This is a genomic window from Caldisphaera sp., assembly GCF_023256325.1.
In the GTDB taxonomy this organism is placed as follows: domain Archaea; phylum Thermoproteota; class Thermoprotei_A; order Sulfolobales; family Acidilobaceae; genus Caldisphaera.
Genome location: NZ_JAGDXI010000035.1, coordinates 1 through 43938, shown reverse-complemented (window position 1 = coordinate 43938; position 43938 = coordinate 1). Strand labels below are relative to the sequence as shown.

Below are 43938 nucleotides of genomic sequence, written 5' to 3'. Positions count from 1 at the left end.
ATTTTTAACAATTTTGCTAATAAAAGTTTATATGCTGTTAAATAATGATAATGAAAAACCATTATCAAATTGTTTTGAATATGTTAATTTTATAATAAAATATAAAATATATAATAGTAGAAAATAACAAGCATATGGGTGTTTAAAATGCAAATTAATGAATATGACAGAGGAAAAATAAATTCTGCTAGTAATTTGGGTTTAGCAGGATCAATATTTATTATACTAGGTCTTATTTTAAATTTTTTGGCGTCCTTTGTAGGAATAGCTCTTTCACTTATTGGATATATTTTAATTCTTGTTTCTCTTTATGAGCTTTCTCAAGCTTATAAAAACAATTTAATATTTGATAATGCAATAAAGGGACTAATTGCGGCCATAGCAGGATCAATATTGTTAGCAATAATTGCAGTTACATTTATTGTAGCTATTTTTACAAGTGGTTTTTCTCCTACTACATTAAGTTTGGGCCTTCCTTTAGTTATTATTATATTAATACTTGCATATGCTATATTGATAATCTATGGTTATTATATAAAGGAGTCTTATTTTCAGTTATCTAAATCATCAGGCGTAAAAAGTTTTGAAAGTGTTGGAAAGCTATATTGGTATGGTACGTTATTAGCTATAATAGTTGTTGGAATTATCATAATTATAATTGGAGACATTTATGCTATATTAGCATTTCATGAATTAAGTGTTGTTAGCAATATGCCTATAACAACGAATACAAATCAATAAACAATGTTATTTGTTCAAATTTTTACTAAAATTTAAAAGAAAGTATTTCTCTAAATTTATATTTATCATCATAGTAAACAACTACTTCAGAATTTTCTGTATTTATTATGGCAAAATGCTTACAACTTTGGGAACTATCTACTCTTAAATATTTGGTACCATATGGGAATTCGTAAAAGGAATAGCAGGGTTTCATATGACCATTTAAATAAAGCTTAGGTCTTAGTTCTTTAATAAAATTCAACATGGCTTTGTTATATATGTCTTCAATCATGCTTGGGTAAACTTCTGGTAAAAAGGGAGGTTGATGTGAAATAAATATATCAAGGTTATTTGTATATTTTTTGATATCCCTAATTATTTTTTTCAAATAGCTTTCAATAATATTTTCTTCTTTAATATTTTTCCATAAAAAAGATACTTTTTCTTCAAGTAATCCATTGATGCCTGAAATGCTAATATTGTTTAGCTTAATGACTTTTCCATCCTTAATTGAATAATCTTTAATAATATTGAAGTTTTCATGATTTCCGTAAATTGTTATGAGCTTAACCTTACTGCTTATTATCGAAAAATCCTTTGGGGTTACATCCTTATCCCAATCTCCTGCAGATAATAATACATCTGGTTTTATTTTGTCAATTAATTTATTTAACCATATCATTGCATAAGACTCATCGACTCCTTTATACATCTTCAAATTCATATGAATGTCACTTACAAATAATAAACGCAAATTATTTCCCTCCAAAATTTATATTAAAGAGACTTATTATTTTTAAATAATGCATATCTATTAATAAAAATTGTTTAATTTGGTAAGATTTATCTTTTTAATGGTTAAAAGAAAATTGAAAGGCCATTAAGGGTAATGTAGAAACACATAAATTTATAAACCTTAATAAAATGATCCCATATATTTTTCATGATATCTAGCGATTATTTTTTATTTTAAATTTTATTAAGAATTTTCCCACTGTAAATTTATAATAAAATTTAAAATTTCTTTTCTGTAAAACTAACTGGGGGTATAACTTGAGCGTATCATATCACAACCTCATTAATTCTTCCCTTAAAAAAATATTAGCTAATTCTGATAATTTTATAAAATATACAAAAAAGATATTTATTATTCTTTCTATTATAATAGCAATAAGCATAATGCCAGTTCATTTAATAAAACCTATTACAGCTTATGCTCAAAGCATAAGTAATGAAAGCTTCATAAACTCCTGTACAAACATAACAGCTCCTGGGTATTACATTTTAAACAATAGTATACAGGGTATACAGGGAAAAGGATATTGTATTGGGATTTTCTCAAATAATGTCATTCTTAATGGCCAAGGAAATTCTTTAAGTATGAGCTTTGTTAACGGAACAGGAATATACATAAGTCCAATCTCTCATAATATTATAATAGAAAATATGTCATTATCAGACTTTAATATAGGAATATCAGCAAATGGACATAATATCACTATAGAAAATATAAAAGGTCTATTTGATGGGGTAGTAATTAGTATCAATAACAGTAAAATAAACGTTGAAAACGCCTTTTTACTAGATAATTTCATATACGGAATAAATGCAACAGGAAATAATATATTAATTAATAACTCAAACATAATAGATAGCGGTTCAGGCCTTTATATTAATGGCAGTAATGTAAGATTAGATTATATAAAATTAACTAATGGAGGGGTATACTTAACCCCAAATTCTAAAAACTTTTCAATAAATAGCGTATCTGTTAATGATAAACCATTAGTTTACCTTAACTATACTTCAAACGTTTTGATAAGCAATGCCGGAGAAGTTATAGCGTTTAATTCAAGAAATCTAAGTCTATATAACATGAATTTGGGAAGTAGTGCTGTTGGAGCAGAGCTCTATAATGTTAATTTTTCTAGATTGATTAACATTTCAGGTAGCGATTATCTTTACGGTATTTATATCGTAGGAAATAACAACACAATAAAAAATGTTACTGGAAGTTCTAATCAGGAAATTTATGTAGAAGGTAACTATAATTTAATTGAAACGGCTAATTTAACTCTAGATACATTTTACGGAATTCATTTACTAGGAAATCATAATGTTATAAGAGATATAGAAACACAAATGACAGCATATGGTGTTAACATAACAGGTAACTATAACATTATAGAAAACATTATAGCAAATGATGATTATGGCTCTGGCCTTAGCGTTACCGGTAATTATAATGAAATATACAATGCAAGTTTGAAGGATATAAATGTTAGGGGTTATTCCATTGGAATGAATGTAAGCGGTAACTATAATGAAATAAAAGATATAGTATCTATAGATAATGCCTATGGTCTTAACGTTAGCGGTATAAATAATACAATAAATGAAATAAACGTAAGCCTAAATAGATATGGATTCTTTATGGAAGGATTATACAATAAAGTTTCAATCGTTACATTATATAATAATATGTTAATAGGATTCAGCTTAAATGGTAGCGATAATCTAATTACAAGTATTCAGGAAGACCTTAACCTTTACGGTTTCAATATAAGCGGATCAGGCAACGTTATTAAAAATATAACTTCAGATAATAATAATGTATTGGGATTATACATTAAAGGTAATTATAACAAAATTTCATATTTTTATGTAGAAAACGCAGGCCAAGATGGAATTATTATAAATGGGGATTACAATAATTTAAATAATGTGCTGGCTGAAAATAATATATATTATGAGGTAAATAATGGGATAAACATAACAGGAGATTACAATAAAGTTACTAATGCTTATATTGAAAATTTCTTGTTAGCAGGAATTAACATAACTGGTAATAAAAACTTGATAATTAACGTTACTTCGTCTAATAATAGTTATGCTTTTAACATAACTGGAAACAATAATATATTATATGAAGTAAAAGCTATTCATAACGGTTACGGGTTCAATATTATAGGAAATCAAGACATTGTAAATGATTCGGAGGCAAAAATAAACGATTATGGTCTTTATTCAAAAGGAGATGGCTTAGTTGTGAGAAATATAACCTTTATAGATGGAGGGGTGTACTTATCATTGGAATCATTAAACGTTACTATTGAGGATTCAACAGTAAACGGGAGACCTCTTGTTTATTTAAACGATACTTCAAACGTTTTGATAAACAATGCCGGAGAAGTTATAGCGTTTAATTCAAGAAACTTATACATAAAAAATTCTAACTTAAGTAATGCAACAATAGGTGCATTGCTTTACAATGTTAATAATTCTTTTATAAGCAATATAATAACCAATAACGAATACCTTTATTCAATAAACTTAAGGGGTGATAATGATACAGTATCAGGAATTATAGAATTTTCAAAATCTAATATGGGAAATATTTACATAACTGGAAATTTTGATACTTTAAAAAATGTAGTAGCAGAACATCAATTTTTAGGCAATATTTACATAACTGGCAATTACAATACAATAGAAAATATTTTAATAAAGTATAATAATCAAGGTGGTTTTTATATAAATGGCAACTATGAAATAAGTGATAACGACACGATACAAGATGTTTTTATTGTTGATAACCTATATGGAATATTTAGAGCTTTTATAAATGACTCATCAATTAATTCTGTTGCAGTAATAAATGATAGCTCAGGAACAATTTCTGAAAATAGTGTTGGTTTTGTTATTGGAGGGAATCACAATGTTTTAGAAAATTTAACAGCAAAGGATAATGGATACGGAATGTCTTTAGGAGGAATTGATAACATATTAACCGATTCTATAATTGAAAACAACAGTTATTATGGTCTAGTTCTTAGCAATTCACAAGGTGATTTAATTTACAATAACATATTTAATAATACAAACAATTTAGATATTATATTGTCATGGGCTTATTTTAACATCTCTCTTCATCAAGGTATAAACATTTTAGGAGGTAACGTTATAGGGGGAAATGCTTGGCTTTCTCCCAATGGAAATGGATTTTCTCAAACTTGCTCTCCTATGCCTTCATTGCAAGATATATGCAGTAAACCCTATATTATAGGAGTTAATTCAACGGATTATTATCCCCTAAAATATCCTCAAGAAATTAACTATACTACAACAAGCATTACTACTACAACAACAACTTCTTTGCCAACAACAAGTTCTAGTTCAACTACATCTACATCACAAATTACGACCACTTCCTCTACACTAACACCTACACAAACATCTACTTCCTCTACACTAACACCTACACAAACAAGCAATATTTCTACAAGTAGTTCAACTGCTCCGTTAATTTCACATAAATCTTCAATAATGACAATAGTAATAGCTGTTGTTGTAGCTGTTGTGGTTATAGCTGCGGCTGTTATTATAATAAGAAGGAGTTAAATTGAATATTATAATTTTTAAACCAATTTATAACCTTACCTTATTATAAATAAAAGAGGGTGGCATTTATTGTTAAAGAAGATAAGAATTAAAAATTTTAAGAGTCTCAAAGATCTCGAACTAAACCTGGGTAAAATTAATGTAATTGTTGGCCCCAATGGAGCTGGTAAAAGTAATTTAGTTGATGCATTTATTTTATTAAAAGAATTAGTTAAGCCCAGCTCTTATCCTTTATATCCTTTTAGGAGATGGGGAGGATATAACAATGCTGTTTACATGAATGATGAAAGGCTTAATATTGAACTAAAGCTAGAAGCTGATGATTATTATTATGGTATTTCCGTTAATGGTTCAAATGGTTTGCAGGTTCTAGAAGAAGAACTCAATTATGGTAATCACAAGCTAGTTAAAAAAGGTGGAGATATAAGTGTTGATGATAAGCAAGGTAAGATGAATCCATCAATGAGTATCTTTCACCTTTTTGTATCTCCTTGGCCTGGTTTTTCTTTCACCTTATTTGCTTCGCCTGTGCAAATTCCTCAAGATCTCATTAGTAATTTTCTGATTAAATTTGGCAATGATATTGCTGTACTAAGAATAAATCCTCAAGCAGCTTTAAGTCCTGTTCCAACAAATTATCCTAATGTTTTAAGGGAAGATGGCTTTGGTCTTGCAAATATTATTTTACCATATTTAAGTAATCTTCCAAAGCAGATAACTGAAATGCTTGAAGAGCTAAACTTAAAACTAAGAATTGAAGCAACACCTGAAGGAAATTTAGTGCTTAATATGATGGAAAATATTAATAATAGAGAAATCTTTTTGCACTCTTCAGCGATACCATGGGGAGTAGTGAAGATGCTAACAATAATTTCAACTATAGAAATATTAAAACCTTCACTAGTTATTATTGATGAAATTGAAAATTCGCTTCATTTGAACTTTATTGAGAGATTAATAGATGAATTAAAATATTCTCAAACAACACAAGCTATAGTAACTACCCATTCTCCTATGGTAATAGATCTAGTTGAACCATCAGATGTAGTAATGCTTCATAAAAAATCGGGTGAAAGCGTTGCTGAACGTTTTGAGAATTCAGAACAAATCAAAAATAAATTAGCAGAAGAAGGATTAACCTTAAGCGAGCATATTTTTTATTCATATTATTTTTAATCATAATAGTGATTTTGATGCAATTAAAAATAGCACTAATAACTGAAGATACATATTCTCCAGAATTCATAAGAAGGTTAATAAAGAGAAAAGACTTCCCGATTAATAATCATAAAATTAATATATGCAAAGGAGAGCACACTATGAAATAATATTCTTACCATTAAAAAATATTTAAATTAAAATATTAATTTATATACTAATAATTAGAAAAATCTTATGGAATTTACATAATTTTATTTATAAATCCTTAGGAATATTAGAAAGCATAATAACTATGATCTTATTTTACAATTTTTAATTTACTTATTTTAGTTAATGCTTATTTTAATAGTGTCCTATTAATACACTAATAACTTATTCTAAAAATTTCTTATGATTTATTATAGCCATGTTAAAATTGAGTTATTTATTTTATTTGAAATTATATGTTAATATTTTAAAGGAGCAGGGCTTTTAATATCTTTTTCTAAAACATAATTCTTAACAAATGTTATAATCATTTATAATATAAAGTTATGTCATTAAGAACAGAAAGTTCATCTTGAGTATTTGTGTTATTGTTATAAAATATTATATAGTATTTTCCGGGAGGTAGTTTAACAAATAATCCAAACCCTTTGCTATTTCCTGAAGACCAAACGTAATCCTTTGATTTTACAAATTCAGTAAAATTTTTTATTAATAATTCATATTGATTTTGATTTAAGATATCACATATCACATTATTAGATGATATATAAGACCCTGTTACATATGCATATTTGCTTGAATTTGGTATTGTGAAGTTTATGAGAAGAACATCTCCATAGTTTAAAGGCCAATTTACAATTAATTTGGAACTAAATAGGGTAAATTTATGAAACTGGTTGCTAAAATAATAATATATTCCACCCATAGCAATTATACCAATTATTGTAATTGCTGCATAAAATATTATATTTCTGCTTATTTTATTAGTTTTGTTGTTTTTTCCAACCATAGGCCCATCCTATTACAAGATTTACTTTTTAGCATTATAAATTTTTGTTATTGGCTAAAAATACGGTAGGCATAAATATAAAATTTAATTTATAATTGACAGATGAAATTTAATAAAATATTTTAACATAAGGTGAATAGTTTTAAAAGTCTCTAATTATACAAATAACATTGTTATATCGCATGTATAAACGTAATGAATGCTAATCTCAAACTTTATTAATATTTTGATATTATTTCTTGTCTATGTTATTGCACCCCTTAGTAAACTACCATCTCCTTTGTGTTACTTGAGCTATTACATTGTTTGTGTTTTATTATTTCAAACTTAATTATAAGTATTGTATAAGAGCACTATTATATCTCAAAATTAATAATAATTTAATACAAGTTTATTCACTAGAGCGAACTAAAAAAGCTTTCTTTTTTACTCACATTTGCTAATTTCAAAGATTATTGAAACTTAGTAATCGGAATTATATATATTGTAAAAACTTAACTATATGTTTTATATTGCTAAATTAATATTAAAATATCATTATTCCTTGCTGTTTTAACTTGTTCAATTCTTTATCAGTTAATGCTATTGTATAATCTTCAGTACCCACTTTTAAAGAAATAATATTATAATTTGTAAAACCAACTCTTTTCTTACTTATGTATTTTACTGAACCTATTTTCTGCCAGCTTTCCACTTTGCTGCATGCTTGATTAGGATTTGTAAATGAGTTCCTTCTATACCTTCTAACAACAGCTAAAACTGCTGCTACTATAGCTACTAAGGCAAAAGATAATGCTGCTTCATAGGGAGGATTGTTTATTGCTTTTGTGTTTGATGCGAACCATACCATAACTCCAAAATAAACTATGATAATTATAAGCCTTAATAAAATTGTCCACATTGGTCTTTGGTATCTTAAATTTTTTATAGGTATGCTCAATACAGAAACGTCATCTATTGGTCTAAGTCTTATTATCTTTGCTTCCTTTGTTTCCCTACGAACTGCTGCTATTATTCCATAAGAGCCATCATTACACACATAGATCAATTTTAAACCCTATATTTCATCTGATTTTGTATTTAATAAGTTTATTCAGTATTGTTAATTTAAGTAAATGATAAATTACCATGTTGCACTTACATTCCAGTTTGATATATAAATAGGAACATCATTTTTTATAGCTAATAAAATGCTGTAATTATAATACTTATCATACTTGTTTACGGCATAAGATAAAGCGTAAATGGTAATGTTTAAGCTTTTAATATATTCAGTCCTTGAGATTATTTCGCTTACATTGCTTACAAACTTTACCTCATCAATACCAGAAACTACTGTGCCGTAGTCTTCATATAATACAAAATTTATGTATTTTGAAACATTTGGCAAAATAAAGAAGCCCCTGTTGATTCCAATTATTATGTTAGGGTACATTTTCCTGATTCCAATTATTATATTTATCATTCCCTGGCTTAAATTATAAATTTCTGCATCATCAACATCGTCAAATAAAACTCCCTGAAAACCCTCTTTCAATGAGTAGTTTACTTCGCATACTATGTATCTTTCCCAAATAGGGCTTGATACGTTAACTACTGTTTGGTTCCATTGAGAATCATAGCCAATAGCTATTTGAGAAACGTTAACTGTGCAATTTCCTAAAGAAGAGTTATCATATTCACCTAGATCAATATAAGCTATCTTAATTGCTTTTATTTTATTTAAAAGTGAAGAATTGAATGCCCAGGGTTCTAATATGACCAATTTGTATTTGTTTAGGTAATTTATAATACTGGAGTTAACACTATCTCCATAATATACTGCAAACTGATTTGTTAGCGAAGAATTCTTTATGCTAACCTTGTAAAAATTATTTTGAAATCTCATTAATATTAATAGAAGCGCTATAGCAATTATAACTAACGTAAAGATTACCTTTTTTGTTCTCATAATTTTCCCACATAAATTTATATTAAAATAAAATATAAATTTATATTAATATAATTAAGAATAATTTTATTATGAAGCATTTTCAAGTATTATTGAATAGCCTTGCCCTCCTCCAACGCATAGGGTTGCTACACCATATTTTGCATTTTTCTCCTTTAGAATTCTAGCTAATGTACCCACAATTCTTGCTCCCGTTGCTCCTAGTGGATGGCCTATAGATATTCCTCCTCCATGTATATTTACCTTATTAATATCTATCCCTAATTTCTTGACGGCATTTAACACAACAACAGCAAATGCTTCATTAATTTCCCAATAATCTATGTCCTCAACATTCATCTTAGCCTTTTCTAATGCCTTTTTTGTTGCTGGCACAGGACCTTCTCCCATTATACTAGGGTCAACAGCTGCCCAGCCTATAGATATTATTTTAGCCATTGGCTTTAATCCATATTCATTCATAGTCTTTTCATTCATGAGCATTGTTAAAGATGCCCCTGCATTTAATGGTGATGAATTACCAGCTGTTATAACTCCGTCAGGCTTAAATGCTGGTGGTAGCTTTTTGAGCTGTTCTAAAGTCGTATCTGGCCTTATGCTTTGGTCAGTATCAACTGTTATCATTTTTCCTTTGCTTTCTACTTGAATAGGTAAGATTTCACCTTTGAACCATCCATTCTTTAAAGCTTCTGAGGCTAATTTATGGCTCCTTAAAGCGAATTCATCCATTTCATCTCTCGTTATTTTATTTATTTCAGCCAGCTTCTCAGCTGTTAAACCCATGCTGTACCCGATGTTTAGTTGATATTTTGCATATTCAGGTTTAAAGAGAAGTTTATGGTTTATCTCAATATGTGGGTTGTCAGACATAGGTATATGAGTCATGTGCTCCATTCCACCAGCTAAGGCGATTTTAGAATTGCCTGTCATTATTTCCATTGCTCCAATAGCTATTGCATTCATTGAAGAAGCGCACTGCCTATCAATTGCCATACTTGGAACTTCGACAGGTAGTCCTGCCAAAAAGACCGGATGCCTTCCTCCATATAGCCAGTTTTCACCTACTTGCAAAGCACAGCCTGTTATTACATCACCAATATCATGGGGGTTTATGTTATTCCTCTTAACAACTTCTTTTATAAGCATTCCAAGAGCATCATCCATCCTTATTGTATTGAAAACATCTCTATCAGGCTCTTTAGGCCTGCTCCTTGAAAAGGCAGTCCTCAAGAAGTCAACTAGATAAACTTCTTCCATTACATATCACCTTCCTTTAAATTCTGGCTTTTTCTTCTGTAGGAATGACATAATTCCTTCCTTTAAATCTTCAGTAGAGAACAAAACTCCCATTGCAAATGATTCCATTTCTAAACCAACATCTATTGGTACTTGTGATCCCTTGTTTAGAAGCCTCTTTGCCATTGCAACAGCAACCGGTGCTGAGTTTTGTGCTATCGATTTGGCAAATTCCATAACTTCTTCATCAGGGTTCTTATATAATTTATTCAATATGCCCATTGAGTAGGCCTCTTTTCCTGTAATCCTTTGACCTGTTACTATCAATTCCATCGCCTTCCCTAAGCCAACAATCCTTGATAGCCTTTGAGAGCCTCCCCACCCTGGGACTAAGCCTAAGGTAATTTCTGGGAATCCTATTTGTACATCTTCGGTTCCAACTCTTAAATCGCATGCTAATGATAACTCAAAACCACCTCCCAATGCATAGCCTTTCATAACTGCTATTGTTAACTTTGGCATTTCAGAAAGCAGTTGGAATACCCTTTCCCCTTTTCTAGAATTTTCTAAGAACTGGAAACTGCTTCCTACAAATTCATTTAAATCAGCCCCAGCTGATAATACATTTCCTTCGCCAGTTATTATAATAACGTTTACTTCTGGGTCATTCCAAAGATATTTAATTGCTTTTTCCAATTCATCCAAAAGCTCTCCGCTTATCAAATTATACTTTGGCCTATTTAATATGATCTTAGCAACTTTACTTTCATACTTTTCAACCTTTATTGTATTAAATTGTTGAGCTGAAAGAACCTTCTCTTCTTTTACCTTTGCTTCTTCTTTTACCTTCTTCTCTTCTACACCTTTTACCTTCAATCTGCCTTCTATAGCATCTCTTAATAATCCGTTTTTAATTGATTCAGCTGGCTCAAAGACATCGCAATTGAATTTGCTCGCAAGCTCTTCAAGCTTTGACTTAATTTCCATGCTGGTAAAGCTCTTCGCTACAGATATTGGTCCATAAGGTCTATTCATTCCATATTTTACGCCATTTTCTATATCTTCTGGTGTTGCGATTCCTTGCTCAATTAGTTTAACTGCCTCATTAATTTCCAAAGCTAATACATCCATCATTGATACTTTATCTGTTGCTTTTTTAACGTCTATAAAGGGCCTACCTTTAGACCAATCATAAAACCCTTTTCCGGTTTTCATTCCTAACATCTTATTATTATAGAGTTCTTTAATTGTATTACATTTTCCGTAACATGGATTTAAAGTTTTTGCAAAGTATTCTAGAGAATCATAAACTACATCTATACCAACGTAATCCATCAATTCATAGGGCCCCATTGGTAGACCTTGGGATTTAAAGTATGCATCTATTTCTTCTTGCGTTGCAACCTTATGGTCTATATATAAACAGAAAAGCAAGCTTTCTGGGGCGTTAATTCTATTAACAACAAAACCGGGTGTATCTTTCATTACCTTTAATGGATATTTACCTATCTTTTTAACTACATCAACGAGGATTTCCATAACTTCCTCTGATGTATCTTCAGCTTTAATTACTTCAACTAATTTCATCAATACAGGTGGATTAAAGAAGTGAAGTCCTGCTACCCTATCTTTATATTTTAAATCCTTGGCTATATCTGTTATTCTAATATTCGATGTATTGCTTGCTATAATAGTTTCTCTTTTAGCAAATTTTTCTACTTCAGCAAATATTTTCTTTTTTAAATCAAGGTTTTCAGGCACTGCTTCAATTACTAAATCAGCATCTTTTACGGCATTTTCTATAGTTGTGTATGTGCTTATTCTAGACATAACCTCATCAGATGTTTTACCAAAAAGCTGTCCTTTTTGCTCTAGTTTAACTAAGGATTCCTTGATTTTCTTTAAAGCTTTATTCAATATTTCATCAGATATATCTTCCATTTTAACGTTGTATCCATATATTGCAAAAACTTCTGCAATTCCTTGTCCCATGGTTCCTGATCCTAAAACAGCTACATTTTTTATTTCCATGAATTTCACCTTTGATTTTATTTTTCCCAAGAAACAATATAAATATTCAGAAAGATGGCATTCATATAGTTCCTAAATGAAAAGTTTATAATTGTACATGGTTTGTTATTGATTAAGATAATTAATAATTGTTTAACATTTTTTTGATCAAATAAACTTTATAAATGAAATTAGAAGATTCTTTTAGAAATAGATATTAATATCTAAAATTAATTAAAGCTGGGGTATGATTAGGAATCCGGGACCTGAACCCGAGAGGGTAATGTAGGAAAACGCTGCATGACCCCGGTGTTTAATATGAGGTTTGCCTTAGTTACTGGAGGAGATAGAGGGATAGGAAGGGCAATAGCATTAAGACTTTCTTCTCAAAATATTTTTACAATAATAAGTTATAGGAAAAGAGAAGACGAGGCAAAGTCAACATTAGATTTGATAAAATCGAGAAATGGTAAAGGTGATATGATAAAAGCAGATATATCAAATAAAGAAGATGTAGAAAAGATGGCAGATTACATAAGGGATAAATATGGAGGAATTGATATATTAGTTAATAATGCAGGGGTTGGTTTTTCCTCTAAATTTGCTGATTTAACTTATGATTCATGGTTTAAGCAAATACAGACAAATTTAACAGGAAGCTTTTATGTTACAAAACTGTTAATCGATAATATGATGAATAAGAAATGGGGAAGAATAATTTTCATAAGCAGCATAGCCGGAATTTATGGCGCTGAGTATTTAACTGCTTACAGTGCAGCAAAAGCCGGTTTGATAGGTTTAGCGAAGTCATTAGCAATAGAAATGGCAAAATATAATATAACTGTAAACGTTGTTGCTCCAGGTTTTATTGAAACTAAGCTAGGAAAAAGCTATTTTGAATGGCTTGATTCAATTGGATATAAAGACTCTGAAAAGAATTACCTTTCTTTCATACCAAGCAATAGATTAGCAAGTGAAGATGAGGTTTCATCTTTAGTATCATTTTTGGCAAGCGAAGAAGCTAGCGGAATAACTGGGCAAGTAATAACAGTTGATGCAGGGGCATCTTTAACACCTGGAAGTGTATATAAGAGAGAATGAATAAAAATTAACTCCATTGATATAGAGAATTGTAAGATACTTATTTTATATTAACACTCAGCCCTATTCTATAAAGCATAGTTCATTTGATTGTCAATGTTCTCAATTTATTTTTGGAGCAAACTTTAAAAACATTATACCTTAAAAAGATAAGGTTGTAGTTTATTTTCTCTCAAATGGTATTTAAATCTTTTAAACGAAATTTTTATATGAAGGACCGATTTCTAAAAGAAATTTCGAAAGTTTCTATATTATTAGATATTAAAAGTTATGAAAGTAAGAGTTTAATTCTAATAAACGGGAAATTAATATAATACAAAGCATATTGTTTTGCCCTAATTGATAATAAATTGAATTCTATAACATAACAATAAGTTAATAAATAAATTTTAAAAATCACATTAATATCTATTTTATTAAAAAATTTCCTAAACTTGATTAAACATTAATTAATTTTCTCTTATAAATATGAATTGGGTGGAATTGGTTTTCGACATATTTGATATATATGCAATGAGATACGATCAATGGTATGACAAGCATAGAATTATTTATGAATACGAATTAAATGCTGTTAAAAGCGCTATGGATAGAACTTACAGGCCATCATTAGAAATAGGAGTAGGTAGTGGGAGATTTGCTAAACCTTTAAATATTGATTTAGGAATTGATCCTTCAGAATCGTTACTTAAAATAGCCAAAAGTAGAGGAGTGAATGTAATAAGAAGCGTTGGAGAAAGTTTACCTTTTTCTAACAATAAATTTAATACTATTTATATATTGATAACGATATGCTTTTTAGACGATCCTATAAAAACGCTTAAAGAAGGCAATAGAATTTTAAAAAATAAAGGAAATATAATAATAGGTTTTGTTCCCAAAGAAAGCAAGTGGGGAAATTACTATGAGATTCTTAAAGAAAAAGGAAACCCTTTTTATAAATATGCTACTTTCTATACATATAGTGAGATATTAGATATGTTAGAAGAAACAGGTTTTAATTATAATGAAATATATTCTACTTTATTTCAAAATCCAGATAAGGAAGAGACTATCGATTTTGTAGAAAAAGGTTATTACAAAGATGCTGGATTTGTTGTTATAAAGGCTACAAAATCATAAAATTCTAAATAATTAAGATTTAATTAAGTAAAGGTTTTCTAATTATTTATTCTGACAGCCCTATATTAAAAATTGAAGAACTTACTCTATGGGATTTAGGGGAATTGAGTTAGAAGTGAATTATAATAGTTTTATTTGATGTTATCTAAGGAAGTAATTATCTTTATTCCCATACTGTTTGCCATAGCTATTACTTGATCTTGATATTTATCATGTATAAATGGAGTAATAACAATTATTTGATTTACTTTAACTCCGTTTTTCTTCTCATAAAGCTCAGTCTTCTTTTTTATTATTGGCAGATCACTCCTCTTTAACGATGACATTATTTCTATTATCATAGTATTTCCGTCTTTAATTACAATATCTATTTCGATTTCTGAGGGCTCATTATATACATATCCTTCTCTGTCATATATTATTTCATTTTTAATTTCCCAGCCAATATCTTTTAAGATTTCATATATGCCGTTTCTAAATGAACTTTCTGACATGATTCCCCATCTAGCACCTATAGCATTTATAATGCTTTCCAATTTAGATATATCATCCTTAGTAGCAAACTGTTTAGCCTCTTCCTTTGTAACCAATTTAGATATATCATCCTTAGTAGCAAACTGTTTATCTATATCCTCTACTTTTTCCTCTAAGCTTGTGACCTTTATTTCTAACTTTGAAAGCGAATTTTTTACTTCTCTAATATCATCTTTTGTTGCAAGACTTTGCCATGGAGTAAGCTTTGCAAGTACTTGATAAATTATTTCAGGTTTCGATACTATAACGTCTGCTATTATAGACGGATTATCAAGTAATATCTTTTTTATTTCTTCCTTTAGTTCCTCAGATTTCACTTTTAGTTACCTTTCTCTTTATATTATAGGTTTTTAAACCTTATATTTTTCTTCTTTAAGATTACGTTAAGCATAAGTTTAGATAATTGTTAACTGGGGGGTTAACAATTGTCATACAAGGTAATTAAATAAAGAAAGTGTTATAGCTAATGCTTCTTCAGTTCTAACAGTTAAAGTTCCTTGATTCAAAACTGTATTTAAAATGTAATCAAATTCTTCTCTTTGTTGATATAGCTCAGCATGAGGTCCACCAAAAATAAGGGCTATACCATTACTTTTATCAATATCATTCTTTAAATTATCTTGAATTTTTTTATCAAAACAATCTCCTAATTTGCTTGTTCCTATTATTAAATTCTTATCATTTTTTAGCTTATTTATTTCCTTCTTTAGTTCATTTGTTTTTGATACTTTATATCCAGTATAGAGGTTTCCCCATGAAGCTTTTTCAAGTAAAATTTTTCCATTAGTTGATTTTATTTTAACTGTAATGATTTTACTGTTTTTATCGCTATTATTAAGTTTTTTCCTATCTAAAACCCCTTTTCCTAACAATCCTAGGTAAATCAGACAATCATCTTTATCGCATTTCTCAATATAGCCGTCCAATATTTTTCCTACTTCAGCTTTTTTTGGAGGATCATGGTTAACTAACCTTAGTGGGGGCAAAATACCTGCATATTTTAATATCTTGCTTTTTTTTATCACCTTCTTCTTTATATGTGGAGGTATAACTTGGTAATTTAGTATTAAGTTAAGCATTTTCTCATCAAAATCTCTTGTTTCCTCATCCTTGTATAGGATTACTTCATCAACTCTGAATATTGATAAGATCCTGGAAATAAAACCTGCTTTGTTTGTTTTATCGATTAAACTATCCTCGACTGATAAAATGCTTGGAGGTAATAAAACAATGAGTTTTTTATATCTCCGCAAAGGAGGGAAATTATTACAGCTCACTTCTTTTTACCTTTGTTTTCTTCCTCCCTCTTGCTCGTTGAAAATAGAGTTGTTTTTTGTCTTCCTCCCATATATATCACCAATTATAATTGAGTATTTAATGAATTTAAGCTTTATTTTTATTCAATAATGCTTATTAATTTAAGTTCAATTAATTAATTGGTGAGCTTAGATGGCGTTTTTATTTAAAAGAAAGCTTGAAACTCCTGGAGAGAAACTAAGGGAATTATTGAAAAAGGAAGATATATTAATAACTCCTGGTGTTTTTGATCCTGCTTCTGCATTACTAGTCGAAAGCATGGGATTTAAATCTGCTTATTTATCTGGTGCAGCGTTAACAGGAAGTCTTGCAATGCCTGACCTTGGTTTAATAACTTTTACAGAACTATATGATTCAACAAGAAAGATAACTAATGTTATAAATATACCTTTAATTGTTGATTCGGATACTGGGTTCGGAGAGTCATTAAACGTTTATAGAACAGTAAAGGAGTTAGAAGAGGCAGGGGCTGCTGCTATACAAATCGAAGATCAAGACATGCCTAAAAAATGCGGTCATCTATCAGGAAAGAAAACGATTTCTCCAGAAGACATGGTAAAGAAAATTGTTGCTGCAAATGAAGCAAGAAGAGACATGTTAATTGTTGCTAGAACTGATGCAAGGGCAACTGAAGGTATTGAGGCAGCCATAGAAAGGGCAAAACTTTACTTAGAGGCAGGGGCTGATGTAATTTTTCCAGAGGCATTGACTAATTTAGAAGAATTCAAATTATTTGCCAAAGAAGTCAAGGCACCTTTACTAGCTAATATGACAGAATTCGGAAAAACACCTTACATAACTGTACAAGAATTTAAAGAAGCCGGTTTTAAAATAGTTATCTTCCCTGTAACAATTTTCAGAGCCGCTATGAAAGCAATGAAAGATACATTAATTGAAATTAAAGATAAGGGAACCCAGAAGTTCATTTTAGATAAAATAATGAGCAGAGAGGAATTCTACAATTTAATAGGATATTATGAATATGAGAAAAGAGACAATGAATTTGCAAAGAAGGGAGATGAAATAGTTAAAAAGGAGAAAAGGTAATAAAATTTTAAATAAATTTAAGGTTTAAAATCTATTTTTAAATAGGTGTAAGAGATGAAACTTACCATTTTAGTTGATAATTATGTGACTTCGTTAACTTCATTAAGAGATAAATTGCTTAGCGAGTGGGGTTTTGCAGCATATTTGCATGACTATAAGTTATTGTATGATACAGGGTTAAGCGGAAATGTTTTGCTAAACAACATGAAGGCTCTTAATATTGATGTTAATGAGCCTGAATACTTGGTGTTGAGCCATAGGCATTTAGACCATACAGGAGGATTAATGAAGTTTTTAAATGAAAGGGAAAGACCTATAAAAATTATTGCACATAAAAATCTCTTTTCACCTGCAAGGGCAAAGGATGAAAAAGGAGAAGTAAACGTTGGAGTTAACTTTACAAAAGAAGACCTAGAAAAGAAAAATGCGGAACTGATTCTTATCGATTCACCATATAAATTGAAAGAAAATATAATCATATCAGGATATATACCTAGAAACTGGGGTCCAAGCCATGCCGGAGGACTAATAGATGAAATACCAGATGATATGGCTTTGTACATAATAGATAAAGATGGTCTTTTGATTTTGACAGGTTGTGGTCATGCGGGTATAGAAAATATAGTCGAATATGGTTTAAAGATAACGGGGCAAAATAAACTTAAAGGAATAATAGGTGGACTTCACTTCATGGGATTTGATGATAAGAGATTGAATACAATAGTTTCATATTTGAATACAAAATCTCCTAAGATAGTTGCAGGTACTCATTGTACTGGAATAGATGGTATATCATTGCTGAAGAGGAGCTTCCCTAGTTCATTTAAAGATGCTGGTGTTGGAAAAGAATTAATAATTTAAATAAAAATAATATTTTTAATTTATTTTTTCCTTTTTAAAATCATAAACCCTGCTCCAGCTATAATGACAATTGCTATAACAACTCCAACAGTTAATGATCCTGTAAAAGATGGTGCTTTACTGGTTAATGTCTTACTACTAGAAGTACTAGATGTTTGGGTACTTGTTGAGCTTGTTGAAATAGGTGTTGAACTTGATGTATAAGAGCTAGTCGTTGAGCTTGTTGAAATAGGTGTAGTTGTTTGTGTAGGACTCGTAGTTGTTGTGTTTGTTATACTGGTTGTTACGGTGATTGTTGGAGTTGTAACCTGAGTTGTTGAAATACCTGTTACTTGATAGCTTGATGGGTTTGAAGTTAATGGGTAGTTATCCAGTCCAAAAGTAGTATTATAAGGCTTAGATCCAATACCTTCGCTATCTATTTCGCTTCCCTTATAGCCATACCAGTAATTGCCAAGATAGTTTGTGAAGCTGTTTCCATTAAATGTATATTTTACCTTGCTTTCTGTATTGTATGTAACATTTGAATTACTGACATAAATATTTTTACTGTTATTAAAATAATTAAGATAAACATAGGCATGATTTACACCAATCAATCCTATACCGTATTTATTTCCTATAATTTCGTTTGAAAATATTGTCACATTTGTTGAATAAACTGAATTTATACCGCTTGTTGTATTTTCTACATAATTTTCAAATATTGTTGTATTTTTACTATATTCAGACATAATACCATCAACTGAGTTTTCTACAGTATTGTTATAAATTAACGGGTTATCGTTAACAGTTACAATTCCATATAATCCCCCAATAGATAAGGTTTCATAAATTTTTAGGGAAGAAACGTTGTTTGCAAATATGCTTCCTCCTGAAGTGTTTCCATTAGCAACTGATTTTACCAAATAAATGATTGCGGATTTACTATTGCCTAAATTAATTCCAGAATATGAGTATGTTAGGCTTACTTCATTTATTGTCGTATTGCTGTTATGTATTGATATAGAATTCGCTCCATTTAAGACTAAATTGCTTAAAGAACTGCTTCTAGAAGAAGAAATATATATATCATAACCAGATGAACTTGCATTTACCAGAGGCAAATTAATATATGAATTTTCAATACTTATGCTATTTCCATTAGATATACTAATTCCATTAGTTGAAACATTAGGGTTACTATAATATGCATTAATTTTTACATCTAGCAGATTATCATTTCCTTGATTTAAGTTAATTATGTTAAGACCAGTTGTGCTCATACCTTGGAAAGTACCATTATAAATGCTTTCGGTTAGGTTATATACGTTTAAATTATTGTTATTATTTACATAAACGTCTGCTTGATTCCCGTTGTTTACATTTGAAATTACGTTTTCAATTTTAATGTAGTTTATAGAACTTATTGAAATTCCTTCAGATGAGAAGAAGTTATTTAAAGATAGGCTTTCACCGTTATTAACTGAGAGTCCATAAGTATTGTATGGCATGTTACCTTTAGATATCACATCATTTATTGATATTATGGAATTTTTGTTTCCTGTTATAGAAATTCCCCCTTGACTTAATGATGTTATATTAAATAATTTTGAACTGTTTGAATTGCTTATAGATATGCCTTGACCTTTAGAAACTATGTTAATTGATGACATGGTTAAATATATTGTATTGTCTGCCTCTATCTTGCCTACATCGTTAATATTCGTTAGCGTTGATGTATAGGAGTTAAATATCCTTATTCCGCCATTTGTAAAAACATTTTCAATTGTTACTGTAGACGATGGATATCCTAAAATATTTATTCCGCCATATTTAACATTATCATTTTTAATGTTAATGTTGTTAGTATAGCTTACATCAATACCAGTTCCTCCACCTGATACTACGTTATTCAAATTCAAGAAGGCAACGTATGACGCATAAACACCTGATGATCCGTTCCATCCTAATGAATTAGCATTGTTTAAGTTAGCATATGTAACGTTATAAAATGAAATACCATTGGAATTGCTATTTTGATTTGTTGCAATAGAATTTAAATTATTCAGAGAAGCATTTTTAGCATACGATACAGAAATACCATCAGAAGATGATTGTGTTAAGTAAACTAAATTAACGGCATTAAAAGATATACCTCCACTTGAGTCAGCTAAATAAACATTTGAAACATACGAATTAGAAATGAAAAGTCCATCAGTTTTTGTGTTAGCTACAGAAACATTGTATGCTTTATCAATAGATATATCACTTTGCGAGTTTATCTGATTTAATGAAAAAACAGACTTACCTCTTATACCAGTTAATTCCATTCCAGTGCTAGATATCATAGCATTTCTCAAAACATTTATATAATTAAATTTACCATTTAATACTGAAAGTGCATATATTGCTATTCCATAATAAGTTGAGAGACCAGCATTTATGTTATTCATTGTTATATATGGCACATCCGTTAAATATATGCCATCGTAAACGTTTGAATTTGATAAAGCCAGAGTAGAATAGTTGAAAACATTTAAACCAATATAAGGACCTGTGCCTGATGTATTACTGTTTAAATAGCTTATCGTTAGGCTTTTTCCATTATTTATTTCAAAATTCGTGTATTCTATTTGATTTGACTTTCCGATTAAATTAACTTGGTTTACGTTTACTTGATTAATGTTATTTAAATATATTCCATAAGATGGCGATTGTGATGAAACATAAACGTTTATACTATTAAGAGACAAAGTATTTGCATTGCCAACAAATATACCTACGTTAAATGATTTTGTTGATACCTTAGACAAAGTAACTCCATTTGAATTCCCAGTTATGTTAACTGCATCATTAAAAGAGTTAACAATCAAATTGGTTAAAATTAACTTAGAAGAACCCGTAATCATTATACCGGTTTGTCCTAACATCGCATAACTAAATGAGGTCTGAGTATCTATACCTGTAACATTAGTGTTTTCAATTGTGGCATCTATTGGATTTACTAACCAAATTCCCATTCCACCATAATAGCCAAACCAGCCAACAGATTTAACATTATTTAAGTATATGTAGGGTATTCCATCGGTATAAATTCCTACTCCTCCCATTCCATCGTGAGATGAGAATACAGAGTTTACTGCTGTAAAGTTATAAACGTTATATATGGTAATTCCGTCAGTGTATGGTAGTGCATAATCTGCTTCTAAATTAAAGTTCTTTAATAATATTGACGACCCTGTTTTTCCAGTTATATTCATTCCATGCTCGCTATTTAAATACGAATTAATTGCATAAAAACTTGTAAAGTTGCTTATTGAAAATGAAGATGTGGAAACATTTACTATATTAAATTCAACAGAATTATAATTATTTATAGAAAAACCATTCAAATAAAATCCTTTTAAATTATTTAAGCTTAAAGAATTTCCATTTGAGACTAAAACACCATCGCCTCCTAGGCTAGCATTGCTTAATGCTATGGTATTTATATTATTAAATAAAACATAATCACTATAATATTCATATGTGTTATTGGAAGGTATTAGTGAGTTAGTTATGTTTAAATAATTTCCATTCGTTATATTCATTCCTCCCCATATGTTTGAATCAGTTATTTGCGAATTTTGGAAGTTCGTTAAATATAAACCGTATGTAGTACTCGTTTGGAAATTAGTATTATATACTTTTATGTTATTTAAAGAAATGCTTGATAAATTGCTAATATCTACGTATTGGTATACTGAAACACTATTAAGAATAGCAGATGTAAGGCTTCCTACTCCATTAATGCTAAGGCTTCCCAAATCTAATACATTGTTAAGAGTTGTTTTAAAAATTTGTGAAATGCTTAATCCATTAAAATTCGCATCATTAATAGTTAATTGATTTACATTTGTTATGTTTGCGCCACCAGTTTGGTAGCTGGAAGAATAATCCATTCTATTAATGCTAAGTGAGCTGACATTTAAAACGTATAGCTGATAACTTTGATTTGAATTTACATCTGTTAGAACTGCCTTTGTTAAATTTACTAATCCAATTCCTATACCTCCATTCGATGGTGAATTAAAGAGGTCGTTTTGCATTGTTAGGCCATTGCTGTTATCTATATAAACACCGTAACCGCTCAAAGCATAGCTTATGACATTATTTAAAGTTAGGTTTGAAGAATCAGTAATGTTGATTCCTTGGTAAGTTGTATAAGTCATTCCAGGCATAGTCCAATAAGCTATAACATTTTGCATATATAAAGAATTAACATCGTATACCAATAAGTCATCTCCTAAAACTTGGTTAGGTAACGAAATAATTCCTGAAACATTTACATTTTTCAAAGATATTTGACTTGAACTGTTTATATCTAAACCCCCACTGATATTTAGGTTTTCAATTGTTATGTAAGAAGAATCTATTATTGTTGTATTTCCATACCCACCATAGTTTAATACAACGTTTCCTTGACCAATAATTGTCAAATCTTGCTTATTTTGAATTAATATAGATCCATTATAGAGGTATCCTTGGGAGACGTAGATTGTTGTTCCGGGTGTTGCTGCATTTATGGCATCTTGTAAACTTGAATATTGCTGTGGAACATATATAATTTGATTAGAACTAGCCTTAGAAATCCTTATGGGAAATAAAAGAAGTAGAGCAAGTAAAACTATAAAGATAGGTATAATTACCTTTAATTTAATATGCGACCTAAAAATTTTTCTTTTCATTTTAATTCAACTCTTTTGATAAGTAAAAAATCTAATTAATACACTTTTAGTTTTATAGTGTATACATTTACAGCATATATTTTCTTAATAATGAGTAACAATATTAAATTTTTCATTATATAATCTTAGCAATAAGCATAGGATTACCCCCCTTAAACCCTGGGATACACAATTATTATTGATTAAGGGGGGTAGATTTTGAAAGAAAAGATAATAGAACCAGGCATTTGCCCATATTGCAATGCACCAGCGGACTTCAAATATGAAATAGATGGGCCTATTATGAAAGACAATGAACCTTATATAGAGATTAACTACCAAGTAAATTGTAATTTGTGCGGATTTAATGAGTCAAGAACAATTTATATCCCCCTTTCAGGTCTTTATGTTTTACGTTATATGTTAACTCCGAAATCTAGGATTGCAATTGAAAAAATTAAAATATTAACAGATATAAGAAAAATTGAAAATTCTGCCATAAACAAATAATTGAGCAAAAATTATATTTAATCCTTTGTATAAACATTAATTATGAGCGGAGGTGCCCGAGCCTGGCCAAAGGGGACGGGCCTAGAACCCGTTGGCGTAGGCCTGCGTGGGTTCAAACCCCACCCTCCGCATGTTAATGTAGAATAGAAATATCTCTGTATAATTAACATTAATATAAGGTGTAGTAACGAATATATGAAACATTATAAGATTTATCTTCAGCTTTCGATCAGTTAAAATAAACAGAACTATTAGCTATTATTTTTAAATAATATATTTAAATATTGTTTAAGAAGATATTAATATATGCAAATATATTAAGATCCTCACTTATATAATCTATATATTAGCTTATTTATGAGGAATCAAATTATTATAGTAATTAGAATTATCATTTAGTTAATATTTAAATTAATTAAAACTTTTTAATTTTTTATATTTCACAAAAACCCATTAACTTTCATGAAATTAATGGAAAAGATAAAAATGTTTAATATGACATAAAATAGGGGATTTAAAATGAAAATACTAATAACTGGTGGTGCTGGCTTTATCGGATCACATTTATCTGATTATTTAGTAGAAAAAGGGTATGAAGTTAAAGTAGTAGACAACTTAAGTTTTGGTAGCTTAGAAAACATAAAACATCTTATCGGTTTAAAAAATTTTGAATTTATAAAAGGAGATTTAAGAGATCCAGGTATTGCATCAGATTCTCTGAAAGACGTTGATATGGTTTATCACTTAGCTGCTAATCCTGAGGTTAGAATTGGAGAACAATCCCCTGATTCTCTTTATGATTTAAATGTTAATATGACATACATTTTATTAGAAGCCATGAGAAAAAATAAAGTTAAAAAACTAGCTTTTACTTCTTCTTCAACAGTTTATGGTGATGCTAAAGTTATACCAACACCTGAAAACTACGCTCCATTAGAACCAATAAGTATCTATGGAGGTGCAAAACTAGCATCTGAAGCGATTATAAGCGCTTATTCGCACACATTTAATATGATATCTGTTTCATTTCGTCTGGCAAATGTAATAGGCAAGAGATCAAATCATGGGGTTATACACGATTTTATAGAAAAATTGAGAAAAGATAAAAATAAATTGGAAATATTAGGCGATGGAACACAAAGCAAAAGCTATATACATGTTAAAGATGTTGTTGAGGGAATGTTTTATTTATTTAATAAAACTGAGGAGAAAAATTTAACTTATGATGTATATAACATAGGAAGTGAAGATCAAATAACAGTTATGGATATAGCTAAAATTATTATAGGGGAAATGGGCTTAAATCCGAAAATTTATTTAACAGGAGGAGTTAATGGAGGAAGAGGTTGGGTTGGTGATGTAAAATACATGCTATTAAGTATAGAAAAGGCAAAGTCTGTTGGTTGGAAGCCAAAATTAAATAGCTATGAGGCAGTTAAGAAAGCTGTTAAAGAGGCTTTATACGAGTAATTGGTGTTATAAATGCCTATTAACGATGGCCAAAAAGTTTTAATTATTGCAGATAATAAAGCTGGCAGAAGGAAATTGTATTTTTTTACAATAGATGCAAGGCAATCTTATTCTACATTTTTAGGCAACATACAAGGAAAAGAAATTGTAGGGAAAGATTATGGAGAAACAATAAAATTAGATAAAGGTATTTTGTATTTAATTGAACCAAGCCTTTATGATAAAATAATGTATGATTTGAAAAGGAAAAGTCAAGTAATATATCCAAAAGATTCAGGTTATATTACCTCCCTATCTGGTATAAGGAAAGGGATGAAAGTTTTAGAAGCTGGAATTGGAAGTGGATTTTTAACCATAGAAATTGCAAAACACATTTGTCCTGATGGGAAGGTTTATGCTTATGATATAAGGGATGATATGATAGAGATAGCAAAGAAGAACTTAGAAAAGGCAAATTTTCTAGATTGTATTATTATAAATAAAAAGGATATTAGAGAAGGTATTGATGAAGAAAACTTTGATGCGGCTTTTCTGGATATGGCAGATCCATGGAATGCCTTAAATAAAATACATAAATCCATTAAAATTAGTGCTCCTGTTGTAATTTTCGTTCCTACAGTAAATCAAATAGAGAAACTTTTATTAAACATTGATGATAAATATGTGATACAAGAAATTTCAGAGTTAATTAAGAGAGAATGGGAACCCAGGAAAGAAGCTTTAAGGCCATCCGTAAGAACAATAGGTCATACTGGATTTATTATATTGTTAAGAGTTCTTAAATAATTAAGATTCTCCTTCTTTACTTTCATCGATTCCCTCGCTTTCTTCTCCTTTACTTTGTGCTTTGTAGATTTGATAAGAAACTTCTGCAGTATATTTTAAAGCAGCCTTAGCCTTAAGCATTTCAATAGTTGTATTTAAGTTTTCAAATCTTATTTCTGATATACTAGCGTCAGGCCTCTCTTTAATTATTAACTTTACCTGATCTTGATCTTGTAAACCATTTTTAATTTGTGTTGACTTCAATTCACCTTCAACTGTTTCTAAATATTCTTTAAGCTCTTGCGGTAAAGGTATTGGTAAATCAGGTACTAATCTAACATAACCTTCTCCTCTATATATTTTTCCTATTTTTCTCCTTCCAATTTTCACTTCTTCGCTTTTTTCATTGATGTTTTGTTTTGAGGAATCTTCTATATAATTAAGAAGCGTTTCTATAATTCTCGTTTCCTCTTTAAGGTCCTCTAGTTTTTTCCTTAACCATTCAATAAGCTCATCTTTTGTAATTGCCTTATTATCAGTAGTTTGATCGCTCAATATATAGCACCATTAATTATATTCTTTTTAAAGTTTAATTAGGAGGATTAGATAGTATTACACTACTTTCTTCAAAAATTGTGTATAATAAAATTATATAGGATTAAAATTTAAACTTTAATTAAGTATATTAATAAAAGAAAGTAATATTAAGAGGCATAGGAAATGGATATAAAAGTATTTGATATCAGAAATTTTGGAAACAAATTAAATGATATAATAAAAAATTTTAAATGGCCAAGCTATTTTAGTTTGCCCAAAACAATTGATTCAAGGGAAGGTATCGCTGTTATAGAAGAGGACAAAGAGTTATCATTTCAATACTTAAGAGAAAAAAGCAATGGTATAGCAAAATTTCTTTCAGATCTAAATATAAAAAATAACGATGTTGTAGGAGGTATAATGCAGCAAAGCTTTAATTTATTGTCAGCAATTATAGGAACTTATAAAAATAATTCAATTTTTATGTCAATATCGACTCTTTTAGGAACAGAATCTATTAAAATTAGATTAGAAAAAACCAAGTCTAAAGTCATCTTTTCTGATCATACACAAACTAAAAAATTAAGGGAAGTAAGCAAGGATATAATTATAGTAAGCAATGATGGAGGAGATTATGATATAGATTCTATAACAAAGATATCTAATTTAGAATATGATACAGATAAAAACAAGCCATCCCATTTATTGTTTACATCAGGTTCAACTGGGGAACCTAAGGGGGCTCTATTGCCTCATAGTTGGATTTTAGGTATATTACCATCTTTTCAAATCTCTTTAGACTTAGCTCCAAGAGAAAATGATGTATTTATGACTCCTATAGAATGGGCTTGGATTGGCGGTCTAGGTAATATGGCTTTACCATCTTTATATTATGGAATACCTTTAGTTGTTTATAAAAGAGAAGGTAAACTAGATGTATCTGATTTATTAATTAAATATGAAAAATATAAGGTAACAGGTACAGTGTTGGTTCCAACTGCTTTGAGAATGATTATGAAATTGGGTGATGAGTTTAAAAAATATGATTTGAAGATAAGATCAATATTAACTGGTTCAGAGATAGTTACATCAGATATATATGAATGGGGGAAAAAGATGGGTATAAGCATAAATAATACATATGGTCAAACTGAAACGGGGCTAATAACTTGTGAAAGTTCTCTATTAATGAATAAAAAAATTAATACTGTTGGTATTCCATGTCCTGGGCATAATATAATAATTGTCGATGACAATTATAACATCTTAGGAAAAAATGAGATAGGAGAAATAGCTGTTACTCTTCCTGATCCGGGCGTAATGATAGAATATTATAAAAGCCCTGAATCTACATCAAAAAAGATAATTGATAACAAATTTATATTGACTGGAGATATAGGCTACTTAGATTCAGAAGGATATCTAATTTTCATAGGTAGGAAAGATGAAATAATAAAGGTTTCTGGCTATAGGATAAATCCAATAGAAATCGAAAATATAATTAATTCGCATCCATATGTTAAGGAATCTGCAGTTATAGGTATTGAAGATAAAGAAAAGGGAATGAAAATTGTTGCATTTGTTGTTTTGAAAGAAAGTATAAAAGGTAATGAAGATATTAAAGAAGAAATTAAAGATTATGTTAAGAAAAAATTTGCTTTATATGCGTATCCAAGTGTAATAGAGTTTGTTGATTCATTACCAACAACTACTACAGGTAAAATAAGAAGAAGTGAGCTAAGACAAAGGGTTTTAAAGAATTAATTATTTGTCAGACTCACCTATTACATAAACATATAATGTTTTCTGCCATCCCAGCTTGTCTCCTATTACCTTTACTGGTTTCCAACCTGGTATTTGAAAATCAAGTGTTACAACTCTCGTACCAGGCTTAAGCTCTTGTTTAAGTTTAGGCTTCAATGCTTCATTTACGCTTGTAAGCAAATACATATATACAACTGTTGCATCACTTATAGGTACTTTAAAGAAGTCTCCTTGTACAACTTGAACCCTTTCCTCTATTTTTTCTTCTCTTATTTTGTTCATAATATCTTTTATTAGCTCTTCTCTCATCTCAACTCCTATAGCTTTTTTTATTGGATATTTTTTTGCAGCTTCAATAATTATTCTCCCATCACCACAACCTAAATCATAAAGTACGTCATTCTCCTTAAGATCTAAGGCCTCAAATACTAAATCAAATACCTCTTTTCTTGTAGGAACAAAAGGTACCGACGGACCACCGAATGCCATAGCTATCCACCTTAACTCTTCTTCAGCCTCCTCCAATTCTTTATTCAATTTTTCTCCCTTTTACACATTTCATATATATTTAATTAAATTTTTACATTTTTAAATATATTAGCAGCTCTTTAATGTAGTATAGTTTCTATTATAATAAACTAATGGACATTTTATATCTGAAATTTTTCCATCGATAATTTTACCAAGTATTATACTATGATCTCCAGCATCATAAACTTTATAGTTTGATAATATTAAATACGGTCTTTCAATATTTAGTATAGGTCCATATCCACTTTCTGTATATCCAACTTTTTCAAGCTTTTCTTTAGCATCTATTCTATCTGCCATTATTTTAGATATTTCTTCATCTCCATAATATAATAAAGTTATTATAAAGTGTTCAGAATTTACTAAAATTTCATGATTATGCGATTTTTTGTCTATAGAAATCATCATTAAAGGAGGATCCATACTAATGCTTGTTAAGCTTGATACGGTTATAGCTGAATAACCATTTTTACTTTTTGATGTAACTACATACACTTGTTGGGCTGACTGTCTCATGAATAGTTTTAACAGTTCTTGTTCATTCATTGATATCCCCAAATCTAATTTTCATTGTAAATTTAATAAACATTTAATGGCTAATCATTAATAATTAAAGAGAAGAAGAATCTATACCCGGCGAAAAATTTTGATCTATTTTGTAGTAATAATTTGCTAATTTTATTATAGCTTTTTTAATAATATTTTCAGCTTTATCTGTTGATATTTTCATCTCTTTACTAGTTTCTTTCCAGCTTCTTCCTTGCATAACTTTTAATATAAGTAACTTCTTTTCAAATTCATCCAAAATTTCATTATCTATTGGTAAAATTTTAAAATAATTATTTACTATTTTAAATATTATATCATTTGTTGTTTCATAGGTCATAGTTCCATAAAGGTATGCCCAAAGCCTCTTCTTTTCAATTTCGTTTATTTCTTCCATTTTATCTATAGGTATTGAATTCAACAAAACTAATGCCAATTCTGGTTCCATATTTTTATAAGTATCATAAAGGCTATAGATCAGCTTACTCTTAAAAATGCTTTCGGCAATTTTTTCTATTTTCTTTGCTTTTTCAGATAAAGCTTTAAGAACTAATACAGTATATTCACCGCTAATCGGGTTTCTATCAGGACTCATGTGGATTATAGAAAACTTGTTTTTAATCCAGAAATTTGATAGTTCTACATTAATACCAAAACCACTGCCTATCCAATCAAAGTTCTTTTCCAAGCTTTCATTAATCAAATAATATATTAATTTGCTCCCTAATCCTTTATTTTGAAGCAATGGATGAGTTGCAATCCTCACAATCCTCCATCCTCTAAGGTTTCCGAAATCAAAGATTCTGTAATGTTTTATGATTCTATCTGGTATTATATTGCCTCTTGTTTTATCTTCTAGCAATAAAGACTTACTGTATTCATAACTTAAACCACCTTCTTCTGCAAGAAGAGATGCTGATACAACTTTACCCTTATGAGTTGTTATAGCTCTTATGCTGTAATGTGGAGCGTCAGCAATTAATGCTAAGTCATCCGGTTCATTCCTATAATGGGCTTGCACATATATTCCAAATATTTGCCTTAGTAATTGCTCATTGTTAAAAAATAGTTCTTCAGGCTTTGCGATTAGGTAATTTAACTTCCCTTCATTTATATCTTTTAAATCCTGTTCATCAATCTCTACTGGCTCTGCATCCAATAATAAAACATCGAATACCCATTTTTCAATTGGATCGTTTTCAGCATACCTAATTGGCGTAACCATTTCCAATTGTTTTAATATAGTATTTTCATCTTTTTTTAAATAATTTAAAAATCTAAAGCTGAATCCCCTACCAGCCCCTTCATAGCCGTGCAAAGTAGAAGCAATTAAAATTTTCTTATGGGATTGCCATAATTTGACCAACAACGTAACAGGGAGCCCGCTAGCTTCATCTATAGCCAATATATCGCACCATTCTTGTATTGCATCTTTTGGCTCCAAATAAGAAATTGAAAAGTTGTCTCCATAGATACCATAAATTAAATTTTCTTTATTTCTATCAACTTTGATTTTAAAGTTTTGTTTTTCTAATCCTTTTATAGCTAATTCCATGAGGCTTTGAGTATTTTCAAGGCTTGGAGACGTAACAATAATTTTTACTTTTTTCTTATCCGATAAAGATTTTACTAAACCTGATAAGCTCAATCCTATTGCACAGCTTTTCCCCCTACCCCTATTTGCTGTGACGACTATTACCTTCTTTTTTTCATTAAAATCTATTAGGGACTCGCTTTCTTTAATTACATTTATTTGATCCTGAGTTAAAGCTAATTCATAAACTTCTTTAGGAAAAGTTATGTCTGATGGTATTACTAATTCTTTTTCTTTTGGAATATCATATATTATTTCAGGTTCATTTAATAATTTATCATTATCTGCATCATAAACGAAAACGTTTTCTCTATGCTCAATTATTTTTTTCTTAAACCATGTTATGAAAATGTTTCTAGGATTTTCATAATTCGGAACTATCAAATTTTTCTTAAAGAACGTTATTTTATTATCCCACTTATCCCACGAAGGAGTTTGTAAAATTAGCAAACCTCCTTTTTCTACTAAACCAGATATAATGCCTATATAGTTGGGTCTAAGGTCTTCATATAAATCAATTATTGCACCTTGAAATGTTTGTCCCATAAGTTTTTTTGAATCCTCAATTCTATATATTGATAGGCTTAGCTTTCCTCCTTTTTCTTTTACATTCCGTTTAGCTATCTCTTTTTTCAGCTTTGATGCATCGCTGTGATCATAAAAAACATATAAAAAATTCAAATTTTTAATAATTTGCTCTTCCCTTAATATGTTTTCATATGATAAGATTAATTTTGAAGTTAATATGCCAATTTCTTCTTGATTATCCCCACTTAAAACTATCATAATTCTTTTCTTGCTTTTGTAGGATTGTAATATTGCTTTTTTAAGCATTTTCATAAATCTAAGGAAACCAATCGGCATATCAAAATTTATATCAAATGTTAACTCTTCTGCTCTTTTCTTTATTATTTCTTTAGAGTTTTTTCTATCATTTGTTTCTTCCATTCTTCCCCTCTAATATATTGTTTTAATCTTAAATAATAAGTATAAGGTTTGTTGGAGCATAAGATTTTAAAAGGTTTCCTTTCACTTTGTGAAATATGGGGCTGAGTAGTGGAGGAAAATTCTTATATATTATGGCTTGATGAAATTAAGGATTTAAATATTGAGCTATTAGGAGGTAAGGCTAAAGGATTAGTAGAATTAACTAAACATAACTTTCCAGTTCCTCCCGGATTGGTAATTACATCAAAATCATATGAATACTTTATAGAAAAAACAGGTTTAAAGCAATATTTAAATGATACTGTTAAAAAGATTGGTTCATTAAAGCCTGGAGAAATCGAAAAAATAAGTGAAGAAATAACAAGAAAATTCGAAGTTACTGATATACCAGATGATTTAAAAGATATGATAGAACAATCATATATTGAGTTAGGTAAAAGATTAGGGATTGAGAATCCTAGAGTTGCTGTAAGAAGCAGCGCTACTTTAGAAGATGTTGCTGAAGCAAGCTTTGCAGGGATTCAAGATACATATTTAAATGTGCAAGGTATAGAAGATTTACTAAAGTATGTAAAGATGGTATGGGCAAGCATATGGACTGCAAGAGCATTAATTTACAGGGAAAGCTTAGGGTTAGATCATAGAAAGGTATCAATAGCTGTTATAGTTCAAAAGATGGTAAATAGTAAGAGTTCTGGGGTAATGTTTACAGTTCACCCAGCTACTGGAGAAACAAATAAAATTGTCATAGAATCATCATGGGGTCTAGGAGAACTAATTGTAGGAGGTATTGTTACACCGGATAGCTTCGTCTTAGATAAAAATACATTAAATATAATTGAAAGAAGAATATCAGCAAAGAAGATAGGCAGGTTTTATGATCCAGTAAATAAGAAAAACGTCGATATAGAGTTACTTGATAATCCGGAAGATTATCCGGAAGGGCCTTTATATGATTTATTAAAAATGTTTGGCATAACTTCAAAGTCCTCATCATTAAGGGATGAAGAGATAAAATATTTAGCAGAAATTGCAAAGAAGGCTGAAGACGCATTTAATCATGCATTAGATATGGAATGGGCTATAGATATGGATTTAACTTTTCCAAGAAATATTATGATAGTTCAAGCAAGATTTGAAACGGTATGGTCTAGACAAAAAACAGGAAAAGAAGGAAGTATTTTGACTAGAGGGCTTCCAGCTAGCCCTGGTATAGCAAGCGGATTAGCAAAGATAATACATACAGTTAATGAAGCCGCTGAAAAAATGAAACCTGGAGACGTTTTGGTAACTAAAATGACCGACCCAGATTGGGTACCTTATATGAAAATGGCTTCAGCTATTGTTACCGATGAAGGTGGTATGACAGCACACGCTGCTATTGTTGCAAGAGAATTGGGAAAGCCCGCTGTTGTTGGAACAGGAAATGCAACTTCTGCCATTAAAGATTCAATGCCAATTACTGTTGATGGAAGTAGAGGAGTTGTTACTTATGGAATAACTGAGAAAAAAGAAGAGTCTAAAAAGAAAGGAGAAGAAGGAGAACAAAAAATAAGTCTAGAATTTTTAGCAGATCTTTACCCTGTTACAGGCACAAAGATCTATATGAATTTAGGAGAACCTGATGAAATCGATAGATATGTTAATTTGCCATTTGATGGAATTGGTTTGATGAGAGTTGAGTTCATAATTTCAAGTAAGATAGGTTATCACCCGCTTTATTTGATAGAGCAAGGAAAACCTGATGTTTTTATCGATGGATTGGCAGAAGGGATTGCAAAAGTTGCTGCTGCTATTTCACCAAGACCCTTAGTTGTTAGATTCAGTGACTTTAAGACCAATGAATATAGCAGGTTAAAGGGAGGAGAAAAATATGAGCCATCTGATGAAAGAAATCCAATGATAGGATGGAGGGGGGTTTCTAGATATATACAAAAACCATATGAACCAGCATTTAGACTTGAGGTTAAAGCTATTAAAAAAGTTAGAGAAGAAATGGGTTTAAAAAATGTTTATGTAATGTTTCCATTTGTTAGAACTACTTGGGAATTAGAAAGAGCCATGAAAATAATGGAAGATGAAGGACTTAAAAGAGGAAAGGACTTTAAAGTGTGGATAATGGTTGAAGTTCCTAGCACAGTTATTTTAGCAGATGAATTTGCAAAAATGGTAGACGGATTTAGTGTTGGTAGTAATGACTTAACTCAATTAACATTAGGAGTTGATAGAGATAGTTCATTATTAGCTAAGATGGGATATTTTGATGAAAGAGATCCAGCGGTCCTCAAATCAATAGGTATGCTAATAGATGCAGCTCATAGGCATAATGCAACCGTAAGTATATGCGGTCAAGCTCCAAGCGTTTATCCAGAAATTGTTGAGAACCTTGTTAGAAAGGGTATAGATTCTATAAGCGTAAATCCTGATGCGGTAATTAAAGTAAGGAGACATGTAGCTAGCGTTGAGAGAAGAATATTAGTTGAAAACAGTATCAATAAGTCTTAATCTATATTAATAAAACTTTCTTCTTCAGGTGTGTAAGAACCATTTTTTTCTAATATATCAAAAACTTCTATTATTTCTTTTGCATTGCCATTAATAAATAATATTCCTAACTCGTTTTCCTCCATGACATTACCTAAATATAGGTATGCTGAAGTAGTTAGCTTCCCTCTCCTAGAATAAAATACCAATAAATTAAATGAGTTTTCTATTATCGACGAAATTTTTTCTAAGTCTTTCATCGCTTCAACTGCTTTAATTTTATAATAAGGTTGATAAACAACTATAAATGATATAGAATTCTTCAATTTTACCTTGATAATTTCTTTATCGCCTATCTTAACTATTTCTGCATTTCTTTCTTTCAATTCATCTAATAATTTTTTGATTTCCTCTTCAGTTATTTTAGGATCATATTTACTTTTCTCTTTATTTGCCTCGTTTAGTATCATATTGTGGAATTCTTCAATCCCCAATACTTCAATTGACAATCTTTGCACCATGTTTTATAATATATAATAGAATATTAAGACTTTACCTTTTTTAATATCAACGTTTTTATCTCGTAAGGCTTTAGGCACACTTTATTTAATTCATTTTTTTCTGTTTCAATTAAATTGGTTTCACCTTCTATAATATAATTTTCAAACTTAAGATCTATGCAAACGCTTTTCCCATAAGTCTCCCAGATTCTTAATATCAAGTTATCAGTATCTTCCATCATTTTTAACGATCCAAACATCATCAAGCTTGGATCTATTTCCAAGAAGCTTCTTTTATCTGATTTTCCTTTAATATAGATAACCTGATTATTTAATTCCATAGCTAACTTAGGAGTAAGGGATTCTCTCCAAGTATTTTTGTGAGGATATATCCAATATTTTATATCTTGTCTACCTCTATCTAGTTTTGGGTTGGGGAATAAGGGAGACCTTAATAAAGATAAGCTTAGTATATTTGAAGAAACGCTATAACCTTGCCTTCCAAAGTTTATTATTGATATACCATAGTCAGGGTCATAGACATCAGTCCATTTCCACATAGGGACTTCATATTTTGCTCTATCCCAACTGTTACTAGGTAGAGTTGGTCTTTCTATTACTCCATAAGGTATCTCAGCATGATTGTATTGACCCATAATGTTTGCTTCAATAACTGTTTTAAGCAGTTTAAGATTTTCATGCCAATCAACTTCATGATTAACCTCTATTACATTTCTTCTTAAACAAATCTTTGTTTTTATTTCAGAATTGTTAATATCATTAACAAAGTTTAAACAGCTCATTAATGGTCCTTTTTCAGAACCGATAAAATTCAAGCTAATTTTTTTACAAACTCTTTTATAGTTTTCATCTATATCCCATCCATCAAACTTCTCTGGCATATCTTCACACAGAAGTAAATAAATATCATTTATAGAGTACCTTTTATTTTCTTTGTCATAAACTTTTATTTTCTGTCCTTCTTTATTTAAAATAAAATAATTGTTTTCTATATATTTATCGTTGGAAATTTCTGTGTTGAACTGAGATATGCAAGGACCGACTTCGTATGAAATGAATCCTGTAGGAGGTAAATCTATTTCAGTTAAATATTTTTCTCCAAATTTTTGGCACACCTTACCTTTTAATGGGTTTTCTAATTCTATTAATTCTTCCCTTTTCCAAGGGAGATAATTGAAAAAAGTTATATAATTATTATCATTTATTATCAGATCTTTCAACATTGACAGTAAAACTTGGTTAAGCTGATTTATTATTGAATCAAGCTCATTAATTATATTTTCATAGACCTGATAAGTTGTTGTTGCTGAAATAGCATCATGAAATTCAAATTCGAGAAGTTTTATCCAGTACTTTTCCATGTTAATATTTTTATTTAAAAGAGAAGACCAAGTCTCAATTTGAATTAATTTCATCTCTGTTTCTCTTATCAATCTTTTTAGCTTTACGCCATTTGTATAAACTCCTCTATGGGTTTCTAAATAAAGCTCTCCATACCAAATAGGTAATAATTCCATATGTTCTTTAATTTCACTTATATGTTCTTGAGGTAATTTAACTGTAAGTTTTGGTAAACCAGGGAAGTCTTTGTATGTTAAAAACCTCTCTAGCATTAGCCATGTTGGCCCTCCCCCTCCATCTCCATGACCAAAAACTAAAAATGCTGGTAAATCTTTTATTTTATGATCATTCCATGCGTTTACTAATTGACTTGGAGATAAATCGCTTCCATAAGTTGGATAATTTATGGATGGCATTTCAGATCCGTCAATACCTTTCCATAAGAAAACAGAATAGGGAAATTTATTTATGCTATTCCAATATAATTTATGCGTATAGAAGCCAATTATTCCAGACTTCTTCATTATTTGAGGTAATTGTGCGGAGAAACCAAAAGAATCTGGCAACCAACCAATAGTTGAGATTTTATTGAATTCCTTTAATAGAAATCTTTGTCCATAAAGAAACTGTCTTACTAAAGATTCTCCTCCTGGTAAATTGGTATCACTTTCGACCCACATACCTCCTAACGGTATTAGTTTATTTTCCATCGCAAAATTCTTTATTTCTTTATAGAGTTCAGGATACTCTTCTTTAATCCATTTCAAATAAACCATGTTTGATATACCATACTTTAAAAAATTATTGTTTTTAATTAATGATATCACATTAGATAAATTCCTATAGACTTTTTGCTTTGTTACGTTTATATCCCAAAGCCATGTAAAATCGATATGGGCATGCGCTATCAAGTCAAGGTTACCTATAGGCCCAAATTTATTTCTTAATCTTTCCATACCTTTTTCTAATATAGATTCTGCTCTTTCAGCACTTTTTTTCAATTTTGAAAAATCTATTTCTTTTCCATCAATATCATTAATACTTATATAATTTTCAAGATTATTAAGATACCATGGGGCTTTTATTAGCTGTGTTTTTAAAGCAGTTTCAATTTTATCTCCTTTTATAGAATCAATTGTTATCTCGTCTAGGGAATCGTTAAGGATCCTTAGCAACTCATCAGAAATTGATGGCAAAACTTTTGATGCGTCATTTACTAGCTTTGCTTTTATTAAAAATCTAAAGGTTGAAGGCTCAAAATAAATTAAATATATTTTGTTAATTGATATTTTATTTTCTCCCAATAAGCCAACATAGGAAGGACATAACTTTATTAGACCAGATTTTGTTGCTTTTATCCATTTTCCATCTGTTATTTCTTTGCTTCCATATATTGCATATTTTTCATTATCTATTTCGAGAGTTCCTTCTCCATCTATATCAACGAAAATCCAAGGTTCATTATTATTATCAATAGACAAATTAGTGCAAAAGCACGAATCACACTTTTTTAAATCCAACTCCTTATAATCAACTATTGAATTTGCATAAATATAGAAAAGCTTTACATCAATTGATCCTGTGCTTCTTTTTTCCAATCTCTTCCCTAGATATTTTATTTTAAAAGAAATTATTAAGGTTTAGATAATTTTATCAAGATCATCAGAATTTATTATATTAGCATTATAAACCTTTTTATAATATACTTCCCAGTTTTTATCTATTCTTGCTGCTACGGCATCTCTAATTACATATATTTTATATCCTCTAAAGAAAGCATCTGCGGCAGTGTGCCTAACACAAATATCAGCATCTAAACCTGCTAGAAAAACTGTGTCAATATTGTTTGTCCTTAAAAGGTAATCTAAAGGTGTGTCATAAAAAGCGCTATATACATGCTTCTCTAATACATAATCATTTATTTCTGGCTCTATTTCTTTATATACTTTTGCGCCATCAGTTCCTTTCATAGCGTGTGGTCCCCATAAGGAGATTTCGAAATCATTATAATAATGTGAATCATTAACATAAAATATTGGGTAATTCTTCTTCCTAAAAACATCAATAGCTTTTTTTGTTGGTTTAACTGTTAACATTGCTTCATCTGTTTTCAAAATACCTGAAATGAAATCGTTCAACATATCAATTATTACAAGAGCCGGTTTCATATAATCACCAATAAAAACAGTTGTTCTCTAAGTTAATATATTTTTATAAATACAATTAAGAATTCATTATATAAGATTCCTTATTTTATCTATAATATCGCTTAAATTAACATTAATTCTTTCATTAGTTTTGGTATTGTATATTGTTACGCTTTTTGTTTCTTCTTCTTTTTTACCAATGAAAATAAATAAAGGTATATTTAATTTGTTTGCTTTTTTTCTTTGCTGATCTTCTTTACTTCTATTCAAATCTATTTTAACGTTATATCCATTAGATCTTAAAAGGTTTGCAACATTCCACGCATACCTAAATGTATCTTGTCCAATAAATATTAATTGTATATCAGTATAAGTCTTCTTATCAAGGGTATAAATTCCTAATTCCAAGCCAGCATCAATTATTCTTTCTATTCCAATGCTTCCTCCAGTTGCTGGTAATTGTTTTCCTGAAAAAATGCCTGCTAAATTATCATATCTACCTCCTCCAGAAATGCTACCAATTTTAGGTTCTTTTAATACGACCTCATAAATTGGACCAGTATAATAATCCAAACCTCTAACTAAACTTAGATCAACAACAACTTTATCTTTATTATTAACCAATTCCAGCATTTCGTTTAAATGATTATATGCATTTTTTACCAAAACATTTTTACCGAAACTTTTATCGATATTTTCTAGTATTTCATCTGGTTTACCTTTCATATTAATTAGACCAACAATTTTTTCTACAACATCTTTATCAAGTTTTTCACTTAACTCCTTTCTAACATTATCTATGCCTATCTTGTCTAGCTTATCAATAATTCTATAAATAGTTAATGGAGATTTTATATTGAGTTCTTGTTCAAATATTCCTGATAGAAGTCTTCTGTCATTTATTTTTACTTCAAATCCTGACTCGAAACCAAGAGATTTTACAGCGTCAATAATTAAATTAATCATTTCTGCATCTGCCTCAGGATAAGGTGATCCGACAATATCCGCATCACATTGATAAAACTCTCTATACCTTCCTTTTTGAGGCTCTTCGTGTCTCCAGACAGGGCCTATTTGATATCTTTTAAATGGCATTTGAATATCAAGATGAGATGATATAAATCTCGCTAATGGTACCGTTAAATCGTATCTTAAAGCATAATCCTTATCACTCCATGGATCTTTAAAACGCCATATTAATCTGTTTTCTGCTTCTTCTCCATATTTTCCAGACAAAGTCTCCCAATATTCAACAGCTGGAGTATCTAATGGGTCGAATCCGTATCTTTTAAAGACATTTTCTAACCTCGATATTAAATTTTTCCTTAGTATCATTATTTCTGGAGGAAAGTCCCTAAAGCCTCTTGGCGGTTTAAACTCTTTTGACATTTTTATCCCCTTTATCTTGTTAAATTTCTAAATAAATTTCTTTATTAGGTATTTCAGCTCTAATTTCACAAACATTATTTATTTTTATATTATTTTTTATATAGATTAATAAATCTTCAAAAGTACCTTCATTTCCAACTATTTCCCATAATTTTTTTCTGTCTAATCTTTTTAGAAATGTTGATAGTAAATTTTGTAAATTTTCTATGTCAATAATTGGCTTGTTATCTAAAACTTTATCGCAAATACATAGAGTTAGTTTTATATCATGACCATGAACATCATAACCCATACTACTGATTTTCATAGCCACACTTATATTATCAGATACGCATAGTTTCCATCTCAAGTCAAATCCTATTTTTAATGCAGCTGTTTAATATTTAATCTTTTTATTAACAATAAAATTAAATTTATTATTAATAATTATAAAGAGTTAATTTAACATAAAGAGTTAAAAATTGAGATAAATGATAAATTCGTAGGGAGATATAAAATGCTTAAAAATAACTTTATCCAAGAAATTTATGAAAATCATCAAAACTATTTAAATAAAGATATTAAGATATGCGGATGGGTAAGCAATATTAGAGACCTTGGTGGTGTTAAATTTGTACTATTAAGAGATAGAACAGGTGTTTTACAGCTTGTTTTTAAAAAAGGCATAACACCTGAAGAAGAAATTGAGAAATCAAAGGAATTAATTAAGGAATCAATTATATGCATTGAAGGAATTTTGACTGAAGGTAAGTCATCATTAAAATATGAGGTGCAAGTTAAAAAATTAAATATTTTAAACAAGCCGTTTGAACCAATACCATTAGATCCTGATAGCAGTACTGATGCGCAATTTAATGTTAGGCTTGATTATAGATGGCTTGATGTTAGGAACAGGAAGGTATCTGCAATATTTATCTTTGAATCTTGGGTAGCAAAGACTTTTAGGGAATATCTAACAGATAACGGTTTTGTTGAGGTATTTACTCCAAAAATTGTTGCAACAGGTACAGAAGGAGGAGCTGAAGTTTTCCCAGTTATCTATTTTGGTAAAGAAGCGTATTTAGCTCAAAGCCCTCAATTTTATAAGCAATTAGCTGTTATATCTGGATTAGAAAGGGTTTTTGAAATCGGTCCAGTATTTAGAGCTGAAGCACATCATACTGTGAGGCACTTATCAGAATTCCATGGGCTTGATATGGAGATGGGTTATATAAGCAGCGTTGAAGATGTTATAAATACTGTTGAAGGATTCTTTAAGAGGATGTCAGAAAAAGCTTTAAGCGATAAATACCTTAAACCTGTTAGAGAATTCTTCAACTTAGAAGTGTCGATACCAGAAAGGATACCTAGAATACCTATAAGGGAAGCTTATAAAATACTAGAAAATTATTATGGAAAACACCTAGAAATAGGTGATGATCTAGATACCGAATCAGAAAAGCTTTTAGGAGAGTATGTTAAAAAGGAATTTAATAGTGATTTTGTTTTTGTAACTGAATATCCATGGAAAGTAAGGCCATTTTATACAATGAGAAAGCAAGAAGACAATCAATGGACTTATGGATTTGATCTATTATTTAAGGGGCTAGAAGTAGCAACTGGAAGTCAGAGAGAACATAGATATGATGTGCTAGTTAAAAACTTGAAAGACAAAGGATTAGATGAAAAGAGATTTAAGTTCTATTTGGACTTCTTCAAAGATGGAACTCCGCCTCATGGAGGAGTAGGACTTGGGCTTGAAAGAATTGTAAAGCAATTTTTAAACCTTGATAATGTAAGAGAAGCAAGGCTTTTACCGAGGGATACTGAAAGAATCACACCATAAGTGGTATAAATGTATTTAATATGGTTTTCTTTGTTAGCAATACTTTTATTTGGTATTAGTATTGAATTCCTATTTAAAAAAGATTTCAAGTATTTAATTTTAATTTGGGTTTCATTATCAATGTTTTTCCTTTTATTGCTCTATTTAAATTATGGTTTTCACAGTTCTTATCTATATTTAGCTTCTTATTTGTTAGAGGTTTCGCTTAGTTTAGACAATATCCTTGTTTTCTTACTTATATTTAAACAATTTTCCATATCTTTTGAATTTCAAGAGAGAATTGTAGCTATAGGAAGTTATTCTGCACTAATATTTAGGTTCTTTTTTGTTTTTGCAGGTATAAAATTAATTGATATATTTAGCTTTGGTTCTATTTTATTATCATTAATTGTTTTATTTAGCGCTTATGAATTAGGCAAAAATGAAATAAGAAATGAAAATGAAGAATCTAGGTTTGTGTTATTTTTAAAGAAAAGATTTTTTAAAGATGAATTATTAAATGAAAAATTTTCTTTCTTTATTAGAAAGAATGGTAAAATTTATCCTACTAAATATTTTTTGGTTATTTTGGCAATTGAGGTTACTGATTTAATATTTGCCTTTGATTCAATTCCAGCAATAGTCTTGTTAACAAGAAATGAAATAATAGCTTATTCCTCAACTATATTTGGAACAATGATTATTAGGTCTATATATTTTAATGTAAACAAATCTTTGATAAATTTAAAGCATATAGATGGTTTTCTTGCCATTGGTTTGAGCTATATTGGTATCAGTTCTTTGATAAATAGCATAAGCAAATTTCTGGATATCAATATTTTTATTCCAGAATATATTTCAATCATTGTTATAATATTTATTATAGTTTTAGCTTTATTATACTCATTTTTGTTAAATAAAAAGGAAGATAAAAATGATGAGAAAAGTTTTAATAGTTGATGGGTATAATGATGAGCCTGGAGGCCTAGGAGTACCTCCATATATAGATGTTTATCCCAGATATATATCAGGTGCTATATGGAGTGTTGATAATGATATTAAAATAAAATATGTAACAATAGATCAGCTAAGAAATACCCAGTTAACTAATTATAATGATTATGATTTAGCTATATTTTCCGCAGGTGTAGTAGTCCCAGGCAAATACATCGGAGGAAAACCTATAACCGGTGAAGAACTTTTATTATATGCTAAGGTTTTAAATAAACCCTTTAAGGTACTTGTTGGTCCAGCTGCAAAGTGGGGAATAGGTCAAATAGGAGGTAAAGATGCAATAAGTCCATCAGTATTTAAAAAAGCGGGTTTTGATGTACTAGTAATTGGTGATCCTGAAATTTATTTTTATGAATTTTTTAAAGATGGGGAAAGCAACGCATCTCCCTATAAAATAAGGGAGAATTATGATGATGTTGATAAGTTTGCTGCTTTAGGAGCAAGAATAATAAAGCAACACCCCAATTACGGTAAAAACCTTATTGTTGAATTAGAAACATATAGGGGATGCTCTAGGTGGGTATCTGGCGGTTGTAGCTTCTGTGTAGAGCCATTAAGAGGAAAACCTATACAAAGAAAAGTAGAAGGTATAGTTAAAGAAGTAAAGGCATTATATGATAATGGGGCTAGATCTTTTAGATTAGGGAGACAAGCCGATATTCTTGTCTATGGGTCAGAAAGGATAGGAGAAGATGAATGGCCCATTCCTAACTCAAACGAATTAGGAAGGTTGTTTTATGGAATTAGGTCTAACGCTCCTAATTTACACGTATTGCATATAGATAATGTAAATCCTGGTACTATATCTAGGTACCCGAAAGAATCTATGGATGCGTTAAATATAATAATAAAATATCACACCCCGGGGGATGTGGCTGCGTTTGGTATCGAATCTTTAGATCCAAAGGTAATAAAGATAAACAACTTAAAGGTAACATTCGATGAAGCTATTAAGTCCATAGAAATTGTTAATTCTGTTGGTTCATCTAGAGGCTATAATGGTTTGCCAGAATTGCTTCCAGGTATTAATTTCATATTAGGTTTACCTGGAGAAACAAAAGAGACCTATAGATATAATAAAGAGTTTTTAGAAGAAATAATTAAAAGGAAATTAATGGTTAGAAGGGTAAATGTAAGAAAATTGCTTGCATTAGAAAACACAAAGGCATATAGAATTGATCATGGAATAAGAAAAAAGAACGAAGGCATATCTAAGTCTTTTATTCACTATATTAGAGATCAGTTTGATCCTTATATGCTATCTTTAGTTGCTCCTCAAGGAACAATATTAAAGGATTTATGGGTAGAAGAATGTGATAAAGGTTTTTGCTACGCAAGGCAAGTAGGAAGCTATCCATTAATGGTAGTTATAAAAGGAGATTATTCAAGATTAAGCTATATAAATGAAGTAAAAGTACTAGGAG

Annotated in this window: 34 protein-coding genes and 1 tRNA gene; 17 read left to right on the top strand and 18 right to left on the bottom strand. The window is 29.8% G+C overall.

All coding sequences use genetic code 11. The features are described 5' to 3' along the window. Positions 1-147: 147 nt before the first annotated feature. The gene (locus tag Q0C16_RS04925; protein WP_292320052.1) at positions 148-741 is read left to right on the top strand and encodes a DUF996 domain-containing protein; all 594 of its coding nucleotides are present in this window, start codon (positions 148-150) and stop codon (positions 739-741) included. Positions 742-766: 25 nt separating this feature from the next. Here Q0C16_RS04925 and Q0C16_RS04920 read toward each other — a convergent pair whose 3' ends face one another. Beyond that, entirely contained in the window at positions 767-1477 is a 711-nt protein-coding gene (locus Q0C16_RS04920; protein ID WP_292320051.1) for a metallophosphoesterase, read from the bottom strand. A gap of 299 nt (positions 1478-1776) precedes the next feature. On the opposite strand from Q0C16_RS04920, the gene Q0C16_RS04915 reads away from it, so the two are divergent. From Q0C16_RS04915 to Q0C16_RS04905, 3 genes are all read left to right on the top strand, one after another. Next, the gene (locus Q0C16_RS04915; RefSeq protein ID WP_292320049.1) at positions 1777-5124 is read left to right on the top strand and encodes a NosD domain-containing protein; all 3348 of its coding nucleotides are present in this window, start codon (positions 1777-1779) and stop codon (positions 5122-5124) included. Between the two features lie 69 nt (positions 5125-5193). After that, positions 5194-6300: an AAA family ATPase gene (locus Q0C16_RS04910; protein ID WP_292320047.1), complete on the top strand. Its 1107-nt coding sequence runs from the start codon at positions 5194-5196 to the stop codon at positions 6298-6300. Between the two features lie 17 nt (positions 6301-6317). Then, the gene (locus tag Q0C16_RS04905) at positions 6318-6452 is read left to right on the top strand and encodes a hypothetical protein (RefSeq protein ID WP_292320045.1); all 135 of its coding nucleotides are present in this window, start codon (positions 6318-6320) and stop codon (positions 6450-6452) included. A gap of 347 nt (positions 6453-6799) precedes the next feature. On the opposite strand, the gene Q0C16_RS04900 is transcribed toward Q0C16_RS04905, so the two are convergent. From Q0C16_RS04900 to Q0C16_RS04880, 5 genes are all read right to left on the bottom strand, one after another. Next, positions 6800-7282 (bottom strand): hypothetical protein, encoded by a 483-nt coding sequence (locus tag Q0C16_RS04900; RefSeq protein ID WP_292320043.1) that lies wholly within the window; start codon positions 7280-7282, stop codon positions 6800-6802. A gap of 526 nt (positions 7283-7808) precedes the next feature. Then, entirely contained in the window at positions 7809-8330 is a 522-nt protein-coding gene (locus tag Q0C16_RS04895) for a hypothetical protein (protein ID WP_292320041.1), read from the bottom strand. A gap of 75 nt (positions 8331-8405) precedes the next feature. Further along, positions 8406-9233 carry a hypothetical protein gene (locus tag Q0C16_RS04890; protein WP_292320039.1) on the bottom strand — a complete coding sequence of 276 codons (828 nt, stop codon included), beginning with the start codon at positions 9231-9233 and terminating at the stop codon, positions 8406-8408. A 69-nt stretch (positions 9234-9302) separates the two neighbouring features. Then, on the bottom strand, positions 9303-10490 hold the full coding sequence (locus Q0C16_RS04885; protein WP_292320037.1) for an acetyl-CoA C-acetyltransferase: 1188 nt from the start codon (positions 10488-10490) through the stop codon (positions 9303-9305). 6 nt (positions 10491-10496) lie between these two features. Further along, positions 10497-12500 carry a 3-hydroxyacyl-CoA dehydrogenase/enoyl-CoA hydratase family protein gene (locus Q0C16_RS04880; RefSeq protein WP_292320035.1) on the bottom strand — a complete coding sequence of 668 codons (2004 nt, stop codon included), beginning with the start codon at positions 12498-12500 and terminating at the stop codon, positions 10497-10499. A 297-nt stretch (positions 12501-12797) separates the two neighbouring features. Between Q0C16_RS04880 and Q0C16_RS04875 the strand changes: the two genes are divergently transcribed. Then, positions 12798-13580 carry an SDR family NAD(P)-dependent oxidoreductase gene (locus tag Q0C16_RS04875; RefSeq protein ID WP_292320033.1) on the top strand — a complete coding sequence of 261 codons (783 nt, stop codon included), beginning with the start codon at positions 12798-12800 and terminating at the stop codon, positions 13578-13580. 483 nt (positions 13581-14063) lie between these two features. Beyond that, a complete protein-coding gene (locus Q0C16_RS04870; protein ID WP_292320032.1) occupies positions 14064-14702 on the top strand; it encodes a class I SAM-dependent methyltransferase in 639 nt (212 codons plus the stop codon). Between the two features lie 131 nt (positions 14703-14833). Here Q0C16_RS04870 and Q0C16_RS04865 read toward each other — a convergent pair whose 3' ends face one another. Both Q0C16_RS04865 and Q0C16_RS04860 read right to left on the bottom strand, forming a co-directional pair. Then, a complete protein-coding gene (locus Q0C16_RS04865; RefSeq protein WP_292320030.1) occupies positions 14834-15553 on the bottom strand; it encodes a PD-(D/E)XK nuclease family protein in 720 nt (239 codons plus the stop codon). Between the two features lie 111 nt (positions 15554-15664). Next, positions 15665-16513: a putative RNA uridine N3 methyltransferase gene (locus Q0C16_RS04860; RefSeq protein ID WP_292320029.1), complete on the bottom strand. Its 849-nt coding sequence runs from the start codon at positions 16511-16513 to the stop codon at positions 15665-15667. Positions 16514-16685: 172 nt separating this feature from the next. Between Q0C16_RS04860 and prpB the strand changes: the two genes are divergently transcribed. Both prpB and Q0C16_RS04850 read left to right on the top strand, forming a co-directional pair. Then, positions 16686-17600: a methylisocitrate lyase gene (prpB, locus tag Q0C16_RS04855; protein WP_292320027.1), complete on the top strand. Its 915-nt coding sequence runs from the start codon at positions 16686-16688 to the stop codon at positions 17598-17600. Positions 17601-17654: 54 nt separating this feature from the next. After that, complete coding sequence (locus Q0C16_RS04850; RefSeq protein WP_292320025.1) at positions 17655-18461, top strand: MBL fold metallo-hydrolase; 807 nt, start codon at positions 17655-17657, stop codon at positions 18459-18461. A 20-nt stretch (positions 18462-18481) separates the two neighbouring features. Here Q0C16_RS04850 and Q0C16_RS04845 read toward each other — a convergent pair whose 3' ends face one another. Continuing rightward, the gene (locus Q0C16_RS04845) at positions 18482-23170 is read right to left on the bottom strand and encodes a NosD domain-containing protein (protein WP_292320023.1); all 4689 of its coding nucleotides are present in this window, start codon (positions 23168-23170) and stop codon (positions 18482-18484) included. A gap of 198 nt (positions 23171-23368) precedes the next feature. Between Q0C16_RS04845 and Q0C16_RS04840 the strand changes: the two genes are divergently transcribed. The 4 genes from Q0C16_RS04840 (at position 23369) to Q0C16_RS04825 (ending at position 25915) form a co-directional block, all read left to right on the top strand. Beyond that, positions 23369-23659 (top strand): hypothetical protein, encoded by a 291-nt coding sequence (locus Q0C16_RS04840; RefSeq protein ID WP_292320021.1) that lies wholly within the window; start codon positions 23369-23371, stop codon positions 23657-23659. A 46-nt stretch (positions 23660-23705) separates the two neighbouring features. Beyond that, positions 23706-23790 (top strand) — tRNA-Leu (locus Q0C16_RS04835). A 388-nt stretch (positions 23791-24178) separates the two neighbouring features. Then, positions 24179-25129 (top strand): NAD-dependent epimerase/dehydratase family protein, encoded by a 951-nt coding sequence (locus Q0C16_RS04830; protein WP_292320019.1) that lies wholly within the window; start codon positions 24179-24181, stop codon positions 25127-25129. A gap of 12 nt (positions 25130-25141) precedes the next feature. Further along, complete coding sequence (locus Q0C16_RS04825; protein ID WP_292320017.1) at positions 25142-25915, top strand: tRNA (adenine-N1)-methyltransferase; 774 nt, start codon at positions 25142-25144, stop codon at positions 25913-25915. Here Q0C16_RS04825 and Q0C16_RS04820 read toward each other — a convergent pair whose 3' ends face one another. Further along, the gene (locus Q0C16_RS04820) at positions 25916-26449 is read right to left on the bottom strand and encodes a hypothetical protein (RefSeq protein ID WP_292320015.1); all 534 of its coding nucleotides are present in this window, start codon (positions 26447-26449) and stop codon (positions 25916-25918) included. A gap of 165 nt (positions 26450-26614) precedes the next feature. Here Q0C16_RS04820 and Q0C16_RS04815 point away from each other — a divergent pair, with 165 nt between their 5' ends. Next, on the top strand, positions 26615-28195 hold the full coding sequence (locus tag Q0C16_RS04815; RefSeq protein ID WP_292320014.1) for an AMP-binding protein: 1581 nt from the start codon (positions 26615-26617) through the stop codon (positions 28193-28195). On the opposite strand, the gene Q0C16_RS04810 is transcribed toward Q0C16_RS04815, so the two are convergent. The 3 genes from Q0C16_RS04810 to Q0C16_RS04800 form a co-directional block, all read right to left on the bottom strand. Then, positions 28196-28684, bottom strand: a complete 489-nt coding sequence (locus tag Q0C16_RS04810; RefSeq protein WP_367117910.1) for a class I SAM-dependent methyltransferase — start codon at positions 28682-28684, stop codon at positions 28196-28198. It abuts the gene before it with no gap. Positions 28685-28792: 108 nt separating this feature from the next. Next, positions 28793-29272, bottom strand: a complete 480-nt coding sequence (locus Q0C16_RS04805) for a flavin reductase family protein (protein ID WP_292320011.1) — start codon at positions 29270-29272, stop codon at positions 28793-28795. A gap of 64 nt (positions 29273-29336) precedes the next feature. After that, positions 29337-31814 carry a tRNA(Met) cytidine acetyltransferase TmcA gene (locus tag Q0C16_RS04800; protein ID WP_292320008.1) on the bottom strand — a complete coding sequence of 826 codons (2478 nt, stop codon included), beginning with the start codon at positions 31812-31814 and terminating at the stop codon, positions 29337-29339. A 108-nt stretch (positions 31815-31922) separates the two neighbouring features. Here Q0C16_RS04800 and ppsA point away from each other — a divergent pair, with 108 nt between their 5' ends. After that, positions 31923-34319 (top strand): pyruvate, water dikinase, encoded by a 2397-nt coding sequence (gene ppsA / locus Q0C16_RS04795; RefSeq protein ID WP_292320006.1) that lies wholly within the window; start codon positions 31923-31925, stop codon positions 34317-34319. Here ppsA and Q0C16_RS04790 read toward each other — a convergent pair. The 5 genes from Q0C16_RS04790 to Q0C16_RS04770 all read right to left on the bottom strand — a co-directional run bounded on the left by Q0C16_RS04790 (position 34316) and on the right by Q0C16_RS04770 (position 40003). Then, a complete protein-coding gene (locus Q0C16_RS04790) occupies positions 34316-34807 on the bottom strand; it encodes a hypothetical protein (RefSeq protein WP_292320004.1) in 492 nt (163 codons plus the stop codon). The two genes, ppsA and Q0C16_RS04790, sit on opposite strands and share 4 nt — an antisense overlap. Before the next feature lie 35 nt (positions 34808-34842). Beyond that, on the bottom strand, positions 34843-37758 hold the full coding sequence (locus tag Q0C16_RS04785) for a glycoside hydrolase family 38 C-terminal domain-containing protein (RefSeq protein ID WP_292320002.1): 2916 nt from the start codon (positions 37756-37758) through the stop codon (positions 34843-34845). 42 nt (positions 37759-37800) lie between these two features. Beyond that, positions 37801-38328, bottom strand: a complete 528-nt coding sequence (locus Q0C16_RS04780) for a cysteine hydrolase family protein (RefSeq protein WP_292320000.1) — start codon at positions 38326-38328, stop codon at positions 37801-37803. Between the two features lie 66 nt (positions 38329-38394). Continuing rightward, complete coding sequence (gene hisS / locus Q0C16_RS04775) at positions 38395-39696, bottom strand: histidine--tRNA ligase (RefSeq protein ID WP_292319998.1); 1302 nt, start codon at positions 39694-39696, stop codon at positions 38395-38397. Positions 39697-39715: 19 nt separating this feature from the next. Beyond that, a complete protein-coding gene (locus Q0C16_RS04770) occupies positions 39716-40003 on the bottom strand; it encodes a hypothetical protein (protein ID WP_292319996.1) in 288 nt (95 codons plus the stop codon). A gap of 189 nt (positions 40004-40192) precedes the next feature. Between Q0C16_RS04770 and aspS the strand changes: the two genes are divergently transcribed. From aspS to Q0C16_RS04755, 3 genes are all read left to right on the top strand, one after another. Then, positions 40193-41521, top strand: a complete 1329-nt coding sequence (gene aspS / locus Q0C16_RS04765; protein WP_292319995.1) for an aspartate--tRNA(Asn) ligase — start codon at positions 40193-40195, stop codon at positions 41519-41521. A 9-nt stretch (positions 41522-41530) separates the two neighbouring features. Next, entirely contained in the window at positions 41531-42460 is a 930-nt protein-coding gene (locus Q0C16_RS04760; protein WP_292319994.1) for a hypothetical protein, read from the top strand. Next, positions 42435-43938: radical SAM protein (locus Q0C16_RS04755; protein WP_292319992.1), on the top strand; the 1504-nt coding region annotated here is incomplete at its 3' end. The genes Q0C16_RS04760 and Q0C16_RS04755, both read left to right, overlap by 26 nt.

Excerpts from the sequence above, each read along its gene's own strand:
- Q0C16_RS04780 (WP_292320000.1), bottom strand. The coding sequence starts at position 38,328 with ATGAAACCGGCTCTTGTAATAATTGATATGTTGAACGATTTCATTTCA.
- Q0C16_RS04890 (WP_292320039.1), bottom strand. The coding sequence starts at position 9,233 with ATGAGAACAAAAAAGGTAATCTTTACGTTAGTTATAATTGCTATAGCG.
- Q0C16_RS04825 (WP_292320017.1), top strand. The coding sequence starts at position 25,142 with ATGCCTATTAACGATGGCCAAAAAGTTTTAATTATTGCAGATAATAAA.
- Q0C16_RS04830 (WP_292320019.1), top strand. The coding sequence starts at position 24,179 with ATGAAAATACTAATAACTGGTGGTGCTGGCTTTATCGGATCACATTTA.
- hisS (WP_292319998.1), bottom strand. The coding sequence starts at position 39,696 with ATGTCAAAAGAGTTTAAACCGCCAAGAGGCTTTAGGGACTTTCCTCCA.
- Q0C16_RS04885 (WP_292320037.1), bottom strand. The coding sequence starts at position 10,490 with ATGGAAGAAGTTTATCTAGTTGACTTCTTGAGGACTGCCTTTTCAAGG.
- Q0C16_RS04850 (WP_292320025.1), top strand. The coding sequence starts at position 17,655 with ATGAAACTTACCATTTTAGTTGATAATTATGTGACTTCGTTAACTTCA.
- Q0C16_RS04770 (WP_292319996.1), bottom strand. The coding sequence starts at position 40,003 with ATGAAAATCAGTAGTATGGGTTATGATGTTCATGGTCATGATATAAAA.
- Q0C16_RS04925 (WP_292320052.1), top strand. The coding sequence starts at position 148 with ATGCAAATTAATGAATATGACAGAGGAAAAATAAATTCTGCTAGTAAT.
- Q0C16_RS04800 (WP_292320008.1), bottom strand. The coding sequence starts at position 31,814 with ATGGAAGAAACAAATGATAGAAAAAACTCTAAAGAAATAATAAAGAAA.
- prpB (WP_292320027.1), top strand. The coding sequence starts at position 16,686 with ATGGCGTTTTTATTTAAAAGAAAGCTTGAAACTCCTGGAGAGAAACTA.
- aspS (WP_292319995.1), top strand. The coding sequence starts at position 40,193 with ATGCTTAAAAATAACTTTATCCAAGAAATTTATGAAAATCATCAAAAC.
- Q0C16_RS04905 (WP_292320045.1), top strand. The coding sequence starts at position 6,318 with ATGCAATTAAAAATAGCACTAATAACTGAAGATACATATTCTCCAGAA.
- Q0C16_RS04845 (WP_292320023.1), bottom strand. The coding sequence starts at position 23,170 with ATGAAAAGAAAAATTTTTAGGTCGCATATTAAATTAAAGGTAATTATA.
- Q0C16_RS04810 (WP_367117910.1), bottom strand. The coding sequence starts at position 28,684 with ATGGCATTCGGTGGTCCGTCGGTACCTTTTGTTCCTACAAGAAAAGAG.
- Q0C16_RS04875 (WP_292320033.1), top strand. The coding sequence starts at position 12,798 with ATGAGGTTTGCCTTAGTTACTGGAGGAGATAGAGGGATAGGAAGGGCA.
- Q0C16_RS04815 (WP_292320014.1), top strand. The coding sequence starts at position 26,615 with ATGGATATAAAAGTATTTGATATCAGAAATTTTGGAAACAAATTAAAT.
- Q0C16_RS04900 (WP_292320043.1), bottom strand. The coding sequence starts at position 7,282 with ATGGTTGGAAAAAACAACAAAACTAATAAAATAAGCAGAAATATAATA.
- Q0C16_RS04805 (WP_292320011.1), bottom strand. The coding sequence starts at position 29,272 with ATGAATGAACAAGAACTGTTAAAACTATTCATGAGACAGTCAGCCCAA.
- Q0C16_RS04880 (WP_292320035.1), bottom strand. The coding sequence starts at position 12,500 with ATGGAAATAAAAAATGTAGCTGTTTTAGGATCAGGAACCATGGGACAA.
- Q0C16_RS04760 (WP_292319994.1), top strand. The coding sequence starts at position 41,531 with ATGTATTTAATATGGTTTTCTTTGTTAGCAATACTTTTATTTGGTATT.